This is a genomic window from Pseudoalteromonas sp. BSi20439 (assembly GCF_000241165.1).
Classification (GTDB): Bacteria; Pseudomonadota; Gammaproteobacteria; order Enterobacterales; family Alteromonadaceae; genus Pseudoalteromonas.
Map to the genome: position 1 here is coordinate 57,436 of NZ_BADW01000223.1, position 50,483 is coordinate 107,918.

At 42.0% G+C, this 50,483-nt stretch carries 43 protein-coding genes and 1 tRNA gene (1 of these 44 running past the window's edge); 32 read left to right on the forward strand and 12 right to left on the reverse strand.

Translation table 11 applies throughout. From position 1 onward, the window contains the following. From P20439_RS17565 to P20439_RS17590, 6 genes are all read left to right on the forward strand, one after another. Positions 1-86: the end of a DNA-3-methyladenine glycosylase I gene (locus P20439_RS17565; protein WP_008468786.1), read on the forward strand. The gene continues 619 nt to the left of window position 1, outside the view; only the last 86 of its 705 coding nucleotides appear in the window; its start codon lies beyond the left edge, outside the window; it ends in the stop codon at positions 84-86. 2 nt (positions 87-88) lie between these two features. Further along, positions 89-1,501 carry a YdiU family protein gene (locus tag P20439_RS17570; RefSeq protein WP_008468788.1) on the forward strand — a complete coding sequence of 471 codons (1,413 nt, stop codon included), beginning with the start codon at positions 89-91 and terminating at the stop codon, positions 1,499-1,501. 321 nt (positions 1,502-1,822) lie between these two features. Beyond that, the gene (locus tag P20439_RS17575) at positions 1,823-2,881 is read left to right on the forward strand and encodes an OmpA family protein (RefSeq protein ID WP_008468790.1); all 1,059 of its coding nucleotides are present in this window, start codon (positions 1,823-1,825) and stop codon (positions 2,879-2,881) included. A 253-nt stretch (positions 2,882-3,134) separates the two neighbouring features. After that, the gene (acnB, locus tag P20439_RS17580; protein WP_008468791.1) at positions 3,135-5,732 is read left to right on the forward strand and encodes a bifunctional aconitate hydratase 2/2-methylisocitrate dehydratase; all 2,598 of its coding nucleotides are present in this window, start codon (positions 3,135-3,137) and stop codon (positions 5,730-5,732) included. A gap of 200 nt (positions 5,733-5,932) precedes the next feature. Then, entirely contained in the window at positions 5,933-6,565 is a 633-nt protein-coding gene (locus tag P20439_RS17585; protein ID WP_008468793.1) for a 2OG-Fe dioxygenase family protein, read from the forward strand. Between the two features lie 10 nt (positions 6,566-6,575). After that, a complete protein-coding gene (locus P20439_RS17590; protein WP_008468795.1) occupies positions 6,576-7,811 on the forward strand; it encodes a cysteine desulfurase-like protein in 1,236 nt (411 codons plus the stop codon). 70 nt (positions 7,812-7,881) lie between these two features. On the opposite strand, the gene P20439_RS17595 is transcribed toward P20439_RS17590, so the two are convergent. Then, entirely contained in the window at positions 7,882-8,586 is a 705-nt protein-coding gene (locus P20439_RS17595; RefSeq protein WP_008108426.1) for a 2OG-Fe(II) oxygenase, read from the reverse strand. A gap of 30 nt (positions 8,587-8,616) precedes the next feature. On the opposite strand from P20439_RS17595, the gene P20439_RS17600 reads away from it, so the two are divergent. Beyond that, positions 8,617-9,015: a thioesterase family protein gene (locus P20439_RS17600; RefSeq protein ID WP_008108428.1), complete on the forward strand. Its 399-nt coding sequence runs from the start codon at positions 8,617-8,619 to the stop codon at positions 9,013-9,015. Positions 9,016-9,298: 283 nt separating this feature from the next. Here P20439_RS17600 and glpD read toward each other — a convergent pair whose 3' ends face one another. From glpD to P20439_RS17615, 3 genes are all read right to left on the reverse strand, one after another. Next, positions 9,299-10,789, reverse strand: coding sequence for a glycerol-3-phosphate dehydrogenase (glpD, locus tag P20439_RS17605; protein WP_008468797.1), 1,491 nt, complete (start codon positions 10,787-10,789; stop codon positions 9,299-9,301). A gap of 6 nt (positions 10,790-10,795) precedes the next feature. Next, a complete protein-coding gene (gene glpK / locus P20439_RS17610) occupies positions 10,796-12,301 on the reverse strand; it encodes a glycerol kinase GlpK (protein WP_008468798.1) in 1,506 nt (501 codons plus the stop codon). A gap of 168 nt (positions 12,302-12,469) precedes the next feature. Beyond that, entirely contained in the window at positions 12,470-12,712 is a 243-nt protein-coding gene (locus P20439_RS17615) for a YdcH family protein (protein ID WP_008468800.1), read from the reverse strand. Positions 12,713-12,953: 241 nt separating this feature from the next. Between P20439_RS17615 and P20439_RS17620 the strand changes: the two genes are divergently transcribed. From P20439_RS17620 to speD, 8 genes are all read left to right on the forward strand, one after another. After that, positions 12,954-13,535 carry an aminodeoxychorismate/anthranilate synthase component II gene (locus P20439_RS17620; protein ID WP_036934636.1) on the forward strand — a complete coding sequence of 194 codons (582 nt, stop codon included), beginning with the start codon at positions 12,954-12,956 and terminating at the stop codon, positions 13,533-13,535. Positions 13,536-13,579: 44 nt separating this feature from the next. Beyond that, positions 13,580-14,740 (forward strand): HDOD domain-containing protein, encoded by a 1,161-nt coding sequence (locus P20439_RS17625; protein ID WP_008468804.1) that lies wholly within the window; start codon positions 13,580-13,582, stop codon positions 14,738-14,740. 369 nt (positions 14,741-15,109) lie between these two features. Then, a complete protein-coding gene (locus P20439_RS17630) occupies positions 15,110-16,315 on the forward strand; it encodes an aspartate aminotransferase family protein (RefSeq protein ID WP_008468806.1) in 1,206 nt (401 codons plus the stop codon). 85 nt (positions 16,316-16,400) lie between these two features. Then, the gene (astA, locus tag P20439_RS17635; RefSeq protein WP_008108436.1) at positions 16,401-17,417 is read left to right on the forward strand and encodes an arginine N-succinyltransferase; all 1,017 of its coding nucleotides are present in this window, start codon (positions 16,401-16,403) and stop codon (positions 17,415-17,417) included. Between the two features lie 15 nt (positions 17,418-17,432). Beyond that, complete coding sequence (gene astD / locus P20439_RS17640) at positions 17,433-18,902, forward strand: succinylglutamate-semialdehyde dehydrogenase (RefSeq protein WP_008108437.1); 1,470 nt, start codon at positions 17,433-17,435, stop codon at positions 18,900-18,902. A gap of 123 nt (positions 18,903-19,025) precedes the next feature. Beyond that, positions 19,026-19,364, forward strand: coding sequence for a DUF3802 family protein (locus P20439_RS17645; protein WP_008108438.1), 339 nt, complete (start codon positions 19,026-19,028; stop codon positions 19,362-19,364). Between the two features lie 95 nt (positions 19,365-19,459). Further along, positions 19,460-19,873 carry an OsmC family protein gene (locus tag P20439_RS17650; RefSeq protein ID WP_008468808.1) on the forward strand — a complete coding sequence of 138 codons (414 nt, stop codon included), beginning with the start codon at positions 19,460-19,462 and terminating at the stop codon, positions 19,871-19,873. Positions 19,874-19,961: 88 nt separating this feature from the next. Further along, positions 19,962-20,774: an adenosylmethionine decarboxylase gene (gene speD, locus P20439_RS17655; RefSeq protein ID WP_008468810.1), complete on the forward strand. Its 813-nt coding sequence runs from the start codon at positions 19,962-19,964 to the stop codon at positions 20,772-20,774. Positions 20,775-20,836: 62 nt separating this feature from the next. Here speD and P20439_RS17660 read toward each other — a convergent pair whose 3' ends face one another. Further along, a complete protein-coding gene (locus P20439_RS17660) occupies positions 20,837-22,186 on the reverse strand; it encodes a M24 family metallopeptidase (protein ID WP_008468813.1) in 1,350 nt (449 codons plus the stop codon). A 130-nt stretch (positions 22,187-22,316) separates the two neighbouring features. Then, positions 22,317-23,588 carry an aromatic amino acid transport family protein gene (locus P20439_RS17665; RefSeq protein ID WP_008468815.1) on the reverse strand — a complete coding sequence of 424 codons (1,272 nt, stop codon included), beginning with the start codon at positions 23,586-23,588 and terminating at the stop codon, positions 22,317-22,319. Positions 23,589-24,065: 477 nt separating this feature from the next. Between P20439_RS17665 and P20439_RS17670 the strand changes: the two genes are divergently transcribed. From P20439_RS17670 to P20439_RS17680, 3 genes are all read left to right on the forward strand, one after another. After that, a complete protein-coding gene (locus P20439_RS17670) occupies positions 24,066-24,863 on the forward strand; it encodes an alpha/beta fold hydrolase (protein ID WP_008468816.1) in 798 nt (265 codons plus the stop codon). Between the two features lie 363 nt (positions 24,864-25,226). Then, entirely contained in the window at positions 25,227-25,514 is a 288-nt protein-coding gene (locus P20439_RS17675; RefSeq protein ID WP_008468818.1) for a hypothetical protein, read from the forward strand. A gap of 118 nt (positions 25,515-25,632) precedes the next feature. Continuing rightward, positions 25,633-25,914, forward strand: a complete 282-nt coding sequence (locus P20439_RS17680) for a hypothetical protein (protein WP_008468821.1) — start codon at positions 25,633-25,635, stop codon at positions 25,912-25,914. Between the two features lie 241 nt (positions 25,915-26,155). Here P20439_RS17680 and cysQ read toward each other — a convergent pair whose 3' ends face one another. The 6 genes from cysQ to cysG are packed head-to-tail and all read right to left on the reverse strand — an operon-like array spanning position 26,156 to position 33,109. Further along, complete coding sequence (gene cysQ, locus P20439_RS17685; RefSeq protein ID WP_008468822.1) at positions 26,156-26,926, reverse strand: 3'(2'),5'-bisphosphate nucleotidase CysQ; 771 nt, start codon at positions 26,924-26,926, stop codon at positions 26,156-26,158. A gap of 9 nt (positions 26,927-26,935) precedes the next feature. Next, positions 26,936-27,529: an adenylyl-sulfate kinase gene (gene cysC, locus P20439_RS17690; RefSeq protein WP_008108444.1), complete on the reverse strand. Its 594-nt coding sequence runs from the start codon at positions 27,527-27,529 to the stop codon at positions 26,936-26,938. 33 nt (positions 27,530-27,562) lie between these two features. Next, a complete protein-coding gene (locus P20439_RS17695) occupies positions 27,563-29,287 on the reverse strand; it encodes an SLC13 family permease (RefSeq protein WP_008108446.1) in 1,725 nt (574 codons plus the stop codon). 33 nt (positions 29,288-29,320) lie between these two features. Beyond that, positions 29,321-30,745: a sulfate adenylyltransferase subunit CysN gene (gene cysN, locus P20439_RS17700; RefSeq protein ID WP_008468825.1), complete on the reverse strand. Its 1,425-nt coding sequence runs from the start codon at positions 30,743-30,745 to the stop codon at positions 29,321-29,323. After that, positions 30,745-31,644, reverse strand: a complete 900-nt coding sequence (gene cysD / locus P20439_RS17705) for a sulfate adenylyltransferase subunit CysD (protein ID WP_008108450.1) — start codon at positions 31,642-31,644, stop codon at positions 30,745-30,747. Before cysD ends, cysN begins: the two co-directional genes overlap by 1 nt. A gap of 43 nt (positions 31,645-31,687) precedes the next feature. Further along, positions 31,688-33,109 (reverse strand): siroheme synthase CysG, encoded by a 1,422-nt coding sequence (cysG, locus tag P20439_RS17710; RefSeq protein WP_008468828.1) that lies wholly within the window; start codon positions 33,107-33,109, stop codon positions 31,688-31,690. Positions 33,110-33,374: 265 nt separating this feature from the next. On the opposite strand from cysG, the gene deoC reads away from it, so the two are divergent. The 14 genes from deoC to fusA all read left to right on the forward strand — a co-directional run bounded on the left by deoC (position 33,375) and on the right by fusA (position 50,384). Beyond that, positions 33,375-34,127: a deoxyribose-phosphate aldolase gene (gene deoC, locus P20439_RS17715; protein WP_008468830.1), complete on the forward strand. Its 753-nt coding sequence runs from the start codon at positions 33,375-33,377 to the stop codon at positions 34,125-34,127. Continuing rightward, positions 34,111-34,611, forward strand: a complete 501-nt coding sequence (locus P20439_RS17720; protein ID WP_008468831.1) for a hypothetical protein — start codon at positions 34,111-34,113, stop codon at positions 34,609-34,611. The genes deoC and P20439_RS17720 overlap by 17 nt, the downstream gene beginning before the upstream one ends. A 169-nt stretch (positions 34,612-34,780) precedes the next feature. Beyond that, positions 34,781-34,857: transfer RNA gene (locus tag P20439_RS17725), tRNA-Trp, on the forward strand. A gap of 130 nt (positions 34,858-34,987) precedes the next feature. After that, positions 34,988-35,365 carry a preprotein translocase subunit SecE gene (secE, locus tag P20439_RS17730; RefSeq protein WP_008468833.1) on the forward strand — a complete coding sequence of 126 codons (378 nt, stop codon included), beginning with the start codon at positions 34,988-34,990 and terminating at the stop codon, positions 35,363-35,365. 4 nt (positions 35,366-35,369) lie between these two features. Beyond that, complete coding sequence (gene nusG / locus P20439_RS17735) at positions 35,370-35,927, forward strand: transcription termination/antitermination protein NusG (protein WP_008108460.1); 558 nt, start codon at positions 35,370-35,372, stop codon at positions 35,925-35,927. A gap of 217 nt (positions 35,928-36,144) precedes the next feature. Then, entirely contained in the window at positions 36,145-36,573 is a 429-nt protein-coding gene (gene rplK, locus P20439_RS17740) for a 50S ribosomal protein L11 (protein ID WP_008108462.1), read from the forward strand. A gap of 4 nt (positions 36,574-36,577) precedes the next feature. Further along, a complete protein-coding gene (gene rplA, locus P20439_RS17745) occupies positions 36,578-37,282 on the forward strand; it encodes a 50S ribosomal protein L1 (RefSeq protein ID WP_008108463.1) in 705 nt (234 codons plus the stop codon). A 320-nt stretch (positions 37,283-37,602) separates the two neighbouring features. Beyond that, complete coding sequence (gene rplJ / locus P20439_RS17750; protein WP_008108464.1) at positions 37,603-38,097, forward strand: 50S ribosomal protein L10; 495 nt, start codon at positions 37,603-37,605, stop codon at positions 38,095-38,097. A gap of 74 nt (positions 38,098-38,171) precedes the next feature. Further along, complete coding sequence (gene rplL, locus P20439_RS17755; RefSeq protein WP_008108465.1) at positions 38,172-38,534, forward strand: 50S ribosomal protein L7/L12; 363 nt, start codon at positions 38,172-38,174, stop codon at positions 38,532-38,534. A gap of 269 nt (positions 38,535-38,803) precedes the next feature. Continuing rightward, the gene (rpoB, locus tag P20439_RS17760; RefSeq protein ID WP_008468836.1) at positions 38,804-42,829 is read left to right on the forward strand and encodes a DNA-directed RNA polymerase subunit beta; all 4,026 of its coding nucleotides are present in this window, start codon (positions 38,804-38,806) and stop codon (positions 42,827-42,829) included. Between the two features lie 104 nt (positions 42,830-42,933). After that, positions 42,934-47,106: a DNA-directed RNA polymerase subunit beta' gene (rpoC, locus tag P20439_RS17765; RefSeq protein ID WP_008108469.1), complete on the forward strand. Its 4,173-nt coding sequence runs from the start codon at positions 42,934-42,936 to the stop codon at positions 47,104-47,106. 193 nt (positions 47,107-47,299) lie between these two features. Continuing rightward, positions 47,300-47,674 carry a 30S ribosomal protein S12 gene (rpsL, locus tag P20439_RS17770; protein WP_002958885.1) on the forward strand — a complete coding sequence of 125 codons (375 nt, stop codon included), beginning with the start codon at positions 47,300-47,302 and terminating at the stop codon, positions 47,672-47,674. Positions 47,675-47,771: 97 nt separating this feature from the next. Beyond that, positions 47,772-48,242, forward strand: a complete 471-nt coding sequence (gene rpsG, locus P20439_RS17775; protein WP_010392135.1) for a 30S ribosomal protein S7 — start codon at positions 47,772-47,774, stop codon at positions 48,240-48,242. Between the two features lie 27 nt (positions 48,243-48,269). Beyond that, the gene (fusA, locus tag P20439_RS17780; protein ID WP_008108486.1) at positions 48,270-50,384 is read left to right on the forward strand and encodes an elongation factor G; all 2,115 of its coding nucleotides are present in this window, start codon (positions 48,270-48,272) and stop codon (positions 50,382-50,384) included. Positions 50,385-50,483: the final 99 nt, after the last annotated feature.

Here is a 50,483-nt window from a genome sequence, read left to right on the forward strand (position 1 = left end):
GCTTAAGTATGCAAGAGCTAAGCTTAATTGTCGCTTATGGTGTCGGCGACAACCGTATAGGTATAAGCCAACAACAACAGGATTAAACATGAAATTAGTGCCAAGGTATACCGACATTGGTGAGGGGTTTGCAATTAGCGATCATCCAGCCAAGGTGGCAGCGCCACAATTATTGTTATGGAATGAGCCCTTAGCCGAACAATTTAATATACAAGTGAATGCCGATTCTCGGGCAAGTGTATTCAGCGGTAATGAGCCCCAAGCTGTTTCTGCAGTTGCACTTGGGTATTCGGGGCATCAGTTTGGTCACTTTTCTCCGCGCTTAGGAGACGGGCGAGCGCATTTACTTGGCGCGATTAGTGATGATAAAAACCAGCTTTGGGATGTGCAGTTAAAAGGCGCTGGCGCTACGCCATTTTCGCGTGGTGGCGATGGGCGCTGTGCATTAGGTCCCGCCATTCGCGAGTACGTAATGAGCGAAGCAATGTACGCGCTTGGTATTCCAACCACGCGTTGTTTAGCCGTGGTTGGTAGTGGCGAAACCGTTTATCGTAACCCGCCTCAACCTGGCGCTATTGTAACGCGACTCGCGAGTAGTCATATTCGAGTGGGTTCGTTTCAATATTTAGCCACCCAAGGCGATGTTACCAGTTTAAAAAACTTAGCCGACTTAGCCATTCAAAGACATTACCCTGAAATTAACAGCACTGGCGCCCAGCGTTACTTGGATTTTTTAGCGGCGGTGATTAGTCGTCAGGTTAACTTAGTCATAAGCTGGATGAGGGTGGGATTTATTCATGGTGTCATGAATACCGACAACACCTTAATTAGTGGTGAAACCATAGATTACGGCCCATGTGCCATGATGAACCAGTTTGATTTTGATACCGTGTTTAGCTCTATTGATAAGCAAGGACGTTACGCATTTGGTAATCAGCCAAACATGGCGAGTTGGAACTGCGCTCGCTTAGCAGAGAGTTTAATGGCACTAATAAGTGACGATGATGAGCAAGCTGTAGCAATGCTGACACCTATCATTGCAGACTTTTCGACCCAATTTAATCAACAATTTAGCACCATGTGGGTACAAAAGTTAGGACTAAAAGCATCATCTTATGAGCAACACAATGAGCTGGTGGGGGAGTTACTTGGATTACTTAAAGAGCACCAGCTAGATTACACCAATACCTTTGATGCACTCACTGAATCGTTAAATGGTCAGAGTAAAATACCGCCAGCACTTGGTGAGTGGGTAAAGCAGTGGCAGGCACACACAGATGAGCATAGCTATCAAGTGATGCGACAAGCCAACCCAAGTGTTATTCCACGTAATCATATTATTGAAGAGATTATTTCTCAGTACATAACCCAGGGTGAAAGTGAGATGCTTACACGATTTTTTGATGTGTTAGCAACCCCTTATGCGAGCCATGGGCAAGCCAGTGAATTTAAAGAAGCTCCGAAAGATGATAAGAATTACCGTACTTTTTGTGGTACTTAAGCATGGTTTTGTGTGTTTAGGAATGAACATAAAAGGTCATTTTTTACCCTGGCGATGTTCATTCATAGAGCAAACTATGAACGGGTGATACCATAATACCCACAAAGGCCAGTGATCGTATGGGGTTTAAAGCGATTGTTTGCTATTTGGACTAGTATTAGTTGATCAACACTTTTATAGGCTAGTTTAATTATCCTGAGATATTAAAAATATATTCTACGTTAAGTATTGATTAACAAAGGCTAAGCTATTGTATAGATAAGTTAGAAGAGCTAGCAATGTTTAGCTACATTTTTTAGTTGTTAAAATGGGAAGAAAACAATGAAATTAAAATCACTTACAATTGCCATTGCGTTAGCTGCAACTAGCGCATCTACTTTTGCTGCCGAGCAAGAAGGTTTTTACATCGGCGCATTTGGCGACTACTACGATGCTTCATGGAAAAACATGCGTGAGCAAGCTGGCCTTGACGTGAATGAGTCAACAGGTTGGGGTGCTGAATTAGGTTACCGCTTTAATGATTACTGGAGCGCGCGTTTAGAGTACGCAGATCTAGACTTCAATGCTCATGATAAAGTACTTAACAATCGCAACGATATTGACGGCGAACGTTACGGTATCGATGCGCTTTACCACTTTGGTGGCGGTCCTTTTTACGGTTTATTCGGTCTGAAAGATATTGATGTTGTTGATGACAACACGTTTGTAAACGCAGGTGTAGGTTACCGACACTTTGTTACAGACAACTTCTTTGTAAATGCTGAAACCAGCGTTTACCAAGGTTTAGACAAAGGCTACACAGATGTTGGCGCAAAATTAGGTATTAACTACTTCTTTGGCCAAAAATCAGCGCCAGTAGCAGTGGTTGAGCCAGCACCTGAGCCAGAAATTGTTCCAGTACCAGTAACACCTGTAGACACTGACAAAGACAGTATTCCAGATATTGATGATAAATGTGCTAACACACCGATGACAGATGCGGTTGATAGCGATGGCTGTACACTTTATGAAGATACTGAAGTAACAGTAAGCTTGTTAGTGACATTCCCTAACAATGATTCATCTGTATCTAATCAATACTTAAATGATATTGATGCAGTGGCTTCTTTCTTGAACGATCACCCTGATACAACAGTATTACTTGAAGGTCACACTTCAGAAGTAGGTAAAGCATCTTACAACAAGTGGTTATCTAAAAAACGTGCTGATGCAGTAGCTAAAAAGCTAATTGCTGATGGTATTGCAGAAGATCGCATTACAACAGCTGGTTTAGGTGAAGAGCGTCTTAAAAATCCAGCAAATACGGCAGAAGCTCACGCTGAAAACCGTCGCGTTGAAGCAAAAGTAAAATCTATTAAACGTGTAAAAGTACTACGTTAATAGTTTTATAATTGAGTAAAAACCCAGCTTAGGCTGGGTTTTTTTATGCCAGTAATAGGTATTCATGAAAGTTGATTTTACTTAACCTACTATTCATATTATTAATAATGGATATAACTAGTTGCCCAGGTGGATGGATTTTAATCTATACATAAAAGCTTTATAATTGAGCGTTAGAATACTATAAGTATTGGGTTATAGTGTATTTTGTAAACACTACCGAATACTTTCACGTCACCAAGAGGGCAATACTGTGCTACAAGAATATCGTAAACACGTAGAAGAACGTGCCGCGTTAGGTATCGTACCAGCGCCATTAGATGCTCAGCAAACGGCTGATCTTATTGAGCTAATTAAAACTCCACCGGCAGGCGAAGAAGAATTCGTCCTAGAACTACTAATCAACCGTGTACCACCGGGTGTTGATGATGCAGCCTATATTAAAGCTGGGTTTTTAGCGGCAGTTGCAAAAGGTGAAGCAGTCTCTCCACTTCTCTCTAAAGAAAAAGCAGCTGAATTGCTAGGTACTATGCTTGGTGGATACAATATCGCGCCAATGGTTGACCTACTTGATGACGAAGCGTTAGCGCCAATCGTAGTTAAGGGCCTCGCAAACACTTTATTAATGTTTGATGCGTTTTACGATGTAGAAGAAAAAGCAAAAGCAGGTAATACATACGCCAAACAAATTATTGAGTCTTGGGCTGCCGCAGAATGGTTTACTAATAAGCCAGCTGTTGCTGAAAAAATCTCGGTTACTGTATTTAAAGTCACTGGTGAGACAAACACTGATGACTTATCACCCGCTCCAGATGCATGGTCACGCCCTGATATCCCACTTCACGCACTAGCGATGCTTAAAACAGAACGTGATGGTATTAACCCTGATAAAAACGGTGAAGTAGGTCCTGTCACTCAGCTTGAAGAATTAAAAACTAAAGGGTTACCACTTGCTTACGTAGGTGATGTTGTTGGTACCGGGTCTTCACGTAAATCTGCTACTAACTCCGTGCTTTGGTTTATGGGTGCTGATATCCCATTTGTCCCAAATAAGCGCGTAGGTGGTGTCTGTTTAGGTAACAAGATTGCGCCTATCTTTTTCAATACAATGGAAGACTCGGGTGCATTACCAATCGAATTAAATGTTGATGAATTCAACATGGGTGATCAAATAGATATTTACCCTTATGAAGGTGTTGTTAAGCGCCACGGTACTGATGACGTGATCTCTACGTTTGCACTTAAATCAGAGGTCATTCTTGATGAGGTTCGTGCTGGTGGTCGTATTCCACTGATCATTGGTCGCGGCCTTACAGACAAAGCACGTACGTCTCTAGGTTTAGGTCCAACTGACGTATTTAAAGTACCCGCGGTAACTGAAGTATCAGATAAAGGCTTTACACTTGCGCAAAAAATGGTGGGTAAAGCATGTAACGTTGCCGGTATTCGTCCAGGCCAATATTGTGAACCTAAAATGACCACGGTTGGCTCGCAAGATACCACCGGTCCTATGACACGTGATGAGCTTAAAGATTTAGCCTGTTTAGGTTTCTCTGCAGATTTAACTATGCAGTCTTTTTGTCATACATCGGCTTACCCTAAACCAATTGACGTAAACACGCATCATACACTTCCTGATTTTATTATGAACCGTGGCGGTGTATCGCTTCGTCCAGGTGATGGTGTAATTCACTCATGGTTGAACCGTATGTTATTGCCAGACACCGTAGGTACGGGTGGTGATTCGCATACGCGTTTCCCATTAGGTATTTCATTTCCTGCGGGTTCGGGTGCGGTCGCATTTGCAGCAGCAACGGGTGTTATGCCACTTGATATGCCTGAATCGATTTTGGTTCGCTTTAAAGGTGAAATGCAACCAGGTATCACGTTACGTGATCTTGTTCATGCTATCCCTTACTACGGTATTAAAGAAGGCCTATTAACGGTTGAGAAGAAAGGCAAAATCAACGAATTCTCTGGCCGTATTCTAGAAATTGAAGGGGTTGAGCACTTAACCGTTGAGCAAGCATTTGAACTATCAGATGCATCAGCAGAGCGTTCAGCCGCAGGTTGTACTGTTAAGCTTTCTAAAGAGTCGATCAGCGAATACCTTGAGTCTAACATTGTTATGCTTAAGTGGATGATTTCTGAAGGTTACGGTGATGTACGTACGATTGAACGCCGCATTACTGCAATGCAAGAATGGCTAGCTAATCCAGAACTAATGGAAGCGGACAAAGATGCAGAGTACAAGCATGTGCTTGAAATCGACTTAGCCGAGATTAAAGAGCCAGTACTGTGTGCGCCAAATGATCCAGATGATGCGCGTTTACTATCTGACGTTACAGGCGAGAAAATCGATGAAGTATTTATCGGTTCTTGTATGACTAACATTGGTCACTTCCGTGCAGCGGGTAAATTACTCGATGGTTTTACAGGTCGTATCCCAACACAGCTTTGGGTTGCACCACCAACGAAAATGGACAAAGACCAACTTACAGACGAGGGTTACTACGGTATCTTTGGTCGTGTTGGAGCACGTATTGAAACGCCAGGGTGTTCATTGTGTATGGGCAACCAAGCACGTGTTGCAGATAAAGCAACGGTTGTGTCTACTTCCACACGTAACTTCCCTAACCGTTTAGGCACAGGCGCAAACGTATTCTTAGCTTCAGCAGAGCTGGCAGCAGTAGCGGCAATTTTAGGTAAATTACCTACACCTGCTGAGTACCAAGAATATGCAGCGAAAATCAATGCAACGGCAGCAGATACCTACCGTTACTTGAACTTCCACCGTATGCCTCAGTACACTAAAAAAGCAGACAACGTAATTATTCAACAAGCTGTATAATTTATAGAGTTTGTTTAAAAACCCGCTTCGGCGGGTTTTTTATTAGCTAAATTAAATATTAGATAGATAATGCTAAATTTATTCGATGATTGTATTAACTTGCGCTAAATGCCGTTATTATTATTGTTAATAAAGCAAAAAATCCTCTCTATATGCATTAAAATCCCTGCCAATATTATCATTATTATAAGCAGGATTTTATGACCGCATTAAACAACCAGAATTTACTGCAACTTCGTTTTGTTAACCAAGCCAACATTGATTTGGTTAAGCCTTCTTTTGATAACTTACCTGCAAACCCATATGCAGATGGTGCGTTTCGTAAACGCCGTTATTCAGTGGTTAAACTACAAAATGGTGAGCTTAATCTTCAAGCGACTAAAGCGTTTGTGCAAGACGATTCAATTAATACCTTTCAAGGTAATGTTGAACGTACTTACGAAAATTTAGAGCAAAGCTTGCTTGAGTCTGAGGGTATGAAAAGTATTGTTAGCGAATTTTGTGCGATTACCGGTATTGATGCAGATCGTGATATCGAAATTCACCAATTTAGAATGCTTGCCATTGATAGCGATACGCCAGCTGCCCCAGAAGGTGTGCATCAAGATGGGTTTGACCATGTATGCGTATGTGGTGTTTCTCATGAAAATTTAGAAGGTGGTGAGCTATTGGTTTATGAAAACCAACAAGCAGAACCGTGTTTTAAAATGGAAATAAAAGACGGCATGTTTGCACTAATTAATGACCGTCAGGTATGGCATAACGCCACGCCAATGAACAAAATTGATGCTAACAAACCAGGTTACCTGGATTGTTTTGTACTAACTGCTTAAGAGAAATAAAATGAATTTAATGCAATTGCGCGCGCAATTTCCCGCTTTAATGCAAACGGTTGATGGCAAGTCACCGGTATTTTTAGATGGGCCAGGTGGCTCACAAGTACCCCAGCCGGTACTGAGTGCCATGACCGCTTATTTAGGGCATTACAATTCAAACTTGGGCGGTGCGTTTTTCTCAAGTGACAAAACGGTTGAGCTGATGGCTAATGCGCGTCAAGCGGCGGCTGATTTGTTAAATGCGCCGAGTGCACAAAATATTGTGTTTGGTCCGAACATGACCAGCCTAACATTTAGCTTTAGTCGCGCGATTTCACGCGACTGGCAAGCTGGCGATGAAATTATTGTGACCAATGCAGATCATTTTTCAAATGTATCGTCTTGGCAGCAAGCCGCTGAGGATAAAGGCGCAGTGGTTAACACAGCGCTTATTAACGAAGCCGATTGCAGTTTAGATATGGCGCATTTTGAAAGCCTATTAAACAGTAATACTAAATTAGTTGCCGTTACTTATGCCTCAAATACCACAGGCTCTATTAACGATATTAAACGTATTATAGAGCTTGCTCACAATGTCGGTGCATTGGTGTATGTTGATGCTGTGCATTATGCCCCTCATGAACTAATTGATGTGCAAGCGTTAGATTGTGACTTTTTAGCGTGTTCTGCATATAAGTTTTTTGGTCCGCACTTAGGTATGGTTTACGGTAAAGCTTCGCATTTAGAAGGGTTTACACCTTATAAAGTAGAACCAGCAAAAGATGTTGCTCCAGGCCGCTGGGAAACCGGCACACAAAGTTTTGAAGCACTAGCAGGCTTTATTGCGGCGGTTGATTACATTGCGGCCATTAGCGAGCTTAATGACAGTCACTCACGCCGAGAAAAACTGCGTGTTGCGTTTGAAAAAACGAAGCAACACGAGATGGCGCTTAGTGAATACTTTTTAACACGCCTGGTTAATTACCCACGTATTAAATTGTTTGGTATTGATGACTTAGCACGCTTAAGTGAGCGTACCCCTACGTTTGCACTAACCTTTGAAGGGTTAGAGCCTCGCCAAGTGTCTGAATTTTTGGGCAAACAACATGTATGTGTATGGGATGGTAATTTTTACGCCCAAGGTTTATGCAAACAACTTGGTGTGCTTGATAAGGGCGGCGTAGTACGCATTGGTTGCATGCATTACAACACCCTAGAAGAAATGGACACGCTATTTAACTTGTTTGATGAGCTGCTAGGTTAAACCCTTATTTATTCAACACTTTTAAAGCCATAAGTAAAAATTACTTATGGCTTTTTTATTGGCTGATTACCTAGCTTTGCGGCGTTCCATAAATTTGCTCTGCTCGATTAAACAAAACCCATGAGGTTAAAATATACTTATCGTTTGATACTGGCTTATTGCCTCTATGTGTATGCGTGAAATACCCTGGGGCAACCACCATGGAGCCTTTTTTAGGGGCTATTTTTTTATTTTGATAATAAAACTCGGTTTCTCCGCCTTCCTCAACATCATTTAAATAAAACATAAATAACAACACCCGATGCAACGCTTCGTTATGCTGTAACTGCGGATACACCTCACTATGCCAATACGGATAGCCCCCTTTATTGATCTCATATTTTTGTGCTTGAATATTACCGAGCCTAAAAATTTGCTGCACCAGTAAAGGCAGTTGTGGTTTACCTACTTCGTCATAATTGGCATGAGTTAAATCTACCGGCTGGCCTGTTTTTGGGTGATACACTTTTAAACCAAATGCCCCAATCATCATAAAAATATGTTCTTCGATGTATTTAAAAACATACTGTGCAGTGGTTTGTTGAATGTGTTTTAATTGTTCTGCGTATTCAGGATGATTGTTTAAGTGCAGGTCGTGGCTATCTTTTTTATTAAGATCAACGCCGCCCGATGTCATCCCTTGTTTAATATGCGGGCTTTGAGAAAAGGTGGTGATAAAGTTATCACAAAAGTCACTGCTGAGCGCGTTGTCATACACGCGGATAAAGTCCGTCATGAGTTACCTGTTTAATTATTATGGATTATTATGTTTACTGAAAAAGTGATGCCGCGCTTTAGCGAAACGGATGCACTCGGACACATCAACAATACCGTACTCCCTGTTTGGTTTGAAGCCGCCCGAGTACCTATTTTTAAATTTTTTACCCCTGATCTTAATCCTCACAACTGGAAGTTAATTATTGCTAAGGTTGAAGTGTCGTTTGTCGGCGAGCTATTTTATGCTCATGAGGTGACAATTAACACCAGCATAGAGCAGATTGGTAATAGCTCATTTGTGATCCGCCAAGAAGCCTGGCAGCAAGATAAGTGTTGCGCTATTGGTAAAACGGTCATGGTACGTTATGACTTTGCCAGCAAAACAAAGCAAATGCTTTCGGCTGATGAAAAAGCTGCATTAACACAGCACCTTGTTGCAACGAGTTAATCGCAGCTTAGCTGTGGCAAGCAGGGTGTAAGGGCCTGTTGACCTTTCAAGGTTAAATTTACAGCAGTCTTTTTGGTATTTAGGCAAGGCAGAGCTTATGTAGTGTGGTTATTCCCCATAAATAGGCGATAACGTAGCATCAATGCCAAATAGGCGCTGCCCAAAGGGTTCTGCCTAGGGTCTATTGACTCTTTGTTGCTCGGTTTTTACTTAGCCCACTAGGTCACAAACCTCGCGCCGCGATTAAATAGCCCCTAGTTTGAATAAATTTTAATCCGCAAGATCAACAGGCCCTAGTCAAATATTGCCCCAAGGCAATGACTTGTTTTTCAGTAAAGCGCAGCCCAAGCTTTGTTCTTCGCCAAAGTATATCTGCGCTGCTTTTTGCCCATTCATGGTTTACTAAGTAATCAACTTCTTGTGCATATAAGCCATGGCCAAAGTGATAACCTAAATCGCCGATTGCTTGGCTTTTACCCAATAATTGATAACTAAGCGTGCCATAGCTGCGAGCCATTCTTTTTAAGGTGTCGGTTGGCAGCCAAGGATAGCTGCTTTCTAACTGAGCGATAAGGTATGCTTGGTTACTAAAGTCGCCGCCTGGTAAAGGGGGGTTTTTCGTCCACGAGCCACTCATCTTTGGGTAAAAAGGCGCTAACTTATTGACGGCATTTTCTGCAAGCTTTCTATAAGTGGTAATTTTGCCACCAAACACACTTAATAATGGAGCATGATCAGCCTCATTATTTAATATCAGTTTGTAATCGCGGGTGACCGCTTGGGCATCTGTTGATTTGTCATCTAACAGCGGGCGCACGCCACTGAACGTGTGCACAATATCTGCTTCGCTTATTGGCTTTTTAAAGTAATGATTAGTAATACTGATCAGGTACTCGATTTCTTGCTCACTAATTTTTACATCAGTAATATCGCCGATGTACTCTTCATCCGTGGTGCCAATCAGTGAGTAATCTTGCTCATAAGGAATCACAAATACAATACGGTTATCTTCATTTTGTAAAATATAGGCAACTGGCTGGCTATGAATTCGAGGCACCACAATATGACTGCCTTTCACAAGACGAACAGTATGTGGTGTGGGCTGGGTAAATACATCTTCAAATAATGATGCTACCCAAGGGCCTGCAGCATTTACAACACTTTTAGCCTTAATGTTTAGGTGTTGTTTGCTGGCTTGTTGCTCTAAAATCACATCCCAATAGTCTGCGTTACGGATGGCTTTAATACAGCGCGTGCGTGTTGCAATGGTGGCACCCAAATTATGCGCTGCTTGTGCGTTTAAAATCACTAAACGTGCGTCATCAACCCAGCCGTCTGCATATTCAAAGCCTTGGGTAATGCTACTGTTAAGAACGCTATCGCTGTTAAATTCAATCGCCTTTGAAGCAGGTAAAGTATTACGCTTGGTTAGGTGGTCGTAAATAAATAACCCCACACGAATCATCCATGGCGATCGTAAATGTGTTTGATGCGGCAGTCGAAAAGACAGTGGCCACATAATATGCGGTGCTTTTTTTAACAGTACTTCACGCTCACGCAAGGCCTCTCTTACCAATCTAAATTGATAATTCTCTAAATAGCGAAGCCCGCCATGAATAAGTTTGCTGCTATTAGAGGAGGTGGCAGAGGCTAAATCGTTCTGCTCACATAAGAGTACTTTTAAGCCACGACCACTGGCATCGGCAGCAATGCCAGCGCCGTTAATGCCGCCGCCAATAATGAGTAAGTCATATTCGTTATCGTGTACGCTCATAGATTCTTAGTCACTCTTGTCGTCAGTGCTATTAGAAAGTCTAACTTGTGCAATGCAATGTAGCCACTTTGCATATAAATCGTTGCGCTCTTCACTGCTCATGGTGGGTTCAAAGCGACGATCGCTTTTCCACATGCTGGCAAGCTGCGCCGTTGATTTATAAACCCCAGTTTGTAGGCCTGCTAAGTAGGCAACCCCCAATGAAGTGGTTTCAGTTAAGGTTGGGCGCTCAACACTGGCACCTAAAATGTTAGCTAAAAATGCCATGGCCCAATTATTGTTTGCCATGCCACCATCAACTCTTAAAATACTAGGGCGAAGCCCGTCACCCTCCATAGCTTTTTGTAAATCTTTGGTTTGATAACCCACCGACTGTAAGGCGGCTGCCACAATGGTGCTAATGCCTGAGTCTCGGGTTAGGCCTAAAATAGCACCTCTTGCATTTGCATCCCAATAGGGAGCACCTAAGCCGGTAAACGAGGGGACTAAAAACACCCCATGATCTAAGGGAACATCTTTGACAAGCGCTTCACTTTCTCCCGCGTTTTCTAATAACTTTAAGCCTTCTACTATCCACTGCATGGTGGCACCTGCCATAAAAATGCTGCCTTCAATCGCATAGGTGGGCTTGCCGTTGAGCCGATATGCAAGAGTGGTTAATAAACGGTTATTTGACTTAAGCGCTTTTTCACCAGTGTTAAGCATTAAAAAGCAGCCCGTGCCGTAGGTACTTTTTGCCATACCTTCTTCAAAACAGGCTTGACCAATTAAGGCTGCTTGCTGATCGCCAGCAATACCACAAATAGGAATTTCACCACCGAACAACTCGCTGCTTGTCATTCCAAAATCAGCCGCTGAGTCCATTACCTCAGGTAACATAGTCAGTGGAATATCAAATAAAGCCAGCAACTCTTCATCCCAGCATTGCTGATGAATATTAAACAGTAAAGTTCGTGAGGCATTGGTGGCATCGGTTTTATGAGCTTTCCCGTTAGTGAGTTGCCATAGTAGGTAACTATCAACAGTGCCAAAGGCAAGTTCGCCTGCGTGTGCTTGCTCTTTGGCGCCGGTGACATTATCTAAAATCCAACGGACTTTGGTTGCAGAAAAGTAAGGGTCGAGTACCAAACCGGTTTTATCATTCACCATTTGTGTATGCCCAGCATGACGTAAACTATCGCAATATTCACTGGTGCGTCGATCTTGCCACACAATCGCGTTATAAATAGGTTGCCCAGTTTTTTTATTCCACACTAAAGTGGTCTCTCGCTGATTAGCAATGCCTATGGCAATTATATCGGCGGCAGTCACTCGTTGCTGCGCTAAGAGGTTTTTAACGCTGGTTAATACAGTTTGCCAAATATCTACAGGATCGTGTTCAACCCAACCATTTTTTACAAAATGCTGAGGAAAGGTTTGTTGAGCGCTCCCTAGCACCTGTGCATCTTGGGTATATAAAATAGCCCGAGAGCTTGTTGTTCCTTGATCAATCGAGAGTAAGTATTTAGCCATAAAAAATAACGTTGTTTAATTTAGATAAAGATAGCTTGTCTTTAAGCTAAGTAAATAGCAATGCTTTTGCACCATGATGGTTAAAGTTATGATTAGCATAGGGTAGGAAAGGGGAAATGAAAATTTAATTTTGGCGCCTATTACTTAATAGACGCCAAGTAATAGCAATTAATTAGCAGCCGTTAATTGTTGATGTAACCAATCTTTCAATACCATTCTGTCATGCTTTAGCTGCTGCATAGCGTCGTCATCAATAGGTGAGTCTTGTAGCTCAAGTACCCGAATTTCTTTATCGATTTCTTTATATTGTTTTGCTTTGGTTGCAAAGTTTTCATCATTTGCATTGAGTTTTGCAATAGTTTGCGTGTAATCAGGAAAGTCTTTAGTTAATGAATGGTCTTCGCCTAACATAGGTTACTCCTTGCTTATACGTATTTAATACTCTGTTGAATAATGCAGGTCACTTTATTTATAGATAGTCTGTGACTGCCCAATTACTCATACAATAGAGCTTGGGCTGATTTAAAATAAATCAACCATTGCTGATTGTAAGTCGGCTATTTGTATTTGCTGGGCTGCAAAACACTGACACCTGCAAAGCCTTCAGTTAGAATATGCCTGCAATTCCTAATTACTTTGAGTACTCTATTACATGCTTTTAATGATCGATAACTACGATTCGTTTACCTACAATTTGGTACAGTATTTTCAACGATTAGATCAAGAAGTGTTGGTAAAACGTAACGACCAAATAACACTGAGCGAAATTAAACAGTTAAACCCCGATCACATTGTTATTTCTCCAGGCCCTAAAAGCCCTAGTGAGGCTGGGGTTTCGTTATCTGTGGTGGAGCAATTTAAAGGAACTTATCCTATATTAGGTATTTGCCTAGGGCATCAAACGATTGCTCAGGTACTCGGCGGGAAAGTAGTGCGAGCTAAACAGGTGATGCATGGCAAAACATCGCCAATATATCATCAGCATCAAGGTATGTTTAAAGGTTTACCTAACCCGCTGACAGTGTGCCGCTACCATTCTTTAATTGTTGAAGCACACTCATTGCCTAAAGCGCTAGAAGTCACAGCGTGGACGCAAAGCAACACTGGGCAGCGTGATGAAATTATGGGATTATTACATAACGAGCTCGCACTCGAAGGCTTGCAATTTCATCCTGAAGCAATTTTGACAGAGCAAGGCTTAGCTTTACTTGATAACTTTTTAACACGCTTCTAGGTTTATACCTGCAAGCTATTTACTTTTTCCCTAAGATAGAGCTTATGACCGACACATTGCAGCAACAGCGTATTGTTAACGTGCTACATCAACGAGCGCATGATTTGCTACTGGGTCATAGTTTTGCCAACCAGCAAATAGGCTTTATTCATACCTTAGATCTCAATGATGGTAAACCGGTTAAAAATCGTACCTTATTAGAAGTTGAAGTGGCTGCGCAGCAAAAGCGTCAACAAAAAAGCACTTCACATCAAAAGTTGCAGGCAAAAACCAGTCAAAAATTACATACGGTTATTGAGACCGTGATGGCCAAGCGCCTTGAAGACATAGATTCTGTTATCAAAGACACTATTGGCATAGATGACAATGTGCCCGCAATACTTGATATTCTTGCAACTCGTGCGGCATCGGTTGGTCGTTTAGAGCCGTTAATTAACGACTTAAATTGGCTTGGACGAGAGTTGGTTACCTTAGTTAATTTACCTTTTTATCGTAAGCAACGCAGTAAAAGTACCTCAGTCAAAGTAGACACCCCAGCACTGGCATTACGCTACGTCGGTTTAGATAACTTACAACTGGTAGTGCCTACTTTTTGTGTGCGTCACTGGATGCCACACAGCACAGCACCATTTCCGCTATTAAAGCGCAGATTAAAAGACAACACCATGTCCTGTGCCATTGCGGCGCAAACGCTTGCTCAACTTAATGGGGTAAACCCCATGCATGCATTTACCCTGGGCATGTTACTGAATGTGGGGCAAATTGCTTTAGTACGTTTATATTTAAAAGTGTTTGATCAGGTATGGCAACGCAAAGTACAGCGTGCTCGTGAAGAAGGTGACAAAAACCTACATACCGCGTTATTGGAGTTAAAGCCCGACCCGCTATTTTTAACGACACTGCTGAATGAAAAATCATTGCTTGTTAGCGCTAAGGTGATTGAGAGCATGTCATTTAAATATTTGCCGTTTGACAGTGTTATGCAGCAGTTAGTGAATGGAGTAGCAAAGGGCGATAGTTTATTGCCATTAGCGCAAGTAATTTTAAAAGCGCGTTGTTACTCTCAATACTTAAATTTAAAAGAGCACCAGCTTATTGAAGACGATGAATTACAAAGCTGGTTTAGCTATTATCAGTTCACTAAAAAAGAGTTAGATACCTTACAAACGGGTAATTTTACTAATTTGGCACTGCAAATTGATTAAATCTGTTAATTTTTTTGCGACTATTCATTCACTTTAATTCTACTTCCTCATGTGCTGTTGGTTTATAAGCGCCATGCCTTTTTCGTTGTAGAGGCGCTTACTAAGGTAAGCATTTGTTATTTTTAGCTGCCAAATAGTTATTCACTATCTATGAAATAATATCTTAAGCCCTTTATTTTAAAGGGGTACATGAAAGTTTTTGAAGAGACATAACCCCAAATTTCTGAAATAATGAGCGCCTGAAAATTGAACCACAACGTAGTTTCAGGCAAATATAATCGTATTAATTTTGCCCACCTATTTGGTTATTAACAATAATCACACCCCTATTCTACTGCTTTGTGATGCACACAATTAAGAGGAAATAAAATGACAGTCAATCGCGAATTATTTGATCACGTAATGGTTCCTAACTACGCACCTTCAAGCGTAATTCCAGTTCGAGGCGAAGGCTCTCGTGTATGGGATCAACAAGGACGAGAGTTTATCGACTTTGCTGGTGGTATTGCCGTTAACTGTCTTGGCCATTGCCATCCTGCATTAGTAGGTGCATTAAAAGAGCAAGGCGAAAAAATTTGGCATTTATCAAATGTAATGACCAACGAGCCAGCATTGCGTCTAGCTAAAAAAATGGTTGATGCGACCTTTGCAGAAAAAGTTTACTTTGCAAACTCAGGCGCAGAAGCAAACGAAGCGGCACTTAAATTAGTACGTCGTTTTGCGCTTGATAAATTTGGCGCAGAAAAATCGCAAATTATTGCTTTTAACAAAGGTTTTCACGGTCGTACCTTCTTCACGGTTACTGTAGGCGGTCAAGCGGCTTACTCTGACGGTTTTGGTCCTAAGCCTGGTGATATTGTTCATTGTGACTACAATGATCTTGCCGCATTTGAAGCACTGATCAGTGACAATACCTGTGCAGTAATGATGGAGCCAATTCAAGGTGAAGGCGGTATTATCTCGCCAACTGACGAATTTGCACAAGGCGTTCGTGATTTATGTACTAAGCACAATGCACTGCTTATTTTTGATGAAGTGCAATCAGGTGTTGGTCGTACAGGTGAGCTTTACGCATACCAAGGTTTAAACGTAGTTCCTGACATTTTAACCTCAGCAAAAGCACTCGGTGGTGGTTTCCCAATTGGCGCCATGCTAACAACCACTGAAATTGCACAGCACCTTAAAGTAGGTACTCATGGTTCTACTTACGGCGGTAACCCACTAGCTTGTGCTGTTGCAGAAGCCGCATTTGATACTGTGAATAATCCAGAAGTATTAGCGGGCGTTAAAGCAAAAGCGGCGTTATTTACCGAGCTACTTAATGCGATCAACGAAAAGTACCACGTATTTAGTGAAATTCGTGGCCAAGGTTTATTAATCGGTGCCGTAGTAAATGAGCAGTACAAAGGACGCGCTAAAGAGTTTTTAGTTGCGGGTACTGAGCATGGCTTAATGTCACTTGTGGCAGGTGCTGATGTGGTTCGTTTTACTCCATCTTTGGTAATACCAGAAGCTGATATTCGCGAAGGTATGGCACGCTTTGAAAAAGCAGTAGCCCACGTTGTAAATGCGTAATCGCTAATTTAACTTCTCTAAGGGCAAACATTGTTTGCCCTTGCAGTTCCTATTTACCGTTATATATAAGGGAGTAAGCGGATTCATGATGATCCTTCGCCCAATCCAAAAAAGTGATTATGCAGCTTTAGTAACCATCGCCGACGAGTCGGGACATGGCTTTACTTCTTTACCTAATAACGAAGAGTTATTACAAAAGAAGATTGCACATTCTGTTAATTCATTTACAAAAACCACGTCACAACCCGGTGATGAAGGGTACTTATTTGTACTTGAAGACACTGAAACTGGCGAAGTAGTTGGTACTTCAGGTATTGAAGCGGCAGTTGGCTTAGATGACGCATTTTATCATTACCATTTGAGTAAAGTGATTCACTCTTCGCGCACGCTAGATGTATATAAAGCGGTAGATATTCTCACCCTTTGTAACGACTACACTGGGGCTACAGAGCTGTGTACACTGTTTTTAAAAGACGGTTATCGTAAAAACTGTAACGGTAAGCTGCTTTCAAAAGCACGCTTTATGTTTATAAAACAACATCAGCAACGCTTTGCACAAACCGTTATCGCAGAAATGCGTGGCGTATCTGACGAAAACGGCAGTAGCCCATTTTGGCAATGGCTTGAAGAACACTTTTTCTCAATGGATTTCCCAACTGCAGATTATCTGACGGGAATCGGGCAAAAAGTGTTTATTGCTGAGTTAATGCCTAAATACCCAATTTACGTCAATTTATTGAGTAAAGAAGCGCAAGCGGTCATTGGTCAAGTACACGATAATACGCGCCCAGCTATTCAGTTATTAAAAAGCGAAGGCTTTACCTTTAATGGTTACGTTGACATTTTTGATGCGGGTCCAACCGTTGAAGCAAAAGTAGATAACATTGCCACCATTCGTAATGCACAAAACTTTAGTGTTGAAATTGGCGAGATGACAGGCGATACCATGGTATTACTAGCCAATGATAAGCTTGAAGACTTTAGAGCAACCGTAGCGCCAATGGCATTTGATTCGCGTTCTAATAGCCTGGTGCTTACGCAAGAACTTGCTGATGCATTACATTTAAAATCGGGCGATTTTGTTACTGCTACCCCAGTTTAATTTAGGAGAAAGTATATGACTCATCCTGCACAATTTATTAATGGTCAATGGTCACAAGGCCAAGGCACAGAATTTAATTCAGTTAACCCTGCAAATAACGACGTTATTTGGCAGGCATCAGCTGCAAGCGCAGAGCAAGTAGACAGCGCTGTAGCATCAGCACGTGAAGCATTTTATAGCTGGGCTGATAAAAGCTTTAGTGAGCGTTTAGAAATTGTAAAAACCTTTGCTGCAACATTAAAAGAGCACAGCGAAGAGCTAGCGGTTGCTATTGCACAAGAAACAGGTAAACCACTTTGGGAAACACGTACTGAAGCGGGCGCTATGGTAGGTAAAATTGCCATTGCTGAAAAAGCATTTTTAGATCGTACAGGTGATGTTGAAAACGCCATGCCGCAAGGTCGTGCGATGATCCGTCATAAGCCACATGGTGTTGTTGCTGTATTTGGTCCTTATAATTTCCCTGGGCACTTACCAAATGGCCACATTGTACCTGCACTTTTAGCTGGTAATACTGTGGTATTTAAACCCTCTGAACTTACACCTATGGTGGCTGAGCTAACCCTTAAACTATGGGAAAAAGCCGGTTTACCAGCAGGGGTTATTAACTTAGTACAAGGTGAAGTAGAAACAGGTAAAGCATTGGCGTCACACAAAGGCATTGATGGTTTATTCTTTACTGGGTCTTCACGTACGGGTCATATTTTACATGAACAGTTCGCAGGTCAACCAGGCAAGATTTTAGCGCTTGAAATGGGTGGTAATAATCCGCTAATCGTTAAAGATGCAGAAGATACTCTCGCTGTAGTGCATGATATTGTGCAGTCTGCGTTTATCTCAAGCGGCCAACGTTGTACGTGTGCGCGTAAACTGTTTTTACCAACAGGTGCTAAAGGCGATGAAATTTTAGCGCGTTTAATTACAGCGACTAAAGCAATTAAAGTTGGTAACTACGACGACGCTGACCAACCATTTATGGGCTCAATGATATCAGCGGCCGCAGCGGCTGGTATGGTTAAAGCACAAGATGAGCTAAAAGCCATGGGTGGAGAAGTATTAGTTGAGCTTGAACACACAGCAAATACTGGTTTTGTTACACCGGGTATTATTGAGTGTACAAATATTAATGACTTCCCGGATGAAGAGCATTTTGGTCCGCTTCTAAAAGTATTCCGCTTTGACGATTTTGACCAAGCGATTGATAAAGCAAACGACACTAGCTTTGGTTTATCAGCAGGTTTACTAAGTGATAACCAAGCTGATTACGATCATTTCTTACGCCGTATTCGTGCGGGTATTGTTAACTGGAACCGCCCAATTACAGGTGCATCAAGTGCTGCACCGTTTGGTGGTATTGGTGCCTCAGGTAATCACAGAGCAAGCGCTTATTACGCTGCCGATTACTGTGCATACCCTGTTGCTTCTGTGGAACTTGAAAAAGTAACCATGCCGGCAACATTAAGCCCAGGCTTAAAAATAGATTAAGTACGACTTAATTAGTATAAAAGCAGCTTCGGCTGCTTTTTTTGTATTGCAATCTCACAAAGCTAGCAATTATCAGTGCTTTCTGCTTAAATTAAGCATCAGTAATTGCGAGGTAAATAAACGATGGTTTTAAACAGGCAAGGGTACGATGATTTAATAATGTACCTAACTCAGAATTTAGCGATGTTTGAGAAACCAGGCGAAATAAAGCCCGGCGCACCAACCGTTATTGAGTTAATTGAAGATGTCATTGCCGAAAATGTGATACTCATTTGCCAACAGCATCCTGATCTTTCTACTGAGCAACGTAGCCAAATTGTACGCGAAGTTGATGGTATTGTTTACGATTTACAAGAAGTACTTAGTAGTGTGACTTCCCACACTGTTACAGTCGAACAGCATGCTTTTATTGACGAGTTTGCTGGGCTAGTCAAAAACTTATTTGATAACGCAATTAATTAATAGTCCCCCTTTAAAAACCACGCTTTATTCGCTATTTAATTTTAAATGCGCGTGAGTGTCTGCGTGTTATGAATATAAATTATTGAGATAAAACAATGCAAGCAAATGTAAAATGGGTTGAAGGTAATACGTATATAGGTCGCTCTAACAGCAACCATAATGTGGTATTTGATGCGGGCAGTGATGGAGCTGCACCGAGTCCAATGGAAATGGTACTGATGTCTGTGGGTGGTTGTTCGTCGGTTGATGTTGTTAGCATTTTAAAAAAAACCAAACAAGACTTCTCATCCGTTGATGTGCAGTTAACTGCTGAGCGAGCAGAAACAGCCCCGCGGGTGTTTACAAAAATTAATTTACACTTTGTTGTAACTGGTAATGATGTCTCTGAAAAACACTTAGAACGAGCGGTTTCGCTTTCCGCTGAAAAGTATTGTTCTGTTGCATTAATGCTTGATAAAACAGTAGAAATTACTCATAGCCACGAAGTTGTTCAAGAACAGGGAAAATAACGCTTTTTCCGTGAGTGAAATTCGTATAAAATCCGCGAACTTTTCATTCTGCAGGTGCAGATTTCACTAATTTATAGGTTGGTTTATTATGAACAAACCCTTCGATAAACTTAAACTTCATGGCTTTAATAATTTAACCAAAAGCTTAAGCTTTAGTATTTACGATATTTGCTATGCAAAAACAGAGCAACAACGTAAAGAATACATAGAATATATCGATGAGCAGTATAGTGCAGATAGACTAACCGACATTTTAGGCGATGTGGTTGATATTATTGGTGCCAATATATTAAACGTTGCACGTCAAGATTACGAGCCACAGGGTGCCAGCGTAACTATTTTAGTTTCAGAAGAGCCGGTAGAAGAGCAGCAAAATTATGATGCTGATGAAGCGCCAGGGCCATTACCTGACTCAGTGGTTGCACACCTTGATAAAAGCCATATATGCGTTCATACATACCCTGAAGCACACCCTGATGATGGCATTTGTACTTTCCGTGCGGATATTGAAGTATCAACCTGTGGCATTATTTCACCACTTAAAGCGTTAAACTTCTTAATTCATAGTCTTGAGTCTGATGTGGTAACGATTGATTACCGTGTACGTGGCTTTACCCGTGATGTAAATGGCGTTAAACATTACATTGATCATGCAATTAACTCGATTCAAAACTTCATGACAGAAGATACCAAAGAAGCGTACCAAATGATGGACGTGAACGTGTATCAAGAAAATCTGTTCCACACCAAAATGATGTTAAAAGAAACCGACTTAAACACCTATTTATTTGGTATTTCTACAGATGATTTGTCAGATGACGAAGAAGAAGAAATTCGTTCAAAACTGACGCGTGAAATGCAAGAAATATTCTATGGCCGTAATCTGCCAGATACAGAATAATAGCAACGCATTAAATAAAAATGGCGCTCATTGAGCGCCATTTTTATATGTGTTGTTTAATGTTACTTAACGAGTAATAACTCGGTTTGTCGGCCATTGAGATACCACACACCTGTTTTATCAAACATGGCGTCTTCTTCTAGCATTATTCTTATTTCTTTATTCCACGGTTTTATAAACACCGCATTGTTAAGCTCAATAGAATATGCCGTGTTTAAATGCAGCGGGTAATCGCCATCCCCCGGTACACCTTGCTGAGCATCCCACATACCTAATGTAGTGCCAGCTGCATGACCATGATAGCCAAGCGGGTGAGTATAAATAGTGGGCTTTAACCCCTGTGCAATGGCTTTTTCACGGGCGGCTTTTAAAACCTGATTACCTGTTTTACCAGCTGTAAATTCAGCTGTAAATTCAGCTGTAAAAATGTCTTGTAGCTTATTACCCTTTTTTAACGCATCAACTAGGTAATCGGGAGCTTTTGTCTCGCCTGGTTTTAAAACATACGCGTGTTGTTGAGTGTCGGTATTTAAGCGCAAATAATTAATGCCAAAATCGACATGTAATAAGTCGCCTGCTTGAATAACATTATCGGCATAGCCGTTGGTAAAGCTGTCTTCATGGTCGAACGATTTGCTGTCGGCGCGTTGTATTGCAATGCTAGGATGAAACCACGTTTGCAGCTTAAGCTCCCTTACCCGCTCTCTAAACCACCACACTAAATCGTCGCTGGTTGTCTCTCCAACCGTAATGGTATTACTGGAGAATCCCTCAGCAATAATATGATGGGCAATAGATACAATATGCTTATACATATCTACTTCTTCGGGAATACGTTGTTCAAGCCATGAAACAGCCAGCGGCTCGGCTGATATTATTTTGCTTTGATATGGTTTAGGTAGGGTAGACATTAATTGTTTATAATCGCCCAGTACCAAGCCATCGGCATGAGCCCAGTCTGTTGATGTATTAAGGGCAATATTTCGTGGTTGGTATTGCTCAATTAGCTCATTAAGTGCGCGCCACTGATTGGGCTGTGCTTGCTTATCCCAGGCCTTTTTAAAGATGCTTCCTATTTTGTAAGGTGCAATTGCAAAGGCGTCAACACCGCCTTGTTTGTTAACTGCAAATAATAAAATAGTGGTGCGCCTTGCCGAGAGCCATGTAGCAGGCAGCATGGTTTTTAATATCGGGTCTTCATTATATTCGCGGCTTATCATTAGCCACATATCTATATTGTGTTGCTGCATTAATGTGGGCAATAACGTTTTAATACGTTTTTCGGTAATGCTATCGATAAACGCGGCCCTTTCCTTCATTGATAAAATAGTAGGAGGCTCAGCGGCTTTAATTACAGGGCTAAGGAGTATGAGTATAAAAGTGAGTAAAAAAACGCATTTATTGTTTTGCATAGTTGGCTTATTTTTAGGCGAATATATAAGCTAACATTGCACAATCAACAATATAAACAAAGCATTTGCGATAAACCGCAGGCATAAAAAAACCCAGCAAAATGCGCTGGGCTTTTGTAATAAATACTGCTTAGCTAAGCATGCTGTACAGTAACGCACACACTGCTAATGAACCAACAGCCAGTACAAATAAGGTACTTAAACGGTTACGGTATTTTTGTAAGCTAGGCACTTTATAAACTGCAATCATTGGCATAATGAATAAAATCATCGCAATGATTGGGCCTGATAACTGATCCATCATATCTAGTATGCTTGGGTTTTTAACCGCGCAGAACCAAATAGCGAAAAACATCAGTACCGCACCCACTTTATCAGCCACTTTAGGGCTCATGCTTGAGTGTTTAGTCACTAACCCAGTAAAGCTTTCGCGTGCCCCTAAAAAGTGGCCTAAAAACGACGACATTATCGCAATAAAGGCAACCAAAGGCCCCAGCGTTGCAATAAATGAGTTTTCTGTAATATTAGCCAAGTAAGATAAAACAGAGACGTTTGCCGCTTTTGCTTCAGCCATTTGGTCACCGGTAAGCGATAACACACATGAGAACACAAATAACAAAACAAAGGTAATCAGTAATAAGCTGGTACGTTTTAGAATTGCTTCAGACTTAGACGTTGCTAGGTCACCATAGTGACTGCGTTGCTTATTAACAAAGCTTGAAATAGCCGCTGCATGGCTAAACGAAAATACAATAATAGGAATTGATAACCATAGTGTTTTACTAAAGCTACCTAGCTCAGGCAAGGCTGTATCGGGCATTTGCCAGCTTGGGATTAAATACAGAGACAAAAAGAACAAAATACCCACAAGTGGATAAACTAAAATAGCAAAGGCGCGCAGCATTAAGCGTTCACCGCCCATCATTAAGCCAATCATTAGCGCAACTAAAATACCCGATAAAACAACGCGTGACGGCGACTCCATCCCTAATTGATTGACCATAAAGCTGTCTACCGTATTGGTTAAGCCGACACCGTAAATAAGCAAAATGGGGAAAATCGATAAAAAGTATAACAAGGAGATCAGCCGACCCGCGTTTACGCCAAAGTGTTCTTCTACTACATCAGTAAAATCAGCCTCTTTATTTTTTGACGATAATACAAAACGCGCCAAACCACGGTGTGCCAAAAAGGTCATAGGAAAGGCTAAACACGCCATAATAATCAGCGGCCAAAAACCACCAATACCAATATTAATCGGTAAAAATAAAATACCAGCACCCACTGCGGTGCCAAAAAGGCTCAGTGTCCACTGCGTATCATGCAGGTTCCATTTTGATTTAGACGTGTGTGCGTCTTGTGCTGGTGCATTTGAAAGCGTTGCACCTTGAGATGTTGTCATGTGTGTGTATCCATTATTTATCATAATAATTGCGCCGAAGAATATAGTTTTTAACCACACATTTCATGTGTTTTTATGTCGTGGATATAAATTTGTTGTAGCGTATTAGTTACTGACTGTCACGAATATGAAACAGTGCTCAAAAGGCAAGCAATTAGCGCGGGAATATGCCGCGAAATGAGTGAATAATCAGCATGATTGGTGTGAAAGGCGGGACATACAATCTGAAAAGTTATTTTCAAGTCAATGTGTACTTGGTATAGATTAACTCAGTGAATGATTGATAAGTGTACTTATGAGAATTGAGAATGCTTGCTCACTTTCTTGGCCAGTTAATTTATAGCTAACAACTCAAAACGGGTTTTATCCTGTAATATTGAAGCCATTAATAGGAACTTCATAAGAGATTTTTTCTAAACTCGGTTATACTTTCTACAATTTAATAAGCCAAATGAAGTAAATAGGCCGCTAATTGCAATGAGCAAAGACATTCTTTTCCATACTATTTTTGTGCACGAAACCAGTAAAACATGGGTTGTATTTGTCCATGGCGCAGGGGGTAGTTCGGCAATCTGGTTTCGTCAGCTTAAAGCTTATAAAAAAGAATATAATGTGTTGTTGCTTGATCTTCGTGGTCACGGTAAATCTAATGATCTATTACAAAACTTTGTTGATAATAATTACTCATTTAATAATGTCTCTAAAGACATTATCGATGTGTTAGATCATAACAATATCACCAGCGCACACTTTGTTGGTATTTCATTGGGCACAATTCTTATTCGAAATATTGCAGAAATCGCCCCGCAATATGTTTCTAGCATGGTGCTAGGCGGAGCTGTTACTCGTTTTAACACTCGTAGTAATACCTTGGTTTATTTAGGCAATACCTTTAAACACTTGTTGCCTTACATGTGGCTGTATCGTTTATTTGCTTTTATTATGATGCCGAAAAAGCGTCATAAAGAGTCTCGACTTTTGTTTGTTCGTGAAGCAAAACGCTTGTGCCAAAAAGAGTTTATAAAATGGTTTAAATTAGCCATGGACGTAAATCCTTTAATGCAGTATTTCAAAGAAAAAGACATTGATATACCCATTCTTTACATTATGGGTAAAGAAGATCACATGTTCCTTGGCCCGGTTAAAGAAATGGTTAAGCGTCATAAAAATAGCGTATTGCAAACTATTCACCATTGCGGCCATGTTTGTAACGTAGAACGCCCAGACTTATTCAATCAACACTCGCTTGCTTTTATAGCACAGCAAAATCGTTAGGGGTTACCGCCTTTAAAAATCGTTCGATTAATGGTAGGTAATTAGAAAAACTTATAACCGATATTACTAGCAAACTGGAGTAGGTCATTCTTTTGGACTTTTATCGAAAACTAAAAACAAGGCCTTACTCCATGTCATGCTTTTTTACACATAGTAGAATACCTCGCTTAAATATAATTGGTAATCATTTACACAGTTTGCTACTAATAGATGTTCACAAAATAAGAACGCGCTCATGTGAACTATAAGGGTGTAATTTGAGCAAGTTACTAGAATGCAGGGAAGTGTGTGAGAATATGTTTAGTTTTAATATCATTACTTCTTAATGGGTGCTCTCCAATTTGGGAGGAGCAACCTTATAAAGTGTATTACATTGATGATACCAAAAGGTTAGGTTACAGCCTTGGTCAGGGCGCATATATTGGGCGACTCGATGAACTAATAAATATTAAATCTAACGAAAAATATATTTCGGCTTATGCTTGTCCGAATAATGTTTGTGCTTTTTACTATATTGATAAAGTCAAAGATAACAAGTTTGCTGAACACAACGAATTTGTTTATGGACCATACACAAAAGCTCAATTTTCAGCGATAACTAAAAAATTAGGGTTACCGACTATAAATTCCATCGCTAACAACGCAATTTAATAAAGGCTAAAAACTTTACTTAGATTTTCACAGGCTACAACACGTCCAAATCTTTTAACTAAAACGCCTATTAAGGTTTATAAATAAAGAACTTAAAGAACAAATAAAGGCGGTCAGTATGGATAAAAAGAAAGCCATTGTTATATTATTCGGTATTTTATGGTTTGTGTTAGGAGCTACTTTTTTCATAGGTTTTGAGTCAGTAGAAAAGTTGTTGTTTTGCGTGTTTGTATTTTTCTTTTGTTATAGATATATCTATGCATTTATATTAAAAAGAAGTATTTATGCACCATATACCGGTGAGGAAATTTCTCCTACTGAAGGTAATTTAATAAAGCGGCTCTTTATGCTGATTATAGGCATCGGTGCGTGTACCTATTTTACTTTCTTTATCTCTTAAAAAGCATACTTGACCAAAAGCCTGAACAAACCCTAATAGAAAAGGTTATATTATCACTTGGTATGTTCATAACCTTGCTGTGTTTTAGTGCACTTTATCATTCGTGGACAAGTTCTTGTTTAGTGCGAAATAGCGAGGATGGTTAACGGGTACTTGTTGGGTTTCGTTCCACTCAACCCAACCTACGGTGTTTAGGTTTACATCGAGCTGCTCGTGGCTAACAGCTCGAAGCTCTTAGCTTTTATTCTTCCACCGCACTCACCACAAAATATGGATTCAAATACTCATCTTTGGTGTTATAAATAAGCGGGGTGCCATCGAGCTTAGTTACTTTAGCGCCGGCTATTTCGGCAATGGCATGCCCCGCGCCTGTGTCCCATTCGCAGGTTGGGCCTAAGCGGGGGTAAATATCAGCACTGCCTTCGGCGACTAAACACAGTTTCAGTGAGCTGCCTTTTGACACCATTTCAACCTCATCAAAGCGTTTTACAAATTCAGCTAAATCGGGGGAAGGGTGCGAGCGGCTGCCTACAACACGAATGAGGCCTTTGTTAGGCTTAGTGGTGACTTTAAGCTCGATGCGCTCATCGCCTTTGTCTTTAAAAGCACCAATGGCTTCAGCGGCTATGTACGATACACCTAGCGCAGGGGCATCAACCACAGCTAAAACTGGTTTGCCGTTTTCGATTAGGGCAATATTAACGGTAAACTCGCCGTTCTTTTTAATAAATTCTTTGGTGCCATCAATTGGGTCAACCAGCCAATAGCTGTTCCATGTTTGGCGTACGTCCCAACCAATGTCGGCACTTTCTTCACTCAATACAGGAATATCGGGAGTGAGCTTTTTTAGTCCGGCACTAATGATTTTATGAGCTGCTAAGTCGGCGTCGGTTACGGGGCTTTCATCAGCTTTGTATTCAACGTTAAAGTCTTTGTTGTAAATACCCATAATCGCGCTTCCCGCTTCGCGAGCGAGAATAAGGGTTTCTTCTAGCAGTTCAGTTTGGTTCATTAGATGGGCCTATAGTATATGCTGATGTTTTAGATACGTTATCAGTTGAGCTACCGATTGGTCTAGGGTGTTTTTACTGGTATCTAAAATTATTTCAGGATTAACTGGCGGCTGGTAAGTAGAATCAATCCCGGTAAAGTGTTTAATTTCACCAGCGCGCGCCTTTTTATATAAGCCTTTTGGGTCGCGACTTTCACACACCTCAAGAGGGGTGTCGATGAATACCTCGATAAATTCACCCTCATCAACTAACTCACGAACCATGTCGCGCTCAGCTTTAAAGGGAGATATAAACGCAGTAAGGACTAACAAACCAGCGTCAACCATTAGCTTGGCGGTTTCGCCTACGCGGCGGATATTTTCAACGCGATCGGCATCACTAAAGCCTAAATCTTTACATAAACCATGGCGTACATTGTCGCCATCAAGTAGGTACGTGTGCGCACCTTGCTGATTGAGTGCTGCTTCTAGTGCATTCGCAACGGTACTTTTACCTGAGCCAGAAAAACCAGTAAACCATAAAATAGCCGGCTTATGCTTTTTTTGTTCGCTGCGCTGTACTTTAGTGGTGGCGTAATTATGCCAAACAATATTGTTATCCATTTGCTGTGTCTCTTTATGCTATAAACGCGGGCATTAAAACGGAAATACCAGCGGGATCAAAGTCAGTACGGTGATTGAATAAATAATAGAAAGCGGTAGTCCCATCATTACATAGTCTTTTAGTCGGTAGTTACCCGCGCTATAAACCATTAGATTAGTTTGATAACCAAAAGGTGAAATAAAGCTGGCTGAAGCGCCAAATGCAACCGCCATAATAAACGGTAAAGGTTCTACGTTAAAGCCAATGGCTAATGAGTAGGCAACCGGAAACGATAGCGCTGCTGCGGCATTATTAGTGATTAATTCGGTAAATAATACGGTCATTAAAAATATAGCGATAAACGCGCCATAGGGGCCAAAGTCGCCTAGCACTACAAACATAGCGTCTGATATTTGCCCAGCAAGGCCGGTGCCTATCATCAGCTTAGCTAAACCTATGGCACTGCCTACTACGGCAAGTAACTCAATAGGAAAGCGGCGTTTTATTTCGCTCAGCTTAATCGTGCCACACAACATCAGCCCAATAAGTAACACTAATAAGCCTTTAACCAGCGGTACTACACCTAAAATACTTAATCCCAGCACACCTGCAAAACTTAACAATACAATGTTTGATTGTTTTGCACCGAGGTGGGTTTGTAAATCAAGCCCTGAAATATACACAAATTCGCGCTTTAAGTTAGTTAAGTCATAAAAGCTTTTACCAGGGGCGAGGATTAATGAATCACCCGCTTGTAAGCGCACTTGCCCAAGCCCGCCTTGTAAGCGGTCGTGACCACGGCGAATAGCAATAACGGCCGCATGAAATTGCTCTCTAAAGCGGGCTTCTTTTACCGTTTTGCCAATTAATTTAGACGACTGACTAACGACAACTTCAACGAGGTGTTCTATGTCTTTTTCGTGTTTGTCATGCACCACTTTTAAGCCGTCAAAACGAGTAAGTAAAGGTACCGACTTTATATCGCCTACAAACAGCAGTATGTCGTCTTGTTGAATAATATGTTGCGGGGTCACGGCGCAAATGCGGTTGCCATCGCGAATAATTTCAGCCAAAAACAAGTCTTTTAAATCGCGTAAACCGTTTTCTTCTACGGTGCGGTTTATTAGTTTAGAACCACTTTGTACTTTCCCTTCTAAATAAAAAGGCACCACCTCTTGGCTATTTTTACCATTGTCGGGCAGGCATTTTAGCATCACTAAAATAGTGATTAAGCCAATACTGAGTGCGCCCAAACCCACCAAGGTAAAGTCAAAAAAGCCCAATGGCGCCATACCGGCATCTACTGCAAAACCATTTACAATTAAGTTAGTAGAGGTACCAATAAGCGTAATCGTCCCCCCTAAAATAGCGGTGTACGATAAGGGTAACAGCAGCTTTGAAGGGGAGTGATTTGGGTTATCCTTTATGGCGGTAATTAAAGAGGCAACCACCGCGGTATTATTAGTAAACGACGATAAAAAGGCGGTAGAAAGCCCTAATTTAGTTACTGACTTAACTAAACTACCACTGGATAACGATTTAGCTAAGCGTTGAATAAGTGTGGTTTTTTCTATCGCTATCGACACTAAAATTAATAACACTAAAGTAATTAATGATGAGTTAGTGTAATTAACCAGCATGCTTTCTAAATCTATTAACCCGGTTAGGTAGCTGGTGCCTATGGCACTAACAAATAACCATGCAGGATTAATACGGGTGCCAAACAGGCACCCGACTAAAAGCAACATAATGCCTGTTAAAATGAGCTGTTCTACCATGCTTTAAATGTTCCTAACAGGCGTTCATTAACGTTATAGCTTTGAGATATCAAGCGCTTGCCAATGCGGGAAGTGCTTGCGTACGAGGGCATTAAATTCAACTTCAAAGTCGCTAAATTGTCCCGCGTTTTCTTCACTTTGCAGTACCTGTTCTATCATTCCCGCTGCAACCGTTAAGTTTGATAAACGATCAATAAGAATAAACGAACCGGTTTCATGATTATGATGGTACTGATCGGCTAAAATAGTCTCGGTCAGCTCCAGTGTCACAATCGCAATTTCGTTTAACTGCAATGAATCTGCACTGCCATGCTCTAGCGTGTTTACATCAATTGTGTGATCAATTTTTGTGACCATGGCCGAGGTGTTTTTACTGCCAAGCTTAAGGTTGTAGCTTTTACCGAGTACCAATGGTGACTCGTGCATCCACACAATTTTAGCCTGTAATTGGTTGGTTACTTGAGCTTGCGAATTCGCAGGTACAATAACGTCTCCTCGGCTAATATCTATTTCAGTGTTGAGGGTCACTGTAATTGCTTGGCCAGCTTCGGCGGTGTCGAGGTTGCCATCAAAAGTAACAATTTCTTTAATATGTGATGTTTTACCTGAAGGCAGTACCTTCACTTCATCACCTACACGTAATTTACCCGATGTAAGCGTGCCTTGAAAACCCCGGAAGTTTAGATTAGGGCGTACCACGTATTGCACCGGAAGACGCGCTTCAAAACCGGTGTCAATTTCAGCTGCTGGTGAGTCTTCTAACAGCTCAAGCAACGGCTTGTCGGTGTAATAAGGAGTATGTGCAGAGCGGGTTACTACGTTATCGCCTTTAAGTGCCGACATAGGCACAAACTTAATGTTTGATACGTTAAGTTGCTCGGCAAATTTTAAATAGTCAGCTTTAATTTTTTCATAAACCGTTTCGTCAAAATCAACAATATCCATTTTGTTAACCGCAACCACAAACTGCTTAATACCTAATGAGTCACAAATAAAACTATGACGTTTAGTTTGTACCTGCACACCATAACGTGCATCCACTAAAATAATGGCAACATCACTGGTTGATGCACCGGTAACCATGTTACGGGTGTACTGCTCATGCCCTGGGGTGTCGGCAATAATAAACTTACGCTTAGCGGTTGAGAAATAACGGTACGCTACGTCAATTGTTATGCCTTGCTCACGCTCAGCTTGAAGGCCATCAACTAACAGTGCTAAATCAAGCTCTTCACCGGCGTTACCCACTTTTTCGTTATCTTTATGAAGCGCGGCTAGCTGATCTTCATAAATTTGGTGACTATCGTGCAGTAGGCGGCCAATGAGGGTTGATTTACCGTCATCCACACTGCCACAAGTCAGCATACGCAATAAGCTTTTATCTTGTTGACGTGCTAGGTAAGCGTCTATACCAATTTCTTTTACTTCGTTAAACGTATCGTTATTTAGGTTAGACATTAGAAATACCCCTCACGTTTTTTCTTCTCCATAGAGCCTGCTGAGTCATGATCGATCACTCGACCTTCACGTTCAGATGACGATGAAAGCAGCATTTCTTCAATAATTTCGGTTAGATTGCTGGCGGTAGATTCAACTGCACCAGTCAGCGGGTAACAGCCTAATGTTCTAAAGCGAACCGACTTCATTTGCGGTACTTCACCTTCATTAAGCGGCATGCGATCGTCATCAACCATAATTAGCGTGCCATCGCGCTCTACCACAGGGCGCTCTTTAGCAAGATACAGTGGCACCATTTCGATGTTTTCTTGATAAATGTATTGCCAAATATCTAGTTCAGTCCAGTTAGATAGTGGGAATACACGAATGCTTTCACCTGGGTTCACTTGGCTGTTATAGGTATTCCAAAGCTCAGGGCGTTGGTTTTTAGGATCCCAGCGATGGTGTTTATCACGAAATGAGTAAACACGCTCTTTGGCGCGTGATTTCTCTTCATCACGACGTGCGCCACCAAATGCGGCATCAAAACCGTATTTATTCAGCGCTTGCTTTAGCCCTTGAGTTTTCATGATATCGGTATGTTTACCCGAACCATGCGTGAATGGGCCTACACCCATTTCGATGCCTTCAGGGTTTTTGTGTACGATTAAATCAAAGCCGTACTCTTTAGCTAAACGGTCGCGAAACTCAATCATTTCACGAAACTTCCAGTTGGTGTCTACGTGTAATAACGGAAATGGAATCTTTGCAGGGTAAAATGCTTTACGTGCTAAATGCAAAAGTACCGATGAGTCTTTACCGATTGAGTAAAGCATAACTGGGTTCTCAAACTCAGCGGCGACTTCGCGCATGATTTTGATACTTTCAGCTTCAAGTTGCTGAAGGTGAGTTAAAGCCATTGTTGGTCGTCCTACTAAAATGATTAAATTAAAATCTGTTAAATTACGCTACGTCTGTCAGCGGTTGAGCAAAACTACTGATCTGCGCTTTTTCGCCAAACCAGTGTAATTGGTCATGCAGTGAGGCTACTTCACCGATAATCAGTAACGCGGGCGAAATTATTTGATGCTGCTCAATTAACTGTGCTAATTGGTCTAACTGTCCTGTGACAACACGTTGATTTTTACGGGTGCCGTTTTCAATAATTGCCACTGGTGTTGTTGCTTCTCGCCCATGTTTTAATAGCTCAGCTTGAATATGCGGCGATTTAATCACCCCCATATAAATAGCCAGTGTTTGGTTTTTTTGAGCAAGCGACTGCCAATTAAGCTCTTGGCCTTCCTTTTTACAGTGACCAGTAACAAATTGAATAGCTTGGGCATGGTCGCGATGCGTTAAAGGAATGCCTGCATAGGCACTACAGCCTGCGGCCGCTGTTATACCTGGCACTATTTGGTAATTTACGTTATTGGCTGCCAGTACTTGTACTTCTTCGCCACCACGGCCATAAATAAACGGGTCGCCCCCTTTAATACGGCATACTTTTTTACCTTGCTGCGCTAAATCAACTAGCATCTGATTAGTATCTTCTTGAGCTACGCTATGATCGCCTAAGCGTTTACCCACACAAATTAAATCAGCATCGCGGCGCACTAATTCCATGATTTCATCGGAAACCAAGTAATCATATACCACCACATCGGCTTGTTGCATTAGTTGCAATGCTTTTAGTGTGAGTAGCTCTGGATCCCCTGGGCCTGCACCCACTACGTATACTTCGCCTTCTGGTTCAACTTTGGCATCTAGCATTTGCCCTAATTGTTGCTCAGCGCCATGGGTGTCACCGGTTTGGACTTTACTCACTACTGATGAATCAAATACGCCTTCCCAAAACTGCCGACGATCGGCAAAGTGTTTAAAGCGCTGTTTTACTTTATGGCGAAAGCCACCGACTAAGTTGGCTAGCGGGCCAATATGTTGCGGGATAAGTGTTTCGAGCTTTTCACGTAAACGCCTTGCTAATACTGGCGCGGTACCTGCACTTGAAATCGCAATGGTAATTGGGTTGCGATCAACAATAGAGGGGAAAATAAAGGTACATTTAGGTTGATCATCGACCACGTTTACAAACACATTACGTGCATTGGCGAGTTCAAAAACCGTATTGTTAACTTCATCATTGTCGGTGGCGGCAATAATCAAAATTTTGCCATCAAGATGTGACTCTTCAAAATAGGCATCTATTAATGTTACTTCATTGTTGTGAGCATGCTCTTTTAATTCATCACAAAACCATGGGGCAACTAAGGTTACAGCGGCACGCGCTTTTAAGAACGCGCGGCATTTTCGCAAGGCAACCTCTCCACCGCCAACTACCAATACTGGCTTGTTGTCGAGTTTGGTAAAGATAGGTAAATATTGCACTGAGTAACGCCCCTAAAAAAGATAATAAAGTGTATAAAGCAAAGGCAGAATATAGCGGCTATTGATAAGTAAAAAATAATTAAATCTTAGTTGATATACTTAAAAGTTATATAAACTGTGTTTTTTAGGTCTAAATCTTATTTAGTAAGGGGTGGAGTGCTGTTTAGTATAAAAAACACGCTTATAGTGTTTGGTTATGAGCTATAGCAAGATTAAGCTATGATACGTATATAGTTTAAGGTTTCTAAAATTTCATGGGCATAAAATGACAAATAACATTCAAAACGCCATGCTGGCTGTTAGTTTAATGGATTTAACCAGTTTAAACACCGATGATAGTCAAGCTAGTATTAATGCATTAGTAAACAGTATTGATCCTAAGTTAGGCACGCCTGCTGCAGTTTGTGTGTTTAGTGAATTTGTAGATGATGCAAAAATAGCACTCGCTAATCGGTTATTGAGTCATGTAAAAGTGGCCACCGTAACTAACTTTCCCTCTGGTGATGCGCCACTCAATGAAGTGCTCAATGAAACACTAATAGCTATAGAGCGGGGGGGCGATGAAATTGACTTAGTCATTCCTTACAAAGCACTTATAAAAGGTGAAGCTGATACGGTGCTGGAATACGTGAGTGAAAGTAAAAAAGCATGTGGTAGTCGCGCTAAACTTAAAGTGATTATTGAAAGCGGTGAACTAAAAACACCTGCACTTATTGCTCAAGCAACCGAGCTTGCTATTCAAGGGGGAGCTGATTTTGTAAAAACCAGCACCGGTAAAGTCGCGGTTAACGCCACGCTTGAAGCAACTGAAATTATGCTTAAAGTTATTAAAAAGTCATCAAAACCAGTTGGCTTTAAGGCCGCTGGCGGGGTAAAAACCTCTGTAGATGCCAATGCTTATATGCAACTAACAACCGAGATTATGGGCCATGATTATTTAGCTCCAGAGACATTTAGGTTTGGCGCTTCATCGTTGTTAAATAACGTTTATAAGGTCTTGAATGAAACGCAGCAGTGATGCCGAAAAACAACAATTAGAGCACGGTGCAGCTAAGTTGTTTTTGCGTTGCTATGAACAGCAAACCGGCATTCATATGCGCCACATTTGGCATAATGAACCCGATAGACCTGATGTAAGCTGTTATCAAGCAAATGAGCAACTCGATATAGAAGTAGCGCATTTATACGCTAGTGAAACCGAAGCAATGGCCGTGCTAGGCCGACCACTGTCGATACAAATGCAGCGTGACTTAGCTGACATGGCTCAACAGCCCAGTGAGCATCGACTGCAATCAGCATTAGGACGATTGCTCAAACAAAAAGCGACTAAGCGTTATTACTCAAAACGTACCTGGTTGTTAATTCGTAACGCCAGTACTATTTGGCATAAGAGTGATTTTGAAGCGGTAATAAAAAAAGTAGCCTTTCCAAAAACCCATCAATTTGAGCAAATTTGGTTGTTATGTGATTTTTATAAAGGTGAGTTATTACGAGTAGATTAACGAAAGAAGAGGCTAGTTTGTATCAATAAAACGCTTCTAAACGGATGAAAGCGACAGGATTAATCTGATTATCGGGTCTGTAAACTTATTAACCGCGAAGATTTTATCAGATGGGTATCTTTACTCTTGTGTTAATGAATTGCGTAAGTATAATAGGCATCCACTTTGCAGGGGCGTAGTTCCAATTGGTAGAACAGCGGTCTCCAAAACCGACGGTTGGGAGTTCGAATCTCTCAGCCCCTGCCAATTTTTACAAAGTGAGCAAAGTCTAGAACTAAAAATCGGTTTAAGTAAGCTTGTTTTTAAGTTTAGATTTTAATGGATTAACCCTGTCGACGTGCAGGGTTGTTGTGTCTGTAGTTAAGGTAATAATATTATGAGCACGAATGTGGAAACACCATCAAGTGGGATGGATGCGGTAAAGTGGCTTGTGGCAATTGCGCTACTTGCAGGCGCAGTAGTTGGTAATTATATGTATGCAGATCAGTCTGTATTATTACGTGCTATTGGTGTTGTTGTTGCCGTTGCAGCGGGTTTAGGCATCGCAGCAGTAACTGAAAAAGGACGTACCTTTCTAGCTTTTGCAAAAGAAGCACGTATTGAAGTACGTAAAGTAGTTTGGCCAACGCGTCAAGAGACAACGCACACGACATTAATCGTAATGGTTGCAACAGTGATTATGGCATTAATCCTTTGGGGATTAGATGGCATATTATTCCGCGCTGTAGGCTTTTTAACTGGATTGGAGATCTGATCCCATGTCGGATGAGAATAACGAAAAGAAACTACGTTGGTACGTAGTACAGGCTTTCTCAGGTTATGAGAAGCGTGTTGCTCAAACTTTATTAGAGCACATTAAAATCAAAGGTCTAGAAGATAGCTTTGGTGAAGTATTAGTTCCTACTGAAGAAGTAGTAGAGATGCGTGCTGGTCAAAAGCGTAAATCTGAGCGTAAATTCTTCCCAGGTTACGTACTAGTACAAATGGATATGAACGATGCAAGCTGGCACTTAGTAAATAGCACTGAACGTGTTATGGGCTTTATTGGTGGCACATCAGACCGTCCTGCGCCTATCAGCACTAAAGAAGCTGATCGTATTCTTAACCGTCTACAAGAGAACGCAGAAGCGCCTAAACCAGCAACATTATTTGAGCCGGGTGAAGTGGTTCGTGTTACTGATGGTCCATTTGCAGACTTTAGTGGTGTGGTTGAAGAAGTGGACTACGAAAAGAGTCGCGTTAAAGTGTCGGTACTTATTTTTGGTCGTTCTACGCCAGTTGAACTTGAATTTGGTCAAGTTGAACAAGATAAGTAATTGATTTAAAGCGTCGCGTCAAAAGTTTTTAAATTTTTGGCACGAAGCTTGAAAAAGGCCGCTGATTAACTTATAATCAGCGGCCTTTTTGTATTCAGGGAAAACCTTTGTTTAACTGTTTACTAAAAAGTGAGAAACCAATTTTTAAACTGGGAAGCCGCTAGAGTACGCGTCCTCGCGCGCACAAGGCTAAGACCCACCTAATGAGGTATTTATAATGGCTAAGAAAGTTGAAGCTCTAATCAAGCTACAAGTTGCTGCTGGTATGGCTAACCCTAGTCCTCCAGTAGGTCCAGCACTAGGTCAACACGGTGTAAACATCATGGAATTCTGTAAAGCGTTCAATGCACGTACAGAATCTATCGAAAAAGGCGCTCCAGTTCCTGTAGTGATCTCTGTTTACGGCGACCGTTCATTTACGTTCGACATGAAAACGCCACCGGCTGCTTACTTACTTAAGAAAGCTGCAGGTATCAAATCTGGTTCAGGCCGTCCTAACACTGAAAAAGTAGGCACAGTAACTCGTGCTCAACTTGAAGAAATCGTTGAGACAAAGAAACCAGACCTTACAGCTTCTGATTTAGAAGCTGCGGTTCGCACTATCGCAGGTTCTGCGCGTGCGATGGGCTTGAACGTAGAGGACTAAGATAATGGCTAAATTAACTAAACGTATGCGTACTATCCGCGAAAAAGTGGAAGTAACTAAAGATTACGAAATTAACGAAGCAGTTGCTCTTTTAAAAGAACTAGCAACAGCTAAATTCGTAGAAAGTGTTGACGTTGCTGTTAACCTTGGTATCGATGCTCGTAAATCTGATCAAAACGTTCGTGGTGCGACTGTACTACCTAACGGTACTGGTCGTGACGTTCGTGTTGCTGTATTCACTCAAGGCGCTAATGCAGAAGCTGCAAAAGAAGCCGGTGCTGAATTAGTAGGCATGGAAGATCTTGCTGAACTAGTTAAGAAAGGCGAGATGAATTTTGACGTTGTTGTTGCATCACCAGACGCTATGCGTGTTGTTGGTCAACTAGGTCAAATCTTAGGCCCACGTGGTCTAATGCCAAACCCTAAAACTGGTACTGTAACACCTAACGTTGCAGAAGCAGTTAAAAATGCGAAAGCAGGTCAAGTGCGTTACCGCAATGACAAAAATGGTATCATCCATACTACGATTGGTAAGGTTGATTTCACTGCTGAGCAGTTACAACAAAACCTTGAAGCTCTAATTGTTGCACTTAAGAAGGCTAAACCTTCTCAAGCTAAAGGTGTTTACTTGAAGAAAGTAACTATCTCTACAACAATGGGCGCAGGTGTTTCTGTTGACCAAGGCACTTTAAGCACAGTTGTTGCTTAATTGAGTGTTTACATGGCGTGAAATTTGTACTATAATTTTGCGCCATTTTGCTGATTAATTTAGTTAATCGCAAAGTAAAGAATTCGGGTTGAAGTCCATAATTTCGAAGCGCCTTCGGGCAACGCGATAAATTGGGCTTCCGTCCAAGACCGTAGGCGGCTTCGGCCTTAATATTACCTACGTAGACGGTGTGAATCCCCAGATAGATTTTTCCTAATCTTCTGGCTCTCGCCGTAAAAAGCATCTCCACCTTTATTGGTGGGGAAGAGTAAAACAGGGAAGCCGATGTACGGTAACCCATTAAACCAGGAGTAACACCCATGGCTTTAAATCTTCAAGGCAAAAAGGCAATTGTTGCTGAAGTCAACGAAGCAGCCACTGGTGCTCTATCTGCAGTAGTTGCAGATTCTCGTGGTGTAACAGTTGGTGCAATCACTGCCCTTCGTAAAGAAGCTCGCGAAGCGGGTGTTTGGATGAAAGTTGTCCGTAACACTCTAGCTAAACGTGCTCTTGAAGGAACAGACTTTGAATGCCTATCTGATTCATTTGTTGGTCCAAGCTTAATCGCTTTCTCATCAGAGCACCCAGGTGCTGCTGCGCGTATCTTTTCAGACTTCGCGAAAAAGAATGAGAAATTTGAGCTTAAAACGGCCGCTTTTGAAGGTAATGTAGTAGATGCAGCTATGCTTGCAACTCTACCTACATACGACGAAGCTGTTGCACGCTTAATGAGCGCTATGAAAGAAGCGTCTGCTGGTAAATTGTGTAAAACAATTGAAGCAGTACGTGTACAGAAAGAAGAGCAAGCTGCTTAATTTTAAGCTGTTTAATCCCTTTCGGTGTAAATTTATTTGGACCTTAGAGTCCGTTAATTATTAGGAAATTTGTAATGTCTGTAACTAAAGACCAAATCCTTGACGCAATTGCTGAAATGTCAGTAATGGACGTTGTTGCTCTAGTTGAAGCAATGGAAGAAAAATTCGGCGTAACTGCTGCAGCTGCTATGGTAGCAGGTCCTGCTGCTGAAGCTGCTGAAGAGAAAACAGAATTTGACGTAATCCTTACTGGCGCTGGCGCTAATAAAGTTGCGGCAATCAAAGCTGTACGTGGCGCAACTGGTCTTGGCTTAAAAGAAGCTAAAGCTCTAGTTGAAGCTGCTCCAACTCCAGTTAAAGAAGGTATCTCTAAGGAAGAAGCTGAAGCTCTTGCTAAAGACCTTACAGAAGCTGGTGCTGAAGTTGAGGTTAAGTAATCTAGCTTTTGCTAGGTTCGCTGCCTGAGAAATCAGGCAAGGGCTGGTGATTATTTAATCACCGGCCTTTTTGCGCTATAGAGCGACTATTCTTATAGCGCAAATAAAATCTGATTTATTCTTTAATTTCAACGCTTTATAGTTTGCTAGTGTTGAGGTGGGATTAAGTTGGAACAACAGTTAAATGTTGTACATCTTGGCATAGATGCCAGTTAAGTCTGTTCTTACAAGAACAGGTCGGGTCAAAGATCAGCAAGCTGAGGAACCCCATGGCTTACTCTTATTCTGAAAAGAAACGTATCCGTAAGGATTTTGGTAAACGTCCACAAGTTTTGGATATACCTTTCTTACTGTCAACACAGTTAGAATCGTTTAAAAAATTCTTAGTCCCGGACGCTGATGGCGATCATGGTTTGGAAGCTGCCTTCCGTTCTGTGTTCCCAATTAAAAGCTACTCGGGAAATTCTGAGCTTCAATACGTAAGTTATCGTATTGGTGAGCCAGTATTCGATGTAAAAGAATGTCAAATTCGCGGTGTGACTTATTCTGCTCCACTTCGCGTGAAACTGCGTCTTGTAGTAATGGACAAAGAAGCTCCAGGCACAGTTAAAGACATTAAAGAGCAAGAAGTTTACATGGGCGAAATTCCGCTCATGACCGATACCGGTACTTTTGTAATCAATGGTACAGAGCGTGTTATCGTTTCTCAGCTACACCGTAGCCCTGGTGTATTCTTTGATAACGACCGCGGTAAAACTCACTCGTCAGGAAAAGTGCTTTATAACGCACGTGTAATTCCTTACCGTGGTTCATGGTTAGACTTCGAATTTGATGCAAAAGATAACTTGTATGTACGTATTGACCGTCGTCGTAAATTACCGGCGTCTATCATCTTACGTGCACTTGAGTACACGAGTGAAGAAATCTTAGATATCTTCTTCGATACTACTGCGTTTGAAATCGCTGACGGTAAAGTTCTTATGGAACTTGTACCTTCACGTTTACGTGGTGAAACTGCCGCTTTTGATATCAAGAGCGAAGACGGTGAAGTCCTTGTTGAAAGCGGTCGTCGTGTTACGGCTCGTCACATCAAGAGCATCGAGAAAAAAGGCATTAAGCAATTAGAAGTACCACATGAGTACATCATTGGCCGCGTATTAGCGAAGAACTATGTTGATGAATCAACAGGTGAAATCATTGCTACTGCGAATGACGAGCTAACGCTTGAAATGATGGCTGAATTGGTTAAAGCCGGTCACACTACTATTGATACGTTATACATCAATGAAGTGGACAGCGGCGCTTACATGTCAAATACATTGAACATTGACTCGTCAAGCAACCGTTTAGAAGCACTAGTAGAAATTTATCGCATGATGCGCCCAGGCGAGCCACCGACGAAAGACGCGGCTGAAGCCTTATTTGAGAACTTATTTTTCTCAGAAGAACGCTATGACTTATCAACAGTAGGTCGTATGAAGTTCAATAGCCGTGTTGGTTACGATTCAGACACAGGCCCTGGCACATTAAGCAAAGAAGACATCGTAGCGGTTATGAAAGTATTGATTGCTATTCGTAACGGTGTTGGCGATGTTGATGATATAGACCACTTAGGCAACCGTCGTATACGTAGTGTTGGCGAAATGGCTGAGAACCAATTCCGTGTAGGTTTAGTACGTGTAGAACGTGCTGTACGTGAGCGTTTAAGCTTAGGTGACCTAGATGCGATCATGCCACAAGATCTTATTAACGCTAAGCCTATTTCGGCAGCTGTTAAAGAGTTCTTCGGCTCGTCTCAGTTATCACAGTTTATGGACCAAAATAACCCGCTATCAGAAGTAACGCACAAGCGTCGTATTTCTGCATTAGGTCCGGGCGGTCTAACACGTGAGCGTGCTGGCTTTGAAGTACGTGACGTTCACGTAACTCACTACGGTCGTGTATGTCCAATCGAGACTCCTGAGGGTCCAAACATCGGTCTAATTAACTCATTGTCTACGTATGCACGTACCAATGACTACGGTTTCTTAGAAACACCTTACCGCAAAGTGGTAGACGGTGTAGTAACTGATGAAGTTGATTACCTATCAGCCATTGAAGAAGGTCAGTTTGTTATCGCACAGGCGAACTCAAACTTAACTGAAACCAATGAGTTTGTAGATGAACTTATTCCATGTCGTCACAAAGGTGAATCAACCTTTATGGGTCGCATGGACCAGCAATATATGGATGTATCACCACAACAGGTGATCTCTGTAGCGGCCGCACTTATCCCGTTCCTAGAACACGATGATGCTAACCGTGCATTGATGGGTTCAAACATGCAACGTCAAGCAGTACCAACATTGAAAGCGGATAAGCCGTTAGTAGGTACTGGTATTGAGTTAACACTAGCGAAAGATTCTGGTGTAACGATTGTTGCTAAACGTGGTGGTGAAGTAATGTATGCCGACGCAAGTCGCATCGTTGTTAATGTACATGAAGAAGAACGCATCCCTGGTGAAGCGGGCATCGACATCTACAACTTAACCAAGTACACACGTTCTAACCAAAATACATGTATTAACCAAAAGCCGACTTGTATGGTTGGTGAACCGGTTACTCGTGGCGATGTGTTAGCAGATGGTCCTTCGACTGACTTAGGTGACTTAGCCCTTGGTCAAAACCTTCGCGTGGCATTCATGCCATGGAACGGTTACAACTTCGAGGATTCAATCTTACTATCAGAGCGCGTAGTTGAAGAAGATCGTCTAACGACTATTCATATTCAAGAACTACAGTGTATCGCCCGTGATACTAAATTAGGCTCAGAAGAGATCACAGCAGATATCCCGAACGTGGGTGAATCTGCACTAGGCAAGCTTGATGAATCAGGTGTTGTATATATTGGTGCTGAAGTTAAAGGCGGCGATATCCTAGTAGGTAAAGTGACTCCGAAAGGCGAAACGCAATTAACTCCTGAAGAAAAGCTACTACGTGCTATCTTCGGTGAGAAAGCGTCTGACGTTAAAGACAGCTCTTTACGTGTACCAAACTCTGTAACTGGTACTGTAATCGACGTACAAGTTTTCACCCGTGATGGCGTTGAAAAAGATAAACGTGCGTTAGAAGTTGAAGACATGCAGCTTCGCGAAGCGAAGAAAGACTTCAACGAAGAGTTCCGTATTCTAGAAGCTGGTGTTTTAGACCGTGCACGCAAGTTACTTGTGGCAGCTGGTTTCGATGAAGACAACTTAGCGTCACTGAATGCTGAAAAGTTACTAACTCAAAGCCTTGCTGAAGAAGACAAGCAAGCTGAACTTGAGCAACTAGCTGCACAGTACGATGAGCTTAAAGCTGAATACGATAAGAAGTTTGAAAACAAACGTCGTAAAATTACCCAAGGTGATGACTTAGCACCAGGCGTACTTAAGATTGTTAAAGTATACCTAGCTGTTAAACGTCGTATCCAACCAGGTGATAAAATGGCGGGTCGTCACGGTAACAAAGGTGTTATCTCGACTATCGTACCAGTAGAAGATATGCCATACGATGACAAAGGTCGTACGGTAGATATCGTACTAAATCCACTAGGTGTACCATCGCGAATGAACATCGGTCAGATCCTTGAAACACATATGGGTCTAGCTGCACGCGGTATTGGTGAGCGCTTAGAAGAAATGATGAAAGAGCAACGCGAGCTTCATGAGCTACGCGCATTCATCAAACAAGCTTATGAGATCGGTGAATCTCGTCAGGTTGTGGATATTGCTAGTTTCTCTGATGACGAGATTCGTCGTTTAGCTGAAAACTTGAAAGGTGGTTTACCGATTGCTACTCCTGCATTTGATGGCGCGAAAGAAAGCGAAATCAAAGACATGCTAGAGCTAGGCGGCTACCCTAGAAGTGGTCAGGTTACACTTTATGATGGCCGTACTGGCGATCAGTTTGAACGTCAAGTAACTGTAGGTTACATGTACATGCTTAAACTTAACCACTTGGTTGACGATAAGATGCACGCACGTTCTACTGGTTCTTACAGCCTTGTTACTCAGCAGCCGCTGGGTGGTAAAGCACAGTTCGGTGGCCAGCGTTTTGGTGAGATGGAAGTATGGGCACTTGAAGCTTACGGTGCTGCTTACACGCTACAAGAAATGCTAACAGTGAAATCGGATGACGTGAACGGTCGTACTAAGATGTATAAAAACATCGTTGATGGTAACCATAAAATGGAACCAGGTATGCCAGAATCGTTCAACGTATTGTTGAAAGAAATCCGCTCACTGGGTATCAACATCGAGTTGGAAGAAAATTAAGCCAATTAGATGCTGCAGTTAACGCTGCAGCATCTGTTATGGCTGAATAGAATGTAGGGACGAGAACATCCGTCCTCAAGATTAACTCCGACAGGAGAGCTAAGGTGAAAGACTTACTTAAGTTTCTGAAGCAACAAAATAAGACCGAAGAATTCGATGCAATTCGCATTGGTCTTGCTTCACCAGACATGGTTCGTTCATGGTCATACGGTGAAGTAAAGAAACCTGAGACTATTAACTACCGTACTTTCAAGCCTGAGCGCGATGGCTTATTCTGTGCCCGTATTTTCGGCCCAGTGAAAGATTATGAGTGTTTATGTGGTAAATATAAACGCCTTAAACACCGTGGTGTGATCTGTGAAAAGTGTGGCGTTGAAGTAACACTCACTAAAGTGCGTCGTGACCGTATGGGTCATATAGAACTGGCAAGTCCAGTTGCGCATATATGGTTTTTAAAATCATTACCGTCACGTATCGGCTTAATGCTTGATATGACGCTTCGTGATATTGAACGTGTTCTTTACTTCGAATCATTCGTAGTAACTGAGCCTGGTATGACAACGCTTGAGCGTGGTCAACTATTAGGTGAAGAAGAATACCTAGATGCACTTGAAGAGCACGGCGATGAGTTTGAAGCGAAGATGGGTGCTGAAGCAGTATTAGACTTACTGCGTGAACTCGATCTTGCTCAATTAATTGCAGAAATGCGTGAAGAGTTACCAACAATTAACTCTGAAACTAAGCGTAAAAAGATCACTAAACGTCTTAAGTTAATGGAATCGTTCCACCAATCAGGTAATAACCCTGAGTGGATGATTATGACAGTACTTCCAGTATTGCCACCTGACTTACGTCCATTAGTACCACTAGACGGTGGTCGTTTTGCGACATCTGATCTAAATGACCTTTACCGTCGTGTTATTAACCGTAATAATCGTCTTAAGCGTCTACTAGATTTAGCTGCACCAGATATTATCGTACGCAACGAAAAACGTATGTTACAAGAAGCGGTCGATGCGCTACTTGATAACGGTCGTCGTGGTCGTGCAATTACAGGTTCTAACAAACGTCCACTTAAATCGCTTGCTGATATGATCAAAGGTAAGCAAGGTCGTTTCCGTCAGAACTTACTTGGTAAGCGTGTAGATTACTCTGGCCGTTCTGTAATCACGGTTGGTCCTACACTTAAGCTTCATCAGTGTGGTCTTCCTAAGAAGATGGCATTAGAGCTTTTCAAACCATTCATCTATGGCAAATTAGAACGTCGCGGCATGGCTACGACAATCAAAGCAGCTAAAAAGATGGTTGAGCGTGAAGTAGCGGAAGTATGGGATGTACTAGACGAAGTAATTCGTGAACATCCAGTATTACTTAACCGTGCACCAACACTTCACCGTTTGGGTATCCAAGCGTTTGAACCTGTGCTTATCGAAGGTAAAGCGATTCATTTGCACCCATTAGTATGTGCGGCCTACAACGCCGATTTCGATGGTGACCAAATGGCGGTACACGTACCGCTAACAATTGAAGCGCAGCTTGAAGCTCGTGCGTTAATGATGTCTACAAACAACATCTTATCGCCAGCTAATGGTGAGCCAATCATCGTTCCTTCACAGGACGTTGTATTAGGTCTTTATTACATGACGCGTGATCGTATTAACGCGAAAGGCGAAGGCGCCGTTTTTAAAGATCCAAAAGAAGCAGAAAAAGCATACCGTAGTGGTAATGCCGACCTTCACGCGATAGTGAAAGTACGTATTAGCCAATCAGTTAAAAACGAAGAAGGTGTTGTTGAAGACACTGTAACCGTGATTGATACTACTGTTGGCCGTGCGATTCTGTCTCTAATTTTACCAAAAGGCATGCCGTATGAGTCAATCAACCAAGCCCTAGGTAAAAAGCAGATTTCTGGCTTAATTAATGAGTGTTACCGTCGTCTTGGTCTAAAAGACACAGTTATGTTTGCTGACCAAATCATGTACACCGGTTTCCACTATGCAATGAAGTCAGGTGTTTCAATTGGTATCGATGACTTAGTTATCCCACCAGTTAAAGCATCAATCATTGAATCAGCTGAAGCTGAAGTAACTGAAATCAACCAACAATTCCAATCAGGTCTTGTAACGGCTGGTGAAAAGTACAACAAAGTTATCGATATCTGGTCACGTGTAAATGAAAACTTATCACGTGAAATGATGGCCAACTTGTCAAAAGACACGGTTATCAATGCCCAAGGTGAAGAAGTAGAGCAACCGTCATTTAACTCAGTGTTTATGATGGCCGACTCAGGTGCTCGTGGTAGTGCCGCTCAGATCCGTCAGCTAGCAGGTATGCGTGGCCTAATGGCACGTCCAGATGGTTCAATCATTGAGACGCCAATCACGGCTAACTTCCGTGAAGGTCTAAACGTACTTCAGTACTTCATCTCAACGCACGGTGCGCGTAAAGGTCTTGCCGATACAGCACTGAAAACAGCGAACTCGGGTTACCTAACGCGTCGTCTAGTAGACGTTGCACAAGATTTGGTAATCAATGAAGACGATTGTGGCACAGAAGATGGCTTAACAATGAAACCGCTAATTGAAGGTGGTGACGTTGTAGAAGCACTTCGTGAACGTGTACTAGGTCGTGTTGTTGCTGAAGATGTTGTAATTCCAGGTACTAATACAGTACTTGTAGAGCGTAACATCATGCTTGACGAAAAACTGTGTGACCTTTTAGAAGAGCACTCAGTAGATGAAGTTCGTGTACGTTCAGTTATCACCTGTGATAACGACTTTGGTGTTTGTGCTAAGTGTTATGGTCGTGACCTTGCACGTGGTCATATCATCAACGCGGGTGAATCAGTAGGTGTTATCGCGGCACAATCAATCGGTGAGCCGGGTACACAGCTTACGATGCGTACCTTCCACATCGGTGGTGCGGCATCAAGAGCGTCTGCTGAAAATAATGTACAAGTTAAAACAAACGGTACATTAAAACTTCACAACGCTAAATATGTATTAAATACAGACGGTAAGATTGTTATTACCTCACGTTCTACCGAGATCACTATCATTGATAGCTATGGTCGTGAGAAAGAACGTTATAAAGTACCTTACGGTGCGGTATTAACAGTGCAAGACAATGCAGAAGTTCAAGGTAACGACATCGTTGCTACTTGGGACCCGCATAGTCACCCAATCGTTCTTGAGCATAAGTCAAAAGTATCGTTCAGCGATATCGATGATTCAAACACTGAAGCACAGACTGATGAACTAACCGGTTTAACCCGTGTAGTTGTTAAAGATCTTGCTAAAGCGAATGCGAAAGAGCCGAAACTTATCATTGAAAGTGATGAGCGTGGCTTGCAAGAAACGCGTCTTCCTTCATTCACCACGATTGAAGTAACTGACGGCGCGACTGCAAACCCAGGTGACGTGTTAGCACGTATTCCGCAAGAAGGTTCGAAAACTCGTGATATCACGGGTGGTCTACCACGCGTAGCCGACTTATTTGAAGCGCGTAAGCCGAAAGATCCAGCTATCTTAGCTGAAATCACCGGTACGATTAGCTTCGGTAAAGAGACTAAAGGTAAGAAACGTTTAGTTATTACACCAGCTGAAGGCGATCATTACGAAGAAATGATTCCTAAGTGGCGTCAACTTAACGTGTTTGAAGGTGAGCAAGTGTCTAAAGGTGAAGTTATCGCCGATGGTCCAGAATCACCGCATGACATCTTACGCCTACGTGGTGTGACTCATGTTGCTAACTACATTGTTAACGAAGTGCAAGAGGTTTACCGTTTGCAGGGCGTTAAGATCAATGATAAGCACATTGAAACTATTATTCGTCAAATGCTACGTAAATGTATCATTCTAGACGGTGGTGATACTGAGTTCTTAGCCGGTGAGCAAATTGAAGTGGCACGCGTTAATATCGCAAACCGCGACCTTGAAGCTCAAGGTAAGATCCCAGCTAAGTTTGAAATCCAGTTAATGGGTATCACAAAAGCATCACTAGCGACAGAATCTTTCATCTCAGCAGCCTCGTTCCAGGAGACAACTCGTGTCCTAACTGAAGCCGCTGTAAATGGTAAGAGCGATGAACTACGCGGTCTGAAAGAAAACGTAATTGTGGGTCGATTGATCCCAGCCGGTACCGGTTTTGCGTATCATCAAGAGCGTATGGCTCGTCGTAAGCAAAAAGACGTTGTTGAAGAGCAAACGGTAAGTGCAGAAGAGGCAACTCAAGCACTAACTGATGCTTTAAACGCGGATTTATCTGGAAATCAATAAACCGAACCTAATCAATAGATTAGAGTTTCGCAAGGCAGTTATCTGCTGCCTTGCGAGCGGTTTAGGTTGACAGGTCAATCTTTGCTCATTAAAATTCCGCCACCCATTTACTTGCACGTTTAAAACATGCTGGTAAAACAAGGGCGGATTTTTTATTTTTTCAGTAGTAATTTTAATTTCAGGAGCTATTTAAATGGCAACTATTAACCAGCTAGTGCGTAAGCCACGTCGTAGCAAGGTTACTAAAAGTAACTCAGCTGCGCTTAAAGCGTGTCCGCAAAAGCGTGGTGTATGTACTCGCGTATATACAACTACACCTAAGAAACCAAACTCGGCGTTACGTAAAGTAGCTCGTGTACGTTTAACTAACGGTTTCGAAGTAACTTCATACATCGGTGGTGAAGGTCATAACCTTCAAGAGCACAGTGTAATCCTAATCCGTGGTGGTCGTGTTAAAGATTTACCAGGTGTGCGTTTTCACACTGTACGTGGTGCACTTGACTGTGCAGGCGTTAGCGACCGTCGTCAAGCTCGTTCTAAATACGGTGCAAAACGCCCTAAAGGCTAATTGTTTTCCGTTAGTAAGGCCAAGCACTAAATATTATTAATTATTGTTTTGGGTGATTGTTCCAAAAGGACAAACCTGAATAAACCGGAGATACAAAATGCCTAGAAGACGCGTAATAGGTCAACGTAAAATTCTTCCAGATCCTAAGTTCGGATCGGAACTTCTTGCTAAATTCGTTAACATCGTAATGTTAGACGGCAAGAAATCTACTGCTGAAAAAATCGTTTATGGTGCGCTAGACGTGGCTGCTGAGAAATCAGGCAAGTCGCACCTAGAAATCTTTGAAACTGCACTTGATAACATCCGCCCACAGGTAGAGGTTAAATCTCGCCGTGTTGGTGGTTCAACTTATCAAGTACCAGTTGAAGTACGTCCAGTACGTCGCAACGCATTAGGTATGCGTTGGTTAGTAGACGCTGCACGTAAGCGTGGCGAAAAATCTATGGGCTTACGTTTAGCTCAAGAAATCGTTGACGCTGCTGATAATAAAGGCACTGCGGTTAAGAAACGTGAAGACGTTCACCGTATGGCTGAAGCGAACAAAGCATTCGCTCATTACCGTTGGTAATCTGTCCTTAACCTTTAAGAGGATTTTATGGCACGTACAACTCCACTTGAGCGTTACCGCAATATCGGTATTTGTGCTCACGTAGATGCAGGCAAAACCACCACAACAGAACGTGTTCTGTTCTACACAGGTCTTTCTCATAAGATCGGTGAAGTACATGATGGCGCCGCAACTATGGATTGGATGGAGCAGGAACAAGAGCGTGGTATCACAATCACTTCTGCTGCAACAACGTGTTTCTGGAAAGGGATGGACGCGCAATTTGACGACCATCGCATCAATATTATTGATACCCCAGGACACGTAGATTTCACTATCGAAGTAGAGCGTTCTTTACGTGTACTAGATGGTGCGGTAGTTGTTCTTTGTGCTTCATCGGGTGTACAGCCGCAAACTGAGACAGTTTGGCGTCAAGCGAACAAATACGAAGTTCCGAGAATGATCTTCGTAAATAAAATGGATCGCACGGGCGCTGACTTCTTAACGGTTGTAAGCCAGGTGAAATCTCGTCTTGGAGCAACGCCTGTTCCAGTCCAGCTGCCTATTGGCGCTGAAGACGACTTTAAAGGTGTTATTGACCTTATTAAAATGAAAGCCATTAACTGGAATGATGAAGACCAGGGGATGACTTTCTCTTATGAGGCAATACCGGCAGAACTTCAGGAACTAGCCGAAGAATGGCGCTCTCACTTAGTTGAAAGCGCTGCTGAAGCTACTGAAGAACTAATGGATAAATACTTAGAAGGTGAAGAGTTAAGCGAAGCAGAAATTAAAAATGCTTTGCGTCAACGCACATTAGCGAACGAAATTGTTCCCATGACGTGTGGTAGTGCATTTAAAAACAAAGGTGTTCAAGCTGTGCTTGATTGCGTTGTTGAATATATGCCCTCACCAACACAAGTGAAACAAATCCAAGGTATCTTAGAAAATGGTACTGAGGAAGAGCGTCCTGCTGATGATAAAGCGCCGTTTGCTGCACTTGCTTTTAAGATTGCAACAGACCCGTTTGTTGGCACTTTAACCTTTTTCCGTGTTTACTCTGGTACTGTTAAACAGGGTGACGCGGTATATAACCCAGTAAAAAGTAAGCGTGAGCGTCTTGGTCGTATCGTTCAGATGCATTCAAACTCACGTGAAGAGATCAAAGAAGTCTACGCAGGCGACATCGCGGCGGCTATTGGTCTCAAAGACGTAACAACAGGTGAGACACTGTGTGATCCGAACTCTATCATTACGCTTGAGCGTATGGAGTTCCCAGAACCAGTGATCTCTGTTGCGGTTGAGCCTCGCACAATCGCTGACCAGGATAAAATGGGTATCGCGCTAGGAAAACTAGCGGCAGAAGATCCGTCTTTCCGCGTACAAACTGACGAAGAATCAGGCCAGACTATTATCTCTGGCATGGGTGAACTTCACCTTGATATCATTGTCGACCGTATGAAACGTGAATTCAGTGTTGAATGTAACGTTGGTAAGCCGCAGGTTGCATACCGAGAAGCTATTCGTTCAACTGTTGAAGTTGAAGGGAAGTTTATACGTCAATCAGGTGGTCGTGGTCAATATGGTCACGTCTGGCTTAAACTTGAACCGATGGATATTTCGGATGATGAAGCCCCAATTTACGAGTTCGTTAACGAAACCGTAGGTGGCTCAGTACCGAAAGAATACATCCCTGCGGTAGACAAAGGTATCCAAGAGCAAATGGCTCAAGGTGTACTGGCAGGCTACCCATTACTTGGTGTTAAAGCGACTTTATATGATGGTTCATTCCATGATGTAGATTCGAATGAAATGGCATTTAAAATAGCAGGTTCACTGGCTATGAGACAAGGTGCGCTAGATGCAAACCCTGCACTTTTAGAGCCAGTAATGAAGGTTGAAGTACTCACTCCTGAAGCAAACATGGGTGATGTAGTTGGCGACCTAAACCGTCGTCGCGGCATGATCGAAGGCATGGAAGATGCACTTGGTGGCCTTAAGCAAATTAATGCTGTGGTACCACTCTCTGAAATGTTCGGTTATGCGACTGCTTTACGATCTGCAACACAGGGCCGTGCCTCATACTCTATGGAGTTTTTGAAGTACGCTGAAGCCTCTAAGCAGGTTGCAGATACAATAATTTCAGCTCGCGCTGTAATATGATTTTTAGCTTGTTTAACTTAATAGTGAGTTAGACTTTAATTTCTTTATTAGGAATTTTTTAAGATGGCAAAAGCAAAGTTTGAACGCGTAAAACCGCAT

Excerpts from the sequence above, each read along its gene's own strand:
- P20439_RS17570 (WP_008468788.1), top strand. The coding sequence starts at position 89 with ATGAAATTAGTGCCAAGGTATACCGACATTGGTGAGGGGTTTGCAATT.
- P20439_RS17575 (WP_008468790.1), top strand. The coding sequence starts at position 1,823 with ATGAAATTAAAATCACTTACAATTGCCATTGCGTTAGCTGCAACTAGC.
- P20439_RS17585 (WP_008468793.1), top strand. The coding sequence starts at position 5,933 with ATGACCGCATTAAACAACCAGAATTTACTGCAACTTCGTTTTGTTAAC.
- P20439_RS17590 (WP_008468795.1), top strand. The coding sequence starts at position 6,576 with ATGAATTTAATGCAATTGCGCGCGCAATTTCCCGCTTTAATGCAAACG.
- P20439_RS17595 (WP_008108426.1), bottom strand. The coding sequence starts at position 8,586 with ATGACGGACTTTATCCGCGTGTATGACAACGCGCTCAGCAGTGACTTT.
- P20439_RS17600 (WP_008108428.1), top strand. The coding sequence starts at position 8,617 with ATGTTTACTGAAAAAGTGATGCCGCGCTTTAGCGAAACGGATGCACTC.
- glpD (WP_008468797.1), bottom strand. The coding sequence starts at position 10,789 with ATGAGCGTACACGATAACGAATATGACTTACTCATTATTGGCGGCGGC.
- glpK (WP_008468798.1), bottom strand. The coding sequence starts at position 12,301 with ATGGCTAAATACTTACTCTCGATTGATCAAGGAACAACAAGCTCTCGG.
- P20439_RS17615 (WP_008468800.1), bottom strand. The coding sequence starts at position 12,712 with ATGTTAGGCGAAGACCATTCATTAACTAAAGACTTTCCTGATTACACG.
- P20439_RS17620 (WP_036934636.1), top strand. The coding sequence starts at position 12,954 with ATGCTTTTAATGATCGATAACTACGATTCGTTTACCTACAATTTGGTA.
- P20439_RS17625 (WP_008468804.1), top strand. The coding sequence starts at position 13,580 with ATGACCGACACATTGCAGCAACAGCGTATTGTTAACGTGCTACATCAA.
- P20439_RS17630 (WP_008468806.1), top strand. The coding sequence starts at position 15,110 with ATGACAGTCAATCGCGAATTATTTGATCACGTAATGGTTCCTAACTAC.
- astA (WP_008108436.1), top strand. The coding sequence starts at position 16,401 with ATGATGATCCTTCGCCCAATCCAAAAAAGTGATTATGCAGCTTTAGTA.
- astD (WP_008108437.1), top strand. The coding sequence starts at position 17,433 with ATGACTCATCCTGCACAATTTATTAATGGTCAATGGTCACAAGGCCAA.
- P20439_RS17645 (WP_008108438.1), top strand. The coding sequence starts at position 19,026 with ATGGTTTTAAACAGGCAAGGGTACGATGATTTAATAATGTACCTAACT.
- P20439_RS17650 (WP_008468808.1), top strand. The coding sequence starts at position 19,460 with ATGCAAGCAAATGTAAAATGGGTTGAAGGTAATACGTATATAGGTCGC.
- speD (WP_008468810.1), top strand. The coding sequence starts at position 19,962 with ATGAACAAACCCTTCGATAAACTTAAACTTCATGGCTTTAATAATTTA.
- P20439_RS17660 (WP_008468813.1), bottom strand. The coding sequence starts at position 22,186 with ATGCAAAACAATAAATGCGTTTTTTTACTCACTTTTATACTCATACTC.
- P20439_RS17665 (WP_008468815.1), bottom strand. The coding sequence starts at position 23,588 with ATGACAACATCTCAAGGTGCAACGCTTTCAAATGCACCAGCACAAGAC.
- P20439_RS17670 (WP_008468816.1), top strand. The coding sequence starts at position 24,066 with ATGAGCAAAGACATTCTTTTCCATACTATTTTTGTGCACGAAACCAGT.
- P20439_RS17680 (WP_008468821.1), top strand. The coding sequence starts at position 25,633 with ATGGATAAAAAGAAAGCCATTGTTATATTATTCGGTATTTTATGGTTT.
- cysQ (WP_008468822.1), bottom strand. The coding sequence starts at position 26,926 with ATGAACCAAACTGAACTGCTAGAAGAAACCCTTATTCTCGCTCGCGAA.
- cysC (WP_008108444.1), bottom strand. The coding sequence starts at position 27,529 with ATGGATAACAATATTGTTTGGCATAATTACGCCACCACTAAAGTACAG.
- P20439_RS17695 (WP_008108446.1), bottom strand. The coding sequence starts at position 29,287 with ATGGTAGAACAGCTCATTTTAACAGGCATTATGTTGCTTTTAGTCGGG.
- cysN (WP_008468825.1), bottom strand. The coding sequence starts at position 30,745 with ATGTCTAACCTAAATAACGATACGTTTAACGAAGTAAAAGAAATTGGT.
- cysD (WP_008108450.1), bottom strand. The coding sequence starts at position 31,644 with ATGGCTTTAACTCACCTTCAGCAACTTGAAGCTGAAAGTATCAAAATC.
- deoC (WP_008468830.1), top strand. The coding sequence starts at position 33,375 with ATGACAAATAACATTCAAAACGCCATGCTGGCTGTTAGTTTAATGGAT.
- P20439_RS17720 (WP_008468831.1), top strand. The coding sequence starts at position 34,111 with ATGAAACGCAGCAGTGATGCCGAAAAACAACAATTAGAGCACGGTGCA.
- secE (WP_008468833.1), top strand. The coding sequence starts at position 34,988 with ATGAGCACGAATGTGGAAACACCATCAAGTGGGATGGATGCGGTAAAG.
- nusG (WP_008108460.1), top strand. The coding sequence starts at position 35,370 with ATGTCGGATGAGAATAACGAAAAGAAACTACGTTGGTACGTAGTACAG.
- rplK (WP_008108462.1), top strand. The coding sequence starts at position 36,145 with ATGGCTAAGAAAGTTGAAGCTCTAATCAAGCTACAAGTTGCTGCTGGT.
- rplA (WP_008108463.1), top strand. The coding sequence starts at position 36,578 with ATGGCTAAATTAACTAAACGTATGCGTACTATCCGCGAAAAAGTGGAA.
- rplJ (WP_008108464.1), top strand. The coding sequence starts at position 37,603 with ATGGCTTTAAATCTTCAAGGCAAAAAGGCAATTGTTGCTGAAGTCAAC.
- rplL (WP_008108465.1), top strand. The coding sequence starts at position 38,172 with ATGTCTGTAACTAAAGACCAAATCCTTGACGCAATTGCTGAAATGTCA.
- rpoB (WP_008468836.1), top strand. The coding sequence starts at position 38,804 with ATGGCTTACTCTTATTCTGAAAAGAAACGTATCCGTAAGGATTTTGGT.
- rpsL (WP_002958885.1), top strand. The coding sequence starts at position 47,300 with ATGGCAACTATTAACCAGCTAGTGCGTAAGCCACGTCGTAGCAAGGTT.
- rpsG (WP_010392135.1), top strand. The coding sequence starts at position 47,772 with ATGCCTAGAAGACGCGTAATAGGTCAACGTAAAATTCTTCCAGATCCT.
- fusA (WP_008108486.1), top strand. The coding sequence starts at position 48,270 with ATGGCACGTACAACTCCACTTGAGCGTTACCGCAATATCGGTATTTGT.